Annotated in this window: 57 protein-coding genes, 3 tRNA genes and 1 pseudogene (1 of these 61 only partly in view); 28 read left to right on the forward strand and 33 right to left on the reverse strand. The window is 69.6% G+C overall.

The features are described 5' to 3' along the window. The 4 genes and pseudogenes from ALLO2_RS02280 to ALLO2_RS02295 all read left to right on the forward strand — a co-directional run. Positions 1–352 (forward strand): IS5 family transposase (locus tag ALLO2_RS02280; protein ID WP_035729448.1); only part of this gene is annotated, 352 nt, incomplete at its 5' end. Between the two features lie 106 nt (positions 353–458). Further along, a complete protein-coding gene (locus tag ALLO2_RS02285; RefSeq protein ID WP_084588332.1) occupies positions 459–962 on the forward strand; it encodes an SAM-dependent methyltransferase in 504 nt (167 codons plus the stop codon). Positions 963–966: 4 nt separating this feature from the next. Then, positions 967–2,412 (forward strand): annotated as a pseudogene (locus tag ALLO2_RS02290) (replication initiator); the annotation flags it as partial. Positions 2,413–2,443: 31 nt separating this feature from the next. Next, positions 2,444–2,635 (forward strand): helix-turn-helix domain-containing protein, encoded by a 192-nt coding sequence (locus ALLO2_RS02295; RefSeq protein ID WP_011434870.1) that lies wholly within the window; start codon positions 2,444–2,446, stop codon positions 2,633–2,635. 6 nt (positions 2,636–2,641) lie between these two features. On the opposite strand, the gene ALLO2_RS02300 is transcribed toward ALLO2_RS02295, so the two are convergent. After that, positions 2,642–2,845 (reverse strand): AlpA family transcriptional regulator, encoded by a 204-nt coding sequence (locus ALLO2_RS02300; RefSeq protein WP_023839868.1) that lies wholly within the window; start codon positions 2,843–2,845, stop codon positions 2,642–2,644. A gap of 150 nt (positions 2,846–2,995) precedes the next feature. On the opposite strand from ALLO2_RS02300, the gene ALLO2_RS02305 reads away from it, so the two are divergent. From ALLO2_RS02305 to ALLO2_RS02315, 3 genes are all read left to right on the forward strand, one after another. Then, complete coding sequence (locus ALLO2_RS02305; RefSeq protein WP_023839867.1) at positions 2,996–3,295, forward strand: hypothetical protein; 300 nt, start codon at positions 2,996–2,998, stop codon at positions 3,293–3,295. A 236-nt stretch (positions 3,296–3,531) separates the two neighbouring features. Further along, positions 3,532–3,735: a hypothetical protein gene (locus tag ALLO2_RS02310; protein WP_023839866.1), complete on the forward strand. Its 204-nt coding sequence runs from the start codon at positions 3,532–3,534 to the stop codon at positions 3,733–3,735. Further along, entirely contained in the window at positions 3,735–5,213 is a 1,479-nt protein-coding gene (locus ALLO2_RS02315) for a tyrosine-type recombinase/integrase (protein WP_023839865.1), read from the forward strand. The genes ALLO2_RS02310 and ALLO2_RS02315 overlap by 1 nt, the downstream gene beginning before the upstream one ends. Before the next feature lie 119 nt (positions 5,214–5,332). Here the strand turns inward: ALLO2_RS02315 and ALLO2_RS02320 are convergent. Together ALLO2_RS02320 and ALLO2_RS27750 are read right to left on the reverse strand one after the other, a co-directional pair. Continuing rightward, a tRNA-Arg gene (locus ALLO2_RS02320) sits at positions 5,333–5,405 on the reverse strand. Between the two features lie 187 nt (positions 5,406–5,592). Beyond that, entirely contained in the window at positions 5,593–5,724 is a 132-nt protein-coding gene (locus tag ALLO2_RS27750) for a hypothetical protein (RefSeq protein WP_255353900.1), read from the reverse strand. Between the two features lie 352 nt (positions 5,725–6,076). Between ALLO2_RS27750 and ALLO2_RS02325 the strand changes: the two genes are divergently transcribed. Continuing rightward, positions 6,077–7,393 (forward strand): MFS transporter, encoded by a 1,317-nt coding sequence (locus ALLO2_RS02325; protein WP_232234840.1) that lies wholly within the window; start codon positions 6,077–6,079, stop codon positions 7,391–7,393. A gap of 71 nt (positions 7,394–7,464) precedes the next feature. Here ALLO2_RS02325 and ALLO2_RS02330 read toward each other — a convergent pair whose 3' ends face one another. From ALLO2_RS02330 to ALLO2_RS26165, 10 genes are all read right to left on the reverse strand, one after another. Then, complete coding sequence (locus tag ALLO2_RS02330) at positions 7,465–11,478, reverse strand: LysM peptidoglycan-binding domain-containing protein (RefSeq protein WP_232234841.1); 4,014 nt, start codon at positions 11,476–11,478, stop codon at positions 7,465–7,467. Next, entirely contained in the window at positions 11,468–11,656 is a 189-nt protein-coding gene (locus ALLO2_RS26855; protein ID WP_023839863.1) for a hypothetical protein, read from the reverse strand. Before ALLO2_RS26855 ends, ALLO2_RS02330 begins: the two co-directional genes overlap by 11 nt. 555 nt (positions 11,657–12,211) lie before the next feature. Continuing rightward, the gene (locus ALLO2_RS02340; protein WP_035729456.1) at positions 12,212–12,499 is read right to left on the reverse strand and encodes a hypothetical protein; all 288 of its coding nucleotides are present in this window, start codon (positions 12,497–12,499) and stop codon (positions 12,212–12,214) included. Between the two features lie 124 nt (positions 12,500–12,623). Beyond that, on the reverse strand, positions 12,624–12,893 hold the full coding sequence (locus tag ALLO2_RS02345) for a WXG100 family type VII secretion target (RefSeq protein ID WP_011434876.1): 270 nt from the start codon (positions 12,891–12,893) through the stop codon (positions 12,624–12,626). Continuing rightward, the gene (locus ALLO2_RS02350; RefSeq protein WP_232234843.1) at positions 12,881–17,797 is read right to left on the reverse strand and encodes an FtsK/SpoIIIE domain-containing protein; all 4,917 of its coding nucleotides are present in this window, start codon (positions 17,795–17,797) and stop codon (positions 12,881–12,883) included. Before ALLO2_RS02350 ends, ALLO2_RS02345 begins: the two co-directional genes overlap by 13 nt. Positions 17,798–17,907: 110 nt before the next feature. After that, positions 17,908–18,378, reverse strand: a complete 471-nt coding sequence (locus ALLO2_RS02355; protein WP_051874809.1) for a GGDEF domain-containing protein — start codon at positions 18,376–18,378, stop codon at positions 17,908–17,910. A gap of 12 nt (positions 18,379–18,390) precedes the next feature. Then, positions 18,391–20,124: a RyR domain-containing protein gene (locus ALLO2_RS02360; RefSeq protein WP_166793585.1), complete on the reverse strand. Its 1,734-nt coding sequence runs from the start codon at positions 20,122–20,124 to the stop codon at positions 18,391–18,393. A gap of 658 nt (positions 20,125–20,782) precedes the next feature. After that, on the reverse strand, positions 20,783–20,953 hold the full coding sequence (locus tag ALLO2_RS25335; RefSeq protein ID WP_023839860.1) for a hypothetical protein: 171 nt from the start codon (positions 20,951–20,953) through the stop codon (positions 20,783–20,785). Between the two features lie 423 nt (positions 20,954–21,376). Beyond that, complete coding sequence (locus ALLO2_RS23860; RefSeq protein WP_023839859.1) at positions 21,377–21,523, reverse strand: hypothetical protein; 147 nt, start codon at positions 21,521–21,523, stop codon at positions 21,377–21,379. Further along, positions 21,520–21,696, reverse strand: a complete 177-nt coding sequence (locus ALLO2_RS26165) for a hypothetical protein (RefSeq protein WP_157902454.1) — start codon at positions 21,694–21,696, stop codon at positions 21,520–21,522. The genes ALLO2_RS23860 and ALLO2_RS26165 overlap by 4 nt, the downstream gene beginning before the upstream one ends. 267 nt (positions 21,697–21,963) lie before the next feature. Here ALLO2_RS26165 and lysS point away from each other — a divergent pair, with 267 nt between their 5' ends. After that, positions 21,964–23,415, forward strand: coding sequence for a lysine--tRNA ligase (gene lysS, locus ALLO2_RS02370; RefSeq protein WP_011434883.1), 1,452 nt, complete (start codon positions 21,964–21,966; stop codon positions 23,413–23,415). 162 nt (positions 23,416–23,577) lie between these two features. Here lysS and ALLO2_RS02375 read toward each other — a convergent pair whose 3' ends face one another. Beyond that, complete coding sequence (locus tag ALLO2_RS02375) at positions 23,578–24,135, reverse strand: integrase core domain-containing protein (protein ID WP_035729457.1); 558 nt, start codon at positions 24,133–24,135, stop codon at positions 23,578–23,580. Between ALLO2_RS02375 and ALLO2_RS23865 the strand changes: the two genes are divergently transcribed. Beyond that, positions 24,087–24,311, forward strand: coding sequence for a tyrosine-type recombinase/integrase (locus ALLO2_RS23865; RefSeq protein ID WP_232234844.1), 225 nt, complete (start codon positions 24,087–24,089; stop codon positions 24,309–24,311). The genes ALLO2_RS02375 and ALLO2_RS23865 overlap by 49 nt on opposite strands. A 91-nt stretch (positions 24,312–24,402) precedes the next feature. Here ALLO2_RS23865 and ALLO2_RS02380 read toward each other — a convergent pair. From ALLO2_RS02380 to ALLO2_RS02395, 4 genes are all read right to left on the reverse strand, one after another. Next, positions 24,403–24,493, reverse strand: a tRNA-Ser gene (locus ALLO2_RS02380). Positions 24,494–24,567: 74 nt separating this feature from the next. Beyond that, a complete protein-coding gene (locus ALLO2_RS02385) occupies positions 24,568–26,925 on the reverse strand; it encodes a [protein-PII] uridylyltransferase (RefSeq protein ID WP_023839856.1) in 2,358 nt (785 codons plus the stop codon). 250 nt (positions 26,926–27,175) lie between these two features. Further along, positions 27,176–27,517 carry a P-II family nitrogen regulator gene (locus tag ALLO2_RS02390; protein ID WP_011434886.1) on the reverse strand — a complete coding sequence of 114 codons (342 nt, stop codon included), beginning with the start codon at positions 27,515–27,517 and terminating at the stop codon, positions 27,176–27,178. Beyond that, positions 27,514–28,803: an ammonium transporter gene (locus ALLO2_RS02395; protein WP_035729459.1), complete on the reverse strand. Its 1,290-nt coding sequence runs from the start codon at positions 28,801–28,803 to the stop codon at positions 27,514–27,516. The genes ALLO2_RS02390 and ALLO2_RS02395 overlap by 4 nt, the downstream gene beginning before the upstream one ends. Positions 28,804–29,067: 264 nt before the next feature. Between ALLO2_RS02395 and ALLO2_RS27915 the strand changes: the two genes are divergently transcribed. Then, the gene (locus ALLO2_RS27915) at positions 29,068–30,561 is read left to right on the forward strand and encodes a C40 family peptidase (RefSeq protein ID WP_304413233.1); all 1,494 of its coding nucleotides are present in this window, start codon (positions 29,068–29,070) and stop codon (positions 30,559–30,561) included. On the opposite strand, the gene ALLO2_RS02405 is transcribed toward ALLO2_RS27915, so the two are convergent. Continuing rightward, positions 30,521–31,213, reverse strand: a complete 693-nt coding sequence (locus ALLO2_RS02405) for a metal-dependent transcriptional regulator (protein WP_023839855.1) — start codon at positions 31,211–31,213, stop codon at positions 30,521–30,523. The genes ALLO2_RS27915 and ALLO2_RS02405 overlap by 41 nt on opposite strands. 264 nt (positions 31,214–31,477) lie before the next feature. On the opposite strand from ALLO2_RS02405, the gene ALLO2_RS02410 reads away from it, so the two are divergent. Further along, positions 31,478–31,702: a DUF3039 domain-containing protein gene (locus ALLO2_RS02410; protein ID WP_023839854.1), complete on the forward strand. Its 225-nt coding sequence runs from the start codon at positions 31,478–31,480 to the stop codon at positions 31,700–31,702. 218 nt (positions 31,703–31,920) lie between these two features. Next, positions 31,921–31,993, forward strand: a tRNA-Arg gene (locus ALLO2_RS02415). Positions 31,994–32,110: 117 nt separating this feature from the next. Here the strand turns inward: ALLO2_RS02415 and ALLO2_RS02420 are convergent. Next, complete coding sequence (locus tag ALLO2_RS02420; protein WP_254668599.1) at positions 32,111–33,724, reverse strand: SulP family inorganic anion transporter; 1,614 nt, start codon at positions 33,722–33,724, stop codon at positions 32,111–32,113. 476 nt (positions 33,725–34,200) lie between these two features. Between ALLO2_RS02420 and ALLO2_RS02425 the strand changes: the two genes are divergently transcribed. Continuing rightward, entirely contained in the window at positions 34,201–34,548 is a 348-nt protein-coding gene (locus ALLO2_RS02425) for a helix-turn-helix transcriptional regulator (RefSeq protein ID WP_023839852.1), read from the forward strand. Positions 34,549–34,675: 127 nt separating this feature from the next. Further along, positions 34,676–35,920, forward strand: coding sequence for a hypothetical protein (locus tag ALLO2_RS02430; protein ID WP_035729461.1), 1,245 nt, complete (start codon positions 34,676–34,678; stop codon positions 35,918–35,920). A 574-nt stretch (positions 35,921–36,494) separates the two neighbouring features. Here the strand turns inward: ALLO2_RS02430 and ALLO2_RS02435 are convergent. Continuing rightward, entirely contained in the window at positions 36,495–36,935 is a 441-nt protein-coding gene (locus ALLO2_RS02435) for a type II 3-dehydroquinate dehydratase (protein WP_023839850.1), read from the reverse strand. Positions 36,936–37,260: 325 nt separating this feature from the next. Here ALLO2_RS02435 and ALLO2_RS02440 point away from each other — a divergent pair, with 325 nt between their 5' ends. The 3 genes from ALLO2_RS02440 to ALLO2_RS02450 all read left to right on the forward strand — a co-directional run bounded on the left by ALLO2_RS02440 (position 37,261) and on the right by ALLO2_RS02450 (position 40,424). Next, positions 37,261–38,427 (forward strand): DegT/DnrJ/EryC1/StrS family aminotransferase, encoded by a 1,167-nt coding sequence (locus ALLO2_RS02440; protein WP_035729647.1) that lies wholly within the window; start codon positions 37,261–37,263, stop codon positions 38,425–38,427. Beyond that, positions 38,424–39,554, forward strand: coding sequence for a Gfo/Idh/MocA family protein (locus ALLO2_RS02445; protein WP_023839848.1), 1,131 nt, complete (start codon positions 38,424–38,426; stop codon positions 39,552–39,554). The genes ALLO2_RS02440 and ALLO2_RS02445 overlap by 4 nt, the downstream gene beginning before the upstream one ends. 108 nt (positions 39,555–39,662) lie before the next feature. Further along, on the forward strand, positions 39,663–40,424 hold the full coding sequence (locus ALLO2_RS02450) for an HAD-IA family hydrolase (protein ID WP_023839847.1): 762 nt from the start codon (positions 39,663–39,665) through the stop codon (positions 40,422–40,424). Here the strand turns inward: ALLO2_RS02450 and ALLO2_RS02455 are convergent. Genes ALLO2_RS02455 through ALLO2_RS02465 form a run of 3 tightly spaced genes read right to left on the reverse strand, consistent with a single transcriptional unit; the run spans position 40,391 to position 43,357 of the window. Further along, positions 40,391–41,443 carry an ROK family protein gene (locus ALLO2_RS02455; protein WP_023839846.1) on the reverse strand — a complete coding sequence of 351 codons (1,053 nt, stop codon included), beginning with the start codon at positions 41,441–41,443 and terminating at the stop codon, positions 40,391–40,393. The genes ALLO2_RS02450 and ALLO2_RS02455 overlap by 34 nt on opposite strands. Positions 41,444–41,459: 16 nt before the next feature. Next, the gene (locus ALLO2_RS02460; protein WP_011434898.1) at positions 41,460–42,281 is read right to left on the reverse strand and encodes a shikimate dehydrogenase; all 822 of its coding nucleotides are present in this window, start codon (positions 42,279–42,281) and stop codon (positions 41,460–41,462) included. A gap of 5 nt (positions 42,282–42,286) precedes the next feature. Then, positions 42,287–43,357, reverse strand: a complete 1,071-nt coding sequence (locus tag ALLO2_RS02465; RefSeq protein ID WP_011434899.1) for a 3-dehydroquinate synthase — start codon at positions 43,355–43,357, stop codon at positions 42,287–42,289. 270 nt (positions 43,358–43,627) lie between these two features. Between ALLO2_RS02465 and ALLO2_RS02470 the strand changes: the two genes are divergently transcribed. Next, the gene (locus ALLO2_RS02470) at positions 43,628–44,080 is read left to right on the forward strand and encodes a MarR family winged helix-turn-helix transcriptional regulator (RefSeq protein WP_011434900.1); all 453 of its coding nucleotides are present in this window, start codon (positions 43,628–43,630) and stop codon (positions 44,078–44,080) included. A gap of 402 nt (positions 44,081–44,482) precedes the next feature. Here the strand turns inward: ALLO2_RS02470 and ALLO2_RS02475 are convergent, their stop codons facing one another. The 5 genes from ALLO2_RS02475 to ALLO2_RS02495 all read right to left on the reverse strand — a co-directional run bounded on the left by ALLO2_RS02475 (position 44,483) and on the right by ALLO2_RS02495 (position 49,590). Next, positions 44,483–45,055, reverse strand: a complete 573-nt coding sequence (locus ALLO2_RS02475) for a VOC family protein (protein WP_108913486.1) — start codon at positions 45,053–45,055, stop codon at positions 44,483–44,485. Positions 45,056–45,254: 199 nt separating this feature from the next. Continuing rightward, a complete protein-coding gene (locus tag ALLO2_RS02480) occupies positions 45,255–46,904 on the reverse strand; it encodes an NAD(P)/FAD-dependent oxidoreductase (protein ID WP_035729464.1) in 1,650 nt (549 codons plus the stop codon). A gap of 325 nt (positions 46,905–47,229) precedes the next feature. Continuing rightward, positions 47,230–47,409, reverse strand: a complete 180-nt coding sequence (locus ALLO2_RS02485; RefSeq protein ID WP_023839841.1) for a hypothetical protein — start codon at positions 47,407–47,409, stop codon at positions 47,230–47,232. 51 nt (positions 47,410–47,460) lie between these two features. Then, positions 47,461–49,068, reverse strand: a complete 1,608-nt coding sequence (selA, locus tag ALLO2_RS02490) for an L-seryl-tRNA(Sec) selenium transferase (RefSeq protein ID WP_035729466.1) — start codon at positions 49,066–49,068, stop codon at positions 47,461–47,463. A 21-nt stretch (positions 49,069–49,089) separates the two neighbouring features. After that, the gene (locus ALLO2_RS02495; RefSeq protein WP_011434904.1) at positions 49,090–49,590 is read right to left on the reverse strand and encodes a hypothetical protein; all 501 of its coding nucleotides are present in this window, start codon (positions 49,588–49,590) and stop codon (positions 49,090–49,092) included. A 285-nt stretch (positions 49,591–49,875) separates the two neighbouring features. Here ALLO2_RS02495 and ALLO2_RS02500 point away from each other — a divergent pair, with 285 nt between their 5' ends. After that, the gene (locus ALLO2_RS02500) at positions 49,876–50,235 is read left to right on the forward strand and encodes an STAS domain-containing protein (protein ID WP_035729468.1); all 360 of its coding nucleotides are present in this window, start codon (positions 49,876–49,878) and stop codon (positions 50,233–50,235) included. Positions 50,236–50,264: 29 nt separating this feature from the next. On the opposite strand, the gene mshD is transcribed toward ALLO2_RS02500, so the two are convergent. Next, a complete protein-coding gene (gene mshD / locus ALLO2_RS02505) occupies positions 50,265–51,299 on the reverse strand; it encodes a mycothiol synthase (RefSeq protein ID WP_023839839.1) in 1,035 nt (344 codons plus the stop codon). 222 nt (positions 51,300–51,521) lie between these two features. Beyond that, positions 51,522–52,274, reverse strand: a complete 753-nt coding sequence (locus ALLO2_RS02510; RefSeq protein WP_011434907.1) for a response regulator transcription factor — start codon at positions 52,272–52,274, stop codon at positions 51,522–51,524. Between the two features lie 337 nt (positions 52,275–52,611). Here ALLO2_RS02510 and ALLO2_RS02515 point away from each other — a divergent pair, with 337 nt between their 5' ends. The 8 genes from ALLO2_RS02515 (at position 52,612) to ALLO2_RS02545 (ending at position 56,865) form a co-directional block, all read left to right on the forward strand. Beyond that, positions 52,612–53,184: a hypothetical protein gene (locus ALLO2_RS02515; RefSeq protein ID WP_051623861.1), complete on the forward strand. Its 573-nt coding sequence runs from the start codon at positions 52,612–52,614 to the stop codon at positions 53,182–53,184. Positions 53,185–53,219: 35 nt separating this feature from the next. After that, a complete protein-coding gene (locus ALLO2_RS02520; protein ID WP_035729657.1) occupies positions 53,220–53,474 on the forward strand; it encodes a MoaD/ThiS family protein in 255 nt (84 codons plus the stop codon). A gap of 154 nt (positions 53,475–53,628) precedes the next feature. Continuing rightward, a complete protein-coding gene (locus ALLO2_RS02525) occupies positions 53,629–54,570 on the forward strand; it encodes a hypothetical protein (RefSeq protein WP_023839836.1) in 942 nt (313 codons plus the stop codon). A gap of 67 nt (positions 54,571–54,637) precedes the next feature. After that, positions 54,638–55,102: a thioredoxin family protein gene (locus tag ALLO2_RS02530; RefSeq protein ID WP_063578215.1), complete on the forward strand. Its 465-nt coding sequence runs from the start codon at positions 54,638–54,640 to the stop codon at positions 55,100–55,102. Between the two features lie 37 nt (positions 55,103–55,139). Beyond that, positions 55,140–55,217: an Ms5788A family Cys-rich leader peptide gene (locus ALLO2_RS28010; protein ID WP_369807770.1), complete on the forward strand. Its 78-nt coding sequence runs from the start codon at positions 55,140–55,142 to the stop codon at positions 55,215–55,217. Positions 55,218–55,312: 95 nt separating this feature from the next. After that, positions 55,313–55,732 carry a DUF4395 domain-containing protein gene (locus tag ALLO2_RS02535; RefSeq protein ID WP_011434912.1) on the forward strand — a complete coding sequence of 140 codons (420 nt, stop codon included), beginning with the start codon at positions 55,313–55,315 and terminating at the stop codon, positions 55,730–55,732. Then, positions 55,729–56,562 (forward strand): sulfurtransferase, encoded by an 834-nt coding sequence (locus tag ALLO2_RS02540; protein ID WP_035729472.1) that lies wholly within the window; start codon positions 55,729–55,731, stop codon positions 56,560–56,562. The genes ALLO2_RS02535 and ALLO2_RS02540 overlap by 4 nt, the downstream gene beginning before the upstream one ends. Before the next feature lie 3 nt (positions 56,563–56,565). Continuing rightward, the gene (locus tag ALLO2_RS02545; RefSeq protein ID WP_035729474.1) at positions 56,566–56,865 is read left to right on the forward strand and encodes a DUF1416 domain-containing protein; all 300 of its coding nucleotides are present in this window, start codon (positions 56,566–56,568) and stop codon (positions 56,863–56,865) included. 88 nt (positions 56,866–56,953) lie between these two features. On the opposite strand, the gene ALLO2_RS02550 is transcribed toward ALLO2_RS02545, so the two are convergent. Both ALLO2_RS02550 and ALLO2_RS02555 read right to left on the reverse strand, forming a co-directional pair. Then, positions 56,954–57,226: a hypothetical protein gene (locus ALLO2_RS02550; protein ID WP_330218913.1), complete on the reverse strand. Its 273-nt coding sequence runs from the start codon at positions 57,224–57,226 to the stop codon at positions 56,954–56,956. 185 nt (positions 57,227–57,411) lie between these two features. Then, positions 57,412–57,432, reverse strand: partial view of an FABP family protein gene (locus ALLO2_RS02555; RefSeq protein ID WP_035729478.1) — the end only. Its footprint extends 546 nt past the window's final position; only the last 21 of its 567 coding nucleotides appear in the window; its start codon lies beyond the right edge, outside the window — the gene reads right to left on this strand; it ends in the stop codon at positions 57,412–57,414.

Here is a 57,432-nt window from a genome sequence, read left to right on the forward strand (position 1 = left end):
GCACGACAGCGGGGCCTTCGTCCCGCTGGTGGCCAGNATCCCGGCGATCCGTTCCCGCCGTGGCCCGCGGCGGCGCCACCCGGCCACGTTGCGTGCGGACAAGGCCTACGACCAGCCGGAACTACGGCGTTTCCTGCGNCGGCGCGGTATCGCGGTGCGGATCGCCCGCCGTGGTGTGGACAGTACCGAACGCCTCGGCCGGCACCGGTGGAAAGTCGAGAGAACCCTGGCCTGGCTCGGTGGCTACCGCCGNCTNANCNNNCGNTANGAACGNAACGGCTACAACTTCCTCGGGTTCCTCTGCCTGGCTGCCGCGATCACCTGCTGGAAGAAGCTCCCACGCTCGACGTGAGACACGCTCTAATCTCCCTTGCAAGGAACCGCCGTCGCCTACGCGCCCAGAACACCGCCATGCGCGCCCATCGGCGCTCACGACCGACACACGAGTACCACTTGCCATGTGTGACCAAGGGGTGGTACCGGTTGTGCTGGCGTACGCGCGTGCGCTGCTGACCGGGTCGGAGCAGGGGCGGACCGCCTACCTGGCGGCGGATCTCCGGGACCCCGGGCTCATCCTCGATGCCGCCGAGCTCCGCGGCGTGCTCGACTTCCACCGGCCGATTGCGCTGTTCCTCGTCGCGGTCCTGCACTTCCTGACCGGCGCCGACCAACCGCGTGCGCTGGTGCGCAGGCTGCTGGACGGTCTGCCGTCCGGCAGCTACCTGGTCGTGTCCCACGCGACCGGCGACCAGGCACCCCCAGGGGTCGGCGCGATCGTCNAGACCTACGCGACCACGGCCGCGCCGCTCGTTCTCCGCGGCCTCGCGGACGTCTGCCGCTTCTTCGACGGGACGGATGTCCTCGACCCGGGCGTGGTGCGCCTACCGCTGTGGAAGCCGGACACGCCACCCACGGACCCGGAAACCGTCTGGGTCTACGGCGGTGCAGGACGGAAGCCCTGACCGCTCGCGGCGGCTCCGGATGGCCCAGTGCAAGACCGGATGGCATCTCGACGACGAACCGATCCCCGACCCGGATCCGCCGTCCGACGACGCCAAGGCACTTGCCGTGCTGCGGGCGGACCTGGAGGAAGCCCGCGGTGAGGTCCTGGCGGCCGGCGACCTCGGGCAGGTCGGCGAGATCGACGAACTGATCGGCCAGGTGGACCGGGAACTGTCAGATCTGGGCGTGCGGGGCCGGATCGCGCCGGCCGACCGGGACCGGCCGCGCCGCGTCCGCTCGACCCGTCGTCGCCAGGATGCCCCCGATCTGCCCCGGCTGCCCGTTGAGCGGCGCACGGTCGGGCGGACGTTCACCGCGCCGGACGGGACGGTGTGGCGGCCGTCGATGTTCCTGACCCTGACCTGTGCCTCGTACGGGCGGGTGCACTCCGACGGCACGCCGGTGGACCCGGCCTCCTACGACTACCGGCAGGCGGCACGGGACGCGATCCACTTCCCGAAGCTGCTGGATCGGTTCTGGCAGAACCTGCGCCGCGCGGTCGGCTGGGATGTCCAGTACTTCGCCGCGCTGGAACCCCAACGGCGTCTCGCCCCGCACCTGCACGCCGCGATCCGCGGCACCATCCCGCGGACCATGCTGCGGCTGGTGGCGGCGGCCACCTACCACCAGGTCTGGTGGCCAGCGACGGACCGGCCGGTCTACGACGATCAGCATCTGCCCGTCTGGGACGACACCATCGGCGCCTACCTCGACCCCGACGCCGGCGACCCGCTGCCCTCGTGGGATGCGGCGCTCGACGCGATCGGTGAGGACGACGAACCCGCGCACGTCGTGCGGTTCGGTCCGCAACTCCAGGCGGACGGGGTGACGGCGAACTCGGTGAACACCGGCCGGATGATCGGCTATCTCACCAAGTACCTGACGAAGACCCTCGACACCTGTCACGAGATCAGCAGTGACCGGCAGCGGGCGCATGTGGAGCGGCTCGCCGATGCCCTGCGCTACGAACCCTGCTCCCCGACGTGCGCGAACTGGCTGCGCTACGGCATCCAACCCCGCAACCCCCGGCGCGGCCTCNCCCCCGGACGGTGCACCGGCAAAGCCCACCGGCGCGAANCCCTCGGCTTCGGCGGCCGGCGGGNGCTGGTCTCCCGCCGCTGGTCTGGCAAGACCCTCACCGACCACCGTCGTGATCGGGTCGTCTTTATCCGCCAGCAGCTCGCGGCACTGGGCGCCACTGGCACCGGACCGGCCGCGCCCGAGGACGATCCGACCCGCATCGCCTGGACGCTGCTACGCCCCGGGGACCCGGCCGCACCCCGCCGCGAGCATCTGATCTTGCATGCCATCGCCCAACGGCACGCCTGGCGCGCACAGCTCGGAATCGGCACCGAGGAAGGGGCCGGCGGGGATTCGGCAACAGGGCCGCCGCTGGCGGACGCAGCCTGACCCCACCCCGGCAAGCCCCTGGAGAGCCTGCGTGACCAAGCTCCTGCTCACCCCGACGGAAGCCGCTGACCTGCTCGGCGTCAGCCGCAGCACCGTCTACGAACTGCTGAACAGCGGCGACCTCGAATCCGTCCGCATCGGCCGTGCCCGCCGGATCCCCTCCGCCTCGCTGCTCGCCTTCGTCCACCGGCTCCGCGGCCTCGACGACGGACAGGCAGCATGATCACCCTCACCGGCCGTCGGGCGGGGGCAGGTCGGGGCGGTGTTCGGCAATCCATGCCTCCACATCGACGGTCCGCCAGATGTGACCGGCGGCCAGGGAGGCATACGGCGCGGGGAACGACGGGTCTTCCTTCAGAAGCTGGTTCACCCGCGTCCGCCCGACCCCCAACCGGCGGGCGATCTCCGCCGCTCCCATGAGCGGTTGCGTCATACCCCGCAATCTACTGGACGACCGTCCAGCGCCACGTGTACCGTGGATGTCGCTGGACGGTCGTCCAGTCGCGTTGAGGCGGTTCCGGCCGAGNGCGGCAACACCCNACCGGAACCTTGGCCCCTTCCTGCGCGAACAGGAGAGAGACCCATGCCCATCTTCCCGTCCGACGCCCCGGATCCCGACCGAACCCCCGGCGGAGACGTGCCGCTGATCGTGGCCAGCATCGTCCGGCCCGGCGTCTATGCGCTGACGCTGCGTCCTGGTGCTGATGCCCGCGAGATCGCCGAGGTCCTCGCCTGCATGCCGGTCGACGCCTTCCTGACCGAGCACGTCGGCGACATCGACCTGACCATGGTCTTCCGGACAGTGCCCGACGGCAGGGAACCTGATCCCACCGGGGGCGTCACCCCGACGGCACCGGCGGCGGCNCGCGGAACCCGCCCGTAGCGGTTCTTCTGCCCCACCCATTTTTCTTCCGTTCTCTGGTGGCGCCTCAATCTGTCGGGGCGGTGGACGGGTCCAGGGTCGGCCATAGGCCGATCGCGTAGCGACGCGATAGCGCCCTGGACGCGGCCGGCGACCCGGCAGACCATCCCAGCGCCAGAGAACGGAAACCCCAACTCGCGCCGGACCACGCGACTCGCGACCCGCGCCCGTTCTTTCGGCAAGGAGCCAGAACCACCATGCCCACCAACACCCCACGGCGGGTGACCCTCATGCAGGCGCTGCATGACCACCTCGACCGCGCCGACCGCGGCCAGGGACGCGGTTACCCGCAGTCGGACGGAGAGACCAAGTTCGCCTGCGACATGGAAGACAGCCCCTACGGCTGCCCATGGTGCGACGCCGTCGAATGGCCCGACGGCAACCCCCTGGACGTGGCCTGATGGCCGAGGGTAAGGGCAGCAGACGCGGCAACGGCGAAGGCTCGATCTACCGGTACCGCAACGGTTGGGCCGGTCAGATCAGTATGCCGGACGGCACCCGGCCGACGTTCTACGGCAAGACGAAGGACGACGTCCGAGGGAAGATCATTGCCGCGCTCCGGGCGGTGCAGGACGGGGTGCCGCTGGTCACGACACGGATGACGGTGGCCGAATATCTNGATCAGTGGGTGACCATCGTTCTGCCTTCCCGCGTGGTCGCCGGAACGCTCGCCGAGTCAACGGCCGAGTCGTATGCCGATCAGGTCCGGCTGCATATCACGCCGATCCTCGGCCGTCACGAGCTGCGCAAGCTGTCCACCGCGCACGTCCGCCACTGGATGACGCGCAAGCTCACGGAACCGTCGTCCGCGGGTCTGGCGCAGTGCGCGGCCTGGGAGGCTGAGGCGGCCCGCAAGGCGGCAGAACGCGCGAAAGAGAAGAAGACTCGCCCGGCTCGACGCGCGACAGCACAGAAGAAGGCTCCGGCACCGAGCGAACGCAAGCCCGTCAAGCCGCTGTCGGCCCGGTCGGTGCGCTACCTGCTGGTGATCCTCACCGCGGCGTTGAATGACGCGGTCCGGGAGGAACTGCTGACCCGGAACGTCGCCGCTCTCGTCCAGCCGCCGAGGAAGGCCGATGCGCCGATACGGGCGCTCACCGAGGAAGAAGCCCGTCGGGTTGTCGCGGTCGCGCTCGTGGACCGGATGTCCGCGCTGTGGCTGGTGCTGCTGGCGCTCGGGCTGCGCAAGGGGGAAGCGCTCGCGCTGCGCTGGGATGCGCTCGACCTTGATGCGGGCACGGTCGCCGTGGTGCGCAAGCAGCGGCGTCGCAAGGCGGGAATTGATCCGGAGACCGGCCGGCAGCGCTGGGAACTCGTCGAAGAGGAAGCCCTGAAGACGAAGGGTTCAAAGGCGGTTCTCGCACTGCCCGACATGGTCGTCACGATGCTCCGTGAGCACCGGTGGCGGCAGGACGACGCGAAAGCCGACCTCAGCGCCAAAGCGGACCAGGCGGAAAAGGACCTGGCGGCGCTGGCCGCGCAGAACCTCCCCGAGGGGGTGTCCGGGACTCCGGCGGACCTGAAGGTCATCCGGTGGGAAGACCCCGGACTGGTGTTCACTACCGCACTCGGGCGGAAGGTCGACCCGCGCAACGTCAACCGGTGGTGGGACGCGGTGTGTGAGCGGGCTGAGGTGCGGCACACCCGCGTGCACGATCTCCGCCACACGGCGGCGACGATGCTGTTCCGGGCCGGCGTCGACCTGAACGAGATTCGCGCGCTTCTGCGTCACACCCGCCTTGGCACCACCGCGGACATCTACGTTGACGTTCTGGCGGACGTCCGGCGGGGGACGGCCCGCAGCATGGACGACATCCTCACCCGGCTCCGGAACCCGACCACCGCTACGGAGAGTGAGGCAGACGAGGGTGCCGCCTGAGTCGTCCCGCAGTACCGTTCGCCAACTGCAGTATGAACTGCAGTACACGAGGTCTTGAAAGCGGCAGAGCCCCGCACCTTGGATGGGGGTGCGGGGCTCTGGCCTGTCTCAACCGTGCGTGCGCTCGGAGGGACTCGAACCCCCAACCTTCTGATCCGTAGTCAGATGCTCTGTCCGTTGAGCTACGAGCGCGATCTGCCACCGTGGTGGCCGGCGGTGCCAGCTTACAGCACCCGACGGGTGGCNCCGATCCCCCGAGGGGGATGTAGCTTTCCGTAGTTCATCATGTGCTTATTGTGTGGACAGATGTGGGGTCATCGTCGAATCGGCAGCTGCGGCACCGGCAGGAGGAGTTGCCGGTGGGGCGCGCGGCGGACGGTCAACCGCTGACCGTCCGCCGCGGCGGGAGGCGGCGCAGTACGACCTCCCTGAGCCGGCGATCCTCCGCCTCGGCGGGCAGTTCGCGTGCCCGCACCGGGAGGTGCGTGTCCGAGAGCATGACCAGACGCACCCCGCCAGTATCCGACGCGACGGCCGCGGGAACGCCATCGTGCCCGATCGGGCGGGCACGTTCGCGCCCGCTGCCGAGAGGTCCTCATGGTCGAGCGGTCCTCATAGTGACATCGGGATGTCATCGGGTGTCGTCGATCATAATTGGATTTATGTAACTTAATTAGATTTTATGTATCGTAATTAGATCTGTCGAAGCATAATTGGATGCCGCCAGAGCGTTGTTCGATCTTATCGGGTATCGTCGCATGGAGCAATGATGCGTAACGATCCGGGGCGCAGGGTAATTCTCCTCGCGGCGTGCGCATCATGAAGATCGACGGCTGGAGATCATCCTGATGGATCCGGGCGGCGTGCGCCGCGCGACTCGGAGCCAGCCCTTCGATGCCCAAGTACTGTTCCGTGCCCGGGCGGCGACGATGAGCTCGCTGTTCCTGCTGGCTCTGCTGCTTGCGAGCTGGGCGCCGCGTATACCGCAAATCAAGGAGGGGCTCGAACTCGGCGACGGGCAGCTCGGTCTGACCCTGCTCGGCGCCCCGATCGGGGCGGTTCTGACACTGTGGCTGATCGGTCTGGCGGTCACCCGCTACGGCAGCATCACCATGGTGCGAGCAGGTTTGCCCGCCTACTGCGCCACCGGTCTTCTGGTCCCGCTCGTCGAGGGACCCTGGTCTCTGTTCGCCCTGCTCGCCCTGTGGGGGGCGACCAGCAGCTGCCTCGACATCTCCCTGAACACCCAGGCCGTGGGGATTGAGCGCTGCTACCAGCGGCCGATCATGACCTCCNCCCATGCGGCGTGGACGGCGGGTGCCCTGTCCGGGGCCGGGATCGGTTCGGCGGCGGCCGCTCTGAGTGTCCCGATCGGCGTGCAGTTCGCGGTGCTCGGCGGGTTGGGTCTCGCTGCCGCCCTACCCGCCACGGCCTGGATGCTGCCCGACGGCGCTGCACCGGAAGTCGCGCCGGGGGACGGGCGAGATGGCTGGGACGGGGACAGCGACAGAGCGATGCCCCGGGGTCCCGTCGGCACCGGCAGCCGTGCCCGGCCGTTCGTCGCACTGTGCGTCATCGCCTTCGGTAGTTTCCTCTGCGAAGGTGTGGCAGCGGACTGGAGCGCCGTCTACCTCACCGATGTGGCCGGAGCGGCCGTCGGAATCGCGGGTATCGGCTTTGTGGCCTTCACCTCCTGCATGTTCGTCGTGCGCCTGTTCGGGGACCGCGCCATGGCACGGTTCGGCCCGACCCGAACGGTCCGCGGCCTCGCCGTGACCGCGATGGTGGGATTCGCGCTCATGCTTGCGCTCGGTTCCTCGGCGTTCGGCACGGTCGGGGGAATCGTCGGATTCGGAACGCTCGGCGTCGGCACCGCCTGCGTGCTGCCCGCGGTGTTCTCCGCGACGGGGCGGCTTGGATCTTCGACGGGCAGCTCCATCGCCGTGGTCGGCACGGTCGGGTATGTCGGATGGTTGTGCGGGCCGGCTCTCATCGGTGGGCTCGCCGAGCTGGCGGGCCTGCAGTTCGCCATGGTCGTCGTGTTCGTCCTGCTCGTTGCGATCACGGTTTGCGCGTCGGCGCTGCGCGGTCCCGATTCTCCTGCTGCGGCTGCCGAGTTCACTGCGGACCCCGGTACCTCGGAGATCTCCGGGGTACCCAAGATCCCCGAGGTCGGCTAGCGTCACCGGCGACCAGCGACCAGCCATCAGGCCGGGTCCTCTGCCGGCTGCCCCGGAAGCGGAAACGGGCACTACCGCCGGCCGCGACGGAATCCGGGCAGCAGGGTCTGCACCAGTGCGTCCGTCTCGGCCTCGGCCCGCCCGCCGCGACGCACCCCGCCGACACCGATAGTTCGGTACATCTCCGTTGCCACAGCCTGCAGAGTCCGGCGATCACCCCGTGCGGCGACCGTGCGCAGCAGGTCCCGCCAGAGCACTTCGGAGGTCGGCACGGCCCGTAGCCCGGTGCGGCAGGCCGCCATCGCCGTCATCGTGTCACCGAAGTCCAACGTCAGCTGGGCGAGGCGATGCGCCACGTCGACCACGCCCGCCCGGGTGCTTCGGGCGATTGGCCCGGTGGTCGCCCAGCGGTACCGCCCGGCAGGCAGATCCGTCCACAGGGGACCGCTGACCATCCGCAGGGCTGTCGTCAGATCCGCCTCGGCGTCGCTGCCCGGCAGACCGGCCCGGTGGGTGTAGGCCACGAAGAGTTCCCAGTCGCAGCGCACATCCGGACTCAGCCACCACCGGCCATCCGGGCCGATCATGATCCGAGGCAAGCCGCTGGCATCGGTCCCCAGCCACTGGCGCGCTTCGGTCAACGCGGCGTCGGCGATCTCCTCCGTGGTGTCGGATGGCCAGATCTCCTCGGCGAGGAGCCGACTGCCCACGCCTTCCCGGTGCAGCGCGAGGTAGACGATGACCTCGGTCAACAGGTCGATGCGCTCGGCGGGTGGTCGCCCGGGACCCTCGACGGTGGGCAGTCCGAGAATCCGGACCTGCGCCTCGGCGGGCGCGGTGGGATCGGCGGGCGGCGTGGTTTCGAGCGGCACACGCTGTGGCGCCGCCCCGGGCGTCCCCGTCGGGGGCCGTGAAACGCCGACATCCGGGACGGTGGTATCTCCGTCGGCGTAGCGCGCCCGAGCAGTCTGAGGCGGTGCACGGTGCGCGTCCGCCGCCAGCCGTTCGTTCGGAGGCGGGATCGGCGGCCGGGGNGGGATCGCGGTCCGGTACCCGGTGGTTGGCGGCGGGGGGGCAGGGGGNCCAGGTGGTGCCTCCGTCCCGGGCTGGATCGATTCGGCCGGGACGCGGCCCTGCCGGTTCGCTCGCATCCGGGGCGTCTCGAAGTAGACCACGGGTGGTACCCGTGGGATATCCGTCGGGTGGATGAGCGGTCGCCCCGGATGGGCCAGCAGACCGGCGGCTTCGGGGGCGTCGCCGGTGTCCGTGGTGGTCGGTAGGACGGGACCGGCCGATGCGGTCCTTCGCGGAGGGCTGGGAGGCTTGGGCGTGGGCGGCGGGGGTTCGGTGGGGAGCCGGCGGCCGTTCGAGGGCGGTCGCGTCGGATCGTCGTCCGGCGGGGAAATGGTGGGTGGGAATCCGGTGCCGGGCAGGACCGCGGCGCGACCGTGCATGTCCTGCGGTTCCGCTCCGCGTGGCTCCGGTGTGGCAGAGCCGGGGTCGGGGAGTGGGCCTGCCGGAGTGGGGACGGTCGAGAGCGGCTGGGGGAAGGCAGGCCCGGTGAGGGCTGAGAGTTTCGGCGTCCAGGGCAGCGCCCCGGGCATGGAGCCGCGTTGTGAGGGTGGCCTTGTCGGCTCGTCGGGCCGGGTAGTTGCCGGCCCGGTCGCGGTGGGTCCGGCGACGATCGGTCCGGCGGGCGGCTGTGATACGGGGGGNGGTGGGGGGCCCTCGTCCGGCAGACTCTCGTCCGGCAGGCTGCCCGAGGCCCGGGCGGGAGATCCCGCCGCATCGGCCCGATGGAACAGCGCGGTGATCGAGGTGTACTCGGTCATGCTCAGAGCCTGCGCCCGTACCTGGACGCCGAGAACGCCGAGGGACACGCGGCGGTCCGACTCGACCGTGAAGCGCCAGCGGGCGGCCGGGGTGTCGCCGACGGTGAGGACTCCCACGGCGTCGTCCCGCCCGTTCGCCATCCTGGTCAACCGGGCGACGTCGGCGGCTGCGGGAGGGGCCGCGAGAATGAGTAGATCGGGTGCCAGCGCCCGTAGATTGCCGGTGACCCGATCGCGGCCGCCCGCGGTGACGGTCGGCGGGTCTGCCGGTGCCGGATCGACGCCGGTGCGACCGGCGTCGTCCTGTGGTCCGGCGAGTTCGTCGAGGACGGCGCTCAGGTCGTCCGCTGTCCAGACCCGAGCGGGTGCGATCGTCGTCAGGTCGGCTCCGGTGTCGGCCGGGAAACCCACCAGACAGACCCGCAGATCATCCGACCACACGTTGGTTCCCAGCTCGATCGCCACGGCGATCGCGACCTCCGTCGCGACGTCCAGGTCGCCGATCAGGCTGATGATGCCCGGAGCGCCTTCCAGGTCGACGAGAATGCGTGACCCGGCGTCGTCCCGGCCGAAGGTGACGAGGGCCGGGAACGGAGCCGGCACGCCGGCCGTCATCTGGGCGATCATCTGGGCCGGCTGGTCACCGGGCAGACCGGGCATCCGCTCGATCCGCCAGGACCCGGGCGCCTCGCCAACGGTCCATGGGGGCGGTGGAGGCTCCTCCTCCGCGGGTGCCATGTGCAGGATCAGCAGGTCGTCGGTGAGGATCGCCGCGTACACCGGGGGAAGCAGACGTCCCAGATCGGTCAGGCCGGCAGACAGAACGCGCAGTGAGCGGTCGACAAATCGGGCGGCATCCGTGTCGGCGGCCAGGAGCAGCGCGCGCTCTGTCTCGTCCTCCGGGGGGCTCGCCGGCCCCGCCCGGCGTGTGGACAACGCCACCATGACTCCGGCGGCGAGCAGGCTGGCGGCTGCTATCCCCAGCAGACCCTGGGAGGACGGTCCGAAGGAGTCGGACGTGAGCAGGCCGGGTGTAGTGGGGCCACCGGTGACCACCGCGGTGTTCCGCGCCGAGACGACCGGGGCCNTGTCATCCAGGACTGCCAGCGCACGAGAGGCGCCGAGACGACCGTCGCTGTCCCCCGGCCCGGGGTCTTCGAAATCGGGATAGCTGGGTTCTGGATCATCGAGGCCCGGGTCGCCGGGGCCGTGGTTGTCGAGGTCAGTGAGGTCGTAGCCGCCGGGGGTGGGGGGCGCGGTACCCGTTTCGGCGGCAGGCCATCCCGGGACGGAGTCCGGTACATGCAGTGTCTGCAGGCCCTCGCCCTGCGCGTCGGCGGGCAGCAGCAGCACCCAGCCGGCATGGATGAGCGATGGCTTGGACAGCGTGCGGCCGTCCGGCTGGGCACGACCCTCGTTGAGGTCGAAGATCTCCCGATACCGTAGACCGTCACCGAGGAAGCGCTCCGCGATGCCCCAGAGGGTGTCGTGGTGGCGTCCCTCGGCAGGTCGCACCTCGTAGAGCTTCATCATGCGCCCGTTGGGCATGAGCCGGCCGTTCGGATCCGCGATCGGACTGATCAACTCGGCGTGGCGGACACGCGGTGTCATGCGGCCAGCCGGGCCAGCCGGGCTGCTCCCCGGTTCCGGCCGTGACGGCCAGGTCTGCTGGGTCGGTGCGCCGGCGCCGGGATCCGTTGTCGTGGTCACCGGAGCCCGATCACCCCTCGTGAGCGCGGGCGCCCTGTCGTCCGGAGCCGGCCGCGGAGCGACCAGGGCCGCCGAGGTCGTCGATACCGGCATTGCCGTCCCCATCCGGCCGGGCGCAGGCGGAACGGCGGGGGNCCGGGCGNATGTCATCGGGGCGACCAGAACCGTCGTCCCGGAGAACAACACGGATGTGGCGACGAGACGGCGGGCGAGGTTCTGGGGGGCGCCGCCCAGCGGTATCCGCGGGGCGAGGCCGGTACCGCGCAGCTCGGCTCGGCATTCCGCGATGAGACAGGCGGTGAAGTGCAGCCAGGCGGCCCAGAAGAGCAGGGCCAGGATGGCTCGGACGACCGCGCCGGTTCCGTCCCTGCTCTGGAGCGGTGGACCCAGTACCAGGATCAGTACGACCGGAACGCCGAGGACGACACCGGCGATCGCAGCGATGGCCCCGGCTGCGCGCAGCCGTTCCCGAGACCGCAGCTCCGCGGAGACCACCGGCACCGGCTGGCGGGCCGGCACACTCCCGGCCCTGTCATCGACCATCCGATAGGGAGGGTCGCCGGCACGCGGAAGCCGCCGTCGTGACCGCGGTGCCGCCGCCGGAGAGGCGGACGTCATCGATGCCGGCGGCGAGGACGGCCGCGCGGATCGAAGTGGTGTCGATGGTGGCGGGAGCGGCGTGGACATGAACGTCCCCGATCAGGCGCAGGGTCGGGCGCATGGGCACTCCGGGCACGGCCTCGTGCCCGGTTGCGTGGCGCTCATGCTAGGTCGCTGGAAGCCGGTTTCCAGGGCGAAGCAGCAGTTCCCTGACCTTCTTGTGACCATTACCTGGATCCGGTCGATGGTATGTCTCCGCCGTGGATGCCGGCGCTCCAGGCTCTGGACTGGGGCGAGCTGACGGGACTTGCGGGAGCGGCGCCGAGCCGCCTGGATGCCCGCACGTCGATCTCGTGCAGTGGACACCCGGCCTCCTCGCGCTGCTGTGCCTGGNCGGCGACAGAAGGACGAACCCGCTGTAATCGTACCAGCGTGGTTGCATAGAGGAAATTTTGAGATGAAAGATCTATGATACATTACTCAAGGTGGGCATCTGATGTCGTTCCGATGCTAAATGTCCAAATTTATTCTTACGTTGAGTTATCCCTAAAAGTGTCCAGTGTCGCGGCGTACCAGGGCAGGCGTATCTTCGATCGACCACCTTGTCCATTCCCGCATCCGCGGAACACCGGCGCTGGCCACACACCGAGGCCGGACCGACCCCGGAGTGGTCTGGTCATCCGGCACTCTGGATCTCGTTCTGAATCTCGGCGAGCCGCGCACGTAGCTGATCCAGCTGGGTGTGCAGTTCGGTGAGGGTCCGGTCGTATCCCGGCCAGACGGTGGTCCGGAAATCGACCGCGCTACGGCCGTCCCAGCTCTCCGGGTCGATCAGTACCTTCGCCGCGGCGCGGAGCTCGTCNAAATGGGTGAGCAGCGGGCCGTTGATGATCGTGGTGAGATCGGCGATGGCGGTCACGGCTTGTGGCGTGCTGCGGACGGTGACATCGGACGGCTGGGTCATGGTGTGCTCCGGTGACGGGGATCTGGACGGCCGTCTCGGCGGCAAAGCGCCTCGATGGCATGGAAGAGAGCGAACGGCGCAGTGGACAGTGGTCCCGGGAGGGCACGGTCCCGGGGGTGATCCGTCAGCTTCCGGCCGCGGCGGTTCGGCGGTTGATCTCGGTGATGCCGCGGGCGAGCTCGGCGAGGTTCGTCCGCAGGTCGGTCAGCGCGCTCTGCACCTCCGGCCAGACCTGAGCACGAAAAACCTGTGCCTTCGGGCCCTCCCAGTTTCGCGGGTCCGCCAACGTATTGCCATGATTGATCAGATTTGTCGTGGTCGCCTGCAGATCGGGTAGCTGTCGGCTCATCCGCCCGGCCGCCTGTTGGGCCGCTGGTGTGGTCACGGTTCGCACGGCATTGTTCCTTTCGGGACTCGAGCAGAGGGGGACGTGAGCAGGTTGGGTGTCGGGGGACAGGCGACCTGGACAGGAAGGACGGCTCCGCGGCGCACCAGCNCCCCGCGNCCNGGAGGCGNGGGGCCGCCGATCGTGCGGGACAGCCGGACTCCGAGCAGTTCGCCGTCACCCGGCCGCCCCGGGGCCAGGAGCAGCCCGTACCCACCGCGGCGGACGTCGACGAGGAATCCGCGGTACTGGCCCAGCAGCTCCTCGGTCGTACCAGCGACGATCAACACGCCGCCGCCGTCGCGTGCGGCCTGCCAGAAGGCCGCCAGTTCGGCCGCGGCCCGTTCACCGACCAGTTCGGCGTCGTCGACGAGGACGACCAGAGGTTCGTCCCCTGACAGGCCGGTTGGCAGGTCGGTCAGCGACCGGGCGGTGTCGGTCCGACGGGTCTTCGGCGTGACGGCTGACTCACCCCGCCCGCGGCCGCCGTGACGGCCGGTGCTGTTGCTTCCCGCCTCCTCCACGAGGTTCATGGTTCCGTCCAGAACGGCGACGACACCGGGTCGGTGGGCGAGGGAACGAAGGGGCGACGGACGCGGCGTCAACGCGACGATTCGGGCACCCTCGGTAAGGAGGGACAACGCCAGCGTGAGTAGAACGCAACTGCGCCCGGATCGTGGCGGGCCGCTGATCATGAAACCGGGACTGTCGGCATCCAGATCCACCTCGACGATCTCCAGCTCGTCCCCTCCGATTCCGATCGGCACGTGCAGCGAAGATCGATTTTCTGGGCGCATGGCCGCCGCCACGGATCTCCGCGACCGCCCGGGCGCGCGTTCCATCTGCTCGGATGTGACGAGGGAGGGCAGCGCGTCGATCCGGAAAGGACGACGATCGAAGCGCTCCGGCAGCCTTCGCGGCACCTCCACAGATCGGCCCGCATGGGACATCGCCCGAGAGCCCACCGCCCGCAGTGCCGCAACCTGAGCCCGGCCTGTGGGGTCCGCGTCGAGCAGCGCGATCTGTGTCTCCACGGGACTGGGGAACCGACCTCCGACCGCGACCCCACGTCCGGCGGGCAGCGTCCCGGGCACGTCGAACGGGGACAGGCCGGCGAGTGCGTAGTCGGAAGGGTCGGCCATCCGCAGGAGTAGTCGTTCGTCGACGAGCGACGCCAGCCGCCCGATCAACCCTCGTCGATCGGTAGTGATGATCACTCGCAGGCCCACCGCCTGACCTTCGCGCACCAGCCGCAGAAATTGGTCGACGAGTATTCCTCCGTCGACGTCCTCAAACGCGGCCAGAAATCCTTCGAACCGGTCGACGAGCAGCACCAGGTACGGCGATGGGCGCATGGCGTCGCCCGCATCGCCGGGGGACGGCCGCCACGACCGCCGGGCCTCGGCAAGATCCATGAAGCCTTTCCGGGAGAGGATCGTCTGCCGTTCGCTGATCTCATTGGCCAGACGGGCGAGGAGCCTCGCGACCCGCTCGGGATCGTCCCGGCTCACCACGGCACCGGAGTGCGGCAGGTCCTCGAGGGGTGCCAGGGCGTTGCCGCCGCAGTCCAGTCCGTAGAGATGGAGCTCGCCGACGGGCAGGGCGGTGGCGAGGGCGCCGGCAGCGGTGCGCAACACGGTCGAGCGCCCGGTCCGTGGCGAGCCGACGATCATGAGGTGGCCGCCGTGTTCCAGATCGATCGTGAAGGGCAGCTGAAGCTGACGGTCACAGTGATCGGCCAGCCCGATGGCGACGGGAGGGAGCCGAACGAGACCGTCCGCGTGGAGCCCGGGGGATCCGCTGGAGCCCGCCGGACGGTTGGAGCCCGCCGGACGGCGGCCGTAGCCATCCGCGGCGATGGTGTGGTCGCTCGGGCCGGTGTGGTCGCTCGGGCCGGTGCGGCCGGCGGTCGCCCCGACGAGAGAGTCGAGGGTAATCCGCTCAGGGAGCGGGGGAAGCCACGGACTGGGTACCGGAGAGATCCCGAGCCTCGTCGAGGCCTCCCGTACTGCCGAGACCAGAGCAGCCAGGTCGGTGCGCGGCTCTGCCAGGGACACGTCTTCCGACGGCGGTCCGTCCGACGGCGCCGGCACCACCTGGGACGTGTCGGCATCCCGACGTGGAGCGTCGTCCGGTTCCGGCCACGGTAGCGGGGTGACCCTGGGCACAGGAATTCCGGACGAGCCGTCTCTGCCTGGTCTGGTGACCGGATCCGGTCCACCGATCCACCCGGTCTGAACGGCTGTCGTGATGCCCGGGCCGGTGCGTACCACCGCCCGACCGGGAGTGGCCGGACTGATCAGGGCAGCGGCCGGGCAGCCGACGACGTCCTCGCTCTCCGCCGCGTCGGTGACCCGCAACGCGATGCGCAGGTTCGTATTCGCCCGGATCTCCGGTGACACCACCCCCGCGGGGCGTTGGGTGGCCAGCAGGAGATGGATCCCGAGCGACCGTCCGCGTTGGGCCAGGTTGACCAATCCGGCGACGAATTCGGGTAGTTCGCGGGCTAGCGTGGCGAATTCGTCGACGACCAGAAGTAGGCGGGGAATCGTCGGACGCTCGATGGGATGATGGAGCAGACGTCGAAAGGCGTCGAGGTCCTTCGCTCCGGCCGCGGCCAACATCCGTTCCCGTCTGCGAAGCTCGGCNCTGAGCGAGCTCAGCGCGCGTCGAACCAGGTGCGGATCGAGGTCGGTGACCATACCGACGGTGTGGGGGAGAGCGGCGCACTCGGCGAACGCGCTGCCTCCCTTGTAGTCAACCAGCACGAAGATCATCTCGTCCGGGCGGTACATCACGGCGTGCGCAGCAATGATCGTCTGCAGCAGTTCGGACTTTCCGGCCCCGGTCGTGCCAGCGACCAGCCCGTGCGGTCCGTCGCGAGAGAGATCGATCGTGAACCTCCCACCCTCACCGATCCCGACTGGTACCGCCCTGCTCGCCGCGCCCCGGGGCGGCTGCGGCACCGATGACCAGAAATCTTGGATCACCTTCGGCGTGGGTGGGTCGGCGCCGAGGATGTCCAGGAGCCGGACGGCGGAGGGAAGGCCCTCGGAGTCGTCGTCACCGGCGTCGCGCAGCGGCGCCAAGGCTCTGGCGACCGACTCACACCAGCCGGCCGCGGAGGCCAGTCCCACGGCATCGACGGCCGGTGCTCCGGCCTGGCCGGTGAGACCGGCCTGGTCGGTGAGACTGGGCAGGCCGGTGAGACCGATAAGGTCTGGGCAGACATGTCTGATCACGGCTGACCGATCCTGCCGCATCAACAACTCGTCGCCGTCCTGTTCGACAACGGCCCGGCATTCGGGCGGAAGGTCCCGGACGTCGGCCTCCAGGCAGATGATGTGGATGCNGACCGCCGGTCCGCCACGTAGCACGGTCGTCATCCCGGGAACGGAGCGCAGCATCCGGGCCCCGTCCAGCACGACCAGGATGTCGGGGGCGGATCTGGGTGCCTCGGGCGGATGGGCGCGGCGACTCTCGATCAAGGATGTAAGTTCGGCGATCCGGCGGGAGCGGCTGACCTCGTCGGCTCCGACGAAAATGGCCTTCTCCTCTACCAACGGCCGACAGTGCGGCAGCCAGCGGATCCATCGCCAGGCATCGACGATGCCTGTGGAGCCAATCAGTAGACAGATCCGGAGATCGCGAGGGCTGTGCAGGACAGCGGCCTGGATCACGAGCCAGCTGCCGAGAAGCTGCGGCAACATGCCCCGACCGGTGACGCCGAGCACTCCCCGCTCGGCCAGAGCAATGACGGCGGGGACATCGGGAGCGACCCAGGCCGGGGGCTGCCGGGGCGTGACGGCGGCAGGGGAGGGGTCCGTGGTCCGGACCCTGCTTGGCAGGTCGGCCGTGCCGAACCTCAGGTGCAGGTGGTCGGGGTCATGACGACGCCGCTCCCACAGCGTCGCAGTCGGTCCCTGAGCGGTGGCGAGCAGACTTGCCGGATCGGGGTGGCTGCGACGACGCTCGGCGCATTCCGCCGCAAGCGCGGCACGAGCCGTGGCCTCGACGTCGTCCCGCTCCTGCCGGTAGCGGGCCATGGCCGCACGGAACTCCCGGCCCTCCCGCCGTCGGCCGCTCACCACGGAGGCGGCCAGGCTCACCGGCGCCAGCACCGCGAAGAGCAGAACGTAGACCGTCCGCAGCAGGGCTGCCATGCCCAGGGCGGCGACAAGCGGCAGCACCGTCGTGAGCACCGGAACCTGAACACGGCGGGGTTCGGCGGGTGCGGCCGGCAGGACAAAGACGGACTCCCGCTCCGGCGGATGCAGGCGAGGCGGACGGTTGACGTCGAGCATGCCAGGAGCGGAGACGGACGGGCGGGTCAGCACCGTGAGCGGTGCGGGCCGCACGAGCAGCAACGTCACCGGGGCGATCCGCACCGCGGCCAGGATGGTGCCGGCAGGCAACGATGGGTGGTCGCCGAGGACGGCCGCACCCGGACCGGCTGTGACGGTGCACCGACCGTCGACCTCGATCCGGATGGTCAGCGCGGGCTCGTCGCTGCTGTGACCCCCTAGCGTGACAGTGCAGCCGGGTCCCGAGCCGACGGTGAACTCACCCGCCGGCAGGTGATGAATGTCGCCCGCCCCGGGTCCGCCGATGATCATCAGGTCGACCAGGCCCGTCCCGCGGACCCGCCGGGACACCACGGCATCAAGGCTCACCACCGCACCCTCACGCAGCGGCGAGGAGGCCAGGGTCGTCTCCGGGTCGAGCGGACGGACGGTACCGGAGACGTTGATCGAGGGCCCGGCCCGCGCCGGTGTGGGAGTACGCCGCTGCGGGCGGACAGCGGCGGCCATCGCCCCGGCCACCGCACGGAGTGGGGTTTCCGGGGCGGCGGCCAGTAGTACGTCCGNGCTGGAATTCCGGGTGGCATCGCGGACGGTGAGGGTGAAACGCATGTATGGAAGATACGGCGTGGAAAAGCGGGAAGCGGGACCGGCCGACGGGGAGTTCTTCTACTTGGTGTTGTGGTCGAAATACGTGGTGGCGCAGAAACCACCATGACGATTCATGGCGAGTCGCGAGGACGATGCTCCCGCCCGACCGTGCGTGCCGTCGCCCGGGTGCGCATCNCCTCCGTACCCGCCAGCTCCACCATGGCGTCACCCACCTCGGCAGCGTCGGCCGGGATCGGTAAACCGAGCGCAGGTTCGGGTGAGCGTGCCTGGCCGGTCGGAGACGGCCCGGCCGACAGGGCCACTCCGGCGCTCACTGACATGCTGATCCGATGACCGTGCACGTCCAGCGGTCCGTCCAGGGAGGAGATGAGCCGCTCGGCCAGGGTCGCGGCCTCGGCCGCGGTAACGGGTCCGGTGAGGATGACGAACTCGTCCCCGCCCCAGCGCCCGAGAATGTCGCCGGGGTGGAGTATTTTCGAAAAGCGGCGGGCGGCGGCATCCGGAACGGCATCGCCCATCGGATAGCCGAAGGAGAAATTGACTCGACGAAATGCATCCAGGTCACGGAAGGTCGGGGTCAAACGGTCGGCAGGTCAGCTGCGTCGACGGACAATATGGAATCCCGCCTCGGCCAGAATCATCGGTATCAGCCTGATGGTCTCGTGGTCCTTCTCGCGACTGGGGGCATCAAGGTCGTCCCACGGTACAAGCATGGGATGAGTTTTTCGATCGTTGTCCCGGTGGGGTCCGTACCGCCACCCGTTAGCCTGTCGCTCGACCATCCACCGCTCGTGTTCCCGCTTCGCGAGAATTTCAACCTCGTTGTGCTGCGCGTCGGTCACACTGAAAGAAAAAGGATCGTCTCGGACAGCGCCGGCAACGATTCCACAGCCGATCATGTCGAGTTTTCGGCGGATGTCGCGGGCTTGTTCGTAGTTGGCGTTGCGAAAATCCTCCGAGAGATTTTCCCAGGCGACGAGCGCGCGGTTTTCTTCCGGTCTTTCGCCGGCTTCCATCCGCCGCCGGCAGTAGTCTCGGTGTATTCCTTTGGCGAGCTGTTCGACCTGGGGATCCTGTAGCTGGTCGGGATCGCAGACGCGGTCCAGCAGTGGAAAAACGGTGAGGCCACGGTAGAGGATGTCCAGCGGTCGCGCGCCGTCACCGCTACCGAAGGCCTGCCCGAAGGGAGTCATGCGATCCACCCGAACGATCACCTTGCGGTGTCCGGGCAGCCGGGACACCGCAAGAGCCTTGCGTAACGCCAGTTCCTCGTCTTCGTAGCAGATGAACACCAACTGCATGGCTCCTTCCGGGGCGTATCCATCCAGAAGACCGTTCAGGTCGACCTCGTCGGAACCCGTATCCTGGCAGATGGTGTCTACCATCGCCTCGACGAGGCCATAGCGGGTCTGCAGCAGCCTCAGTACACCGCTGGCATTCTTGTCGATGAGGGTCACCTGCATCCGCGACGTCGCACCTACCTCTCTGCGGCGCCGCGCGAGTTCCAGGAGCAGCTCCCGGCCGAACGGGCCCATGCCCACTATCACGACGGACAGACCAAGGGGCGCGAACGCGATCCGTTCGTCGTCGAGCAGAAGACTTGCACCGAGACGGGCGGTGTTGAAGAACTCGACCGTGAGACGACCGATGTGTTCCCTGCCGAGCAGAAGCGTCCACAGGGCGTCGAGCACGTCAGGATCCGACTCCTCCGCGTAGCATGTCAGCGGGCGGTGGCGCTGGCGTGACACCTGCTCCGCCGCCGCGACGACAGCGGCGTTATATCCGGACGCAGTCCCACACACGTACAGTTGGTCGGCCCGGGCCACGCCAGCCCGCCGTAGCACATCCCCGCGACGCGCATCTCCTCGTAGCAGGACCAGACCAAGACGGCGGGCGTGTTCCGCGATTTCGATACTGTCGACGTCATCGATCAGTACAACCTGGCGGGACGCGGCCCGCAGGCGTTCCGCGAAGGCAAGCGCCGTCGGTCCGCTGCCACAGATGACCGCGTGCCCCCGGGACAGCGTGGCCTGGAGGGCGGCCATCGGTTTGACCAGCGTATCCGCGAGTACATAAGCAGTGGCCGCAGGCGCCAGGAAGCGGGCGATCTCAAAGGAGATCGGGAGACCGACATCATTGGGTAGGTCTGGTGGCTGGACGAAGAAAAGCCCCAGGCTGCCGTAGGCGATGTCGGTGGCGCTGAGGCCGGCGCCGGGGCTTCGGGACAGCTGCCAGAGCCCGACCATCCCCAGACTGAATGCTGAAACCGCGGCAAGCAGACATAGGCGTCGCCAGCCGGCGGGCGGCTGGAACAGTCCGTTGAACATCCAGCGGACGGTCCGCACCGGGTGGCGCATCCGGGAGGACACGACTACCACGGCGCCTTCCATGTTCCGAAAAATGATCAGCAGAACATCATAGAACACGGTGCCTACCAGCCTCCTGTTTCCTCCGCCAGCCAACAGTTCAGCCAGGCCCCGGGACCGGGCGTCGGGAGGTTTCGTCGGGGAGCCGGACCCGTGATTGATCTCTCCCCGATATTCATCGACGAGATATTCCGACGACCGGGAAAGTAGCGGAATCGAGGTCCGCCGGGGTGAGGATTCAGCGGATGAATCAACGGTGGCCGGCGGCCGGCGGCTCGCCGGGCATGGCCCCCTTCCGCAGCACGCGGCGCCGCACTCACACCCACCCCTCTCACCGGTGCCCGGCAGGAACCGGCGGAAGCGGCCACCCTGGCCTGGCGTGTGCCGTGCTCGCCTGCTCCCGGTCTGGGTCGCGCGGCTGGTCCCGGCCTGAGCCGAAAGGCTCCGGACCACGGCGCGGCTCACGCCGCCNTGCCCGGTTGCCGTCAAGAACGTCCCCGTCAGTCATACCCGAAACGTCCCCATCAGCCATACCTGATCGCTACTCAGCCGGGTCAGGATAACGCGAGTGGCGCAACGCCAGCCATCACTCACAGGTACTGAGCTTCAATGCCTGGAGTCATGTTGGCCGCAGCTCCTCCCAGCCCAGGCCGGTTTCGGCGAGGAACCCCAACAGCAACGCGGGCCGGTACCGCAGCCGTTTCAGTCCGTGTTTGGCCGCCTGGTGGACATCGTCGAGGCTGCGGGCGGCCAGGTTCACCAGGGCGGTGCGCTTGAGCTGGGACCACACCCCTCCGCCGGATTCAGCTCGGGCGTGTAAGCCGGCAGCAACACCGTGCTCACCCAGCCGGCGTGCTCCCGCAGGAACGCGGCCATGATGCGTGTCGCCCGGGCGGCGCTTGCAGCCCGGCACGGTGCGTACTGCCATCCTGAACGGAGCCTACGGTGCCGAGCCCGCGGTCCGCTACGCGCAGGTGTCTGGCGGTCGGCTGCCAGGACAAGTTCTCGGGCCTGCTGGAAAGCGCGAGACTGCCGGCATGGTGAGAACTCGAACCCGCCCAGGCCTGTGCTGGCGAGCGTCTCGCCGACATGCTCCGCAGATGCGCGGTCAGTTCAAGGTCATGGGCGCGGCGGTCCGGGCCGCAGGCGAGAGGCCCGCGGCTGCGAGCGGCACCGTTCCCAGAGCGTCAGGTAGGCGCGGGCCATCTGGTGGTCAGTGAAGGTGCTCACGGCAGCCTGGCGTGCCCGTATTCCCCAGCCGGTGGCGCAGGACCGGATCATCCCGCAGCCGGCACAGCGCAGCGGCCAGGGCGGCCGGGTCGCCGGCGGGCATGAGCAGCCCGGTCGCGCCGTCGATCACTGCTGCGGAAGCTGATCGACGGCGACGACCCGCAGATCGCAACCGGCCACTCCGGCCGTCAGGCCGGCGGCCAGCATCGGCGCGCACGCCCACGGCACACACCGGTTGACGTGCAGGACGTCGGGGCGTACCCGGCGCAGCAACCGCCCGTGCGCGCCAGTCCCCCCGCGCACGACATGGACGGACGCGCCGCCGCGCCGGCGGCAGGCGACCCATTCGACCGGCCCGGCGTCGGGACCGGCATCTGGTGGAAGCCATGATCGACTACTGTCGGGATGGGCTACGCCGGCTGCGGTTCGCTGAGGGTCGGTAGGCTGGGGCAGTCATCTCTGGAGTAGTCATCTGCAGGATGGCGATCCGTCATCTGGCCCGCCCGGGAGCGTTCACGAAACGCCACCCTCGTGGCTAGCTGGTGCTTTCTGCGGCAAGAGGGTGTGTTGATGTCGATCGAGGAGTCCGGGGTAACCGAGGCGGCGGGGCCGCGGTCCGGCTACCGGACCGACGCGGTCGCGGCCGATGCCGCAGCCGCTCCCGACGGGACGGCTGTCCGTCTCGCCGGCCGCGTGGTCCTGTGGCGCCGTATGGGCGGGCTGATCTTCGGGCATCTCCAGGACCGTAGCGGCCGGGTGCAGGTTTCCCTGTCCAAGACCGATCTGGGCGCCGAGGTCGTCAAGGAATGGTCCCGGGCCGTGAAGATCGGCGACTTCGTCGGGATCGCCGGCAGCCTCTACACTACCCGCCGCGGCGAACGGACCGTCGCCATCTCCGAGATGACGGTGCTGAACCGGACCGTACGTGCCCTTCCGGACAAGTGGCAGGGCCTGTCCAACGTCGAGGCTCGTTACCGCCGCCGCTACCTCGACCTGCTTGTCAACGCCGAGTCCCGGGAACGCTTCCAGACCAGAGCGAACATCATCAGGCGGATTCGCCGTCTCCTTGACGACAACGACTTTCTCGAAGTCGAAACCCCGATTCTGCAAGAGGCAGCGTCCGGTGCCGCGGCCCGCCCGTTCATCACCAGGCACAACGCCCTCGGTGAGGACTTCTACCTGCGGATCTCCCCCGAGACCTATCTCAAGCGGATCGTCGTCGGCGCCTATGACCGCGTCTACGAACTTGGCCGCAACTTCCGCAACGAAGGCATGGACTCCTCGCACCTCCAGGAGTTCACGATGCTGGAGTGGTACGCCGCCTACTGGGACTATCGCGACAACATGGCCTTCGTCCGCGAACTGATCCTCACGGTCCTCGACGACGTCCTCGGCACCCGGGCGGTTACCTACGAGGGTGTCAAGCTCGACTTCGGCGCAGACTGGCCGGAGATCGACTACCGGGCCGAGGTGGAGCGGCGCACCGGCATCGACCTTACCGTTGTCCGCGATCTTCCCACTCTGCGTGCCCGAGTGGCCGAGCTCGGCTTGGACGTCGGGACCTCCCCGTCCTACGCCGGCCTGGTAGACCTGCTCTACAAGAAGACGGTCCGACCCGATCTCGTCCAGCCGTGCTTCCTCGTGCACCACCCGGCGGAACTGGTCCCGCTGGCCCGGCGCAGCGACACCGACCCCACCGCGCTTGACATGTTCCAGGTCGTGGTGAACGGCGTGGAGATCGTCAAGGCTTACTCCGAACTCGTCGACCCCGCCGAGCAGCGGCAGCGGCTTGAGGAACAGGCCGCGCTGCGGGAGGCCGGCGACGACGAGACCATGATGCTCGAAGAGGACTTCATCGAGGCCATGGAATACGGGATGCCCCCGATGTCCGGCCTCGGGCTCGGCATCGACCGGTTCGTTGCCCTGCTCACCGGCGCCCCGACCCTCCGCGACGTCGTCCTCTTCCCCACCATGCGCGGCGCCCACAAAGACCAGACAGCCCCCGTTGAAGATGACCTGTGACGGGGGCCCCTAAAGAAACTCTCGAACACGTCGCCGCCGACCGCTACAGAGCCCTCCCACTCCTTGCTACCAGAGTGCGGGCCAGTGCTCCGGTCTTCAGGCCGGGGGTGAAGGCCCGCGTGTGGGGTGCGAGAACTCGGCCACCGGCGTTGGCCTGGTCTTTTAGGCGGCTCGTTCGTATTCGTTGATCAGGCCGCCGAGGACGGGCTGACGTTTGATCCGTTCCTGGCTCAGGTCCGCGGCGGGGTGGTCGGGCCGTGGTCGTTGAAGGTCGCGGCCGCGGTGGGGGCGTCGTCCGTTGTAGCGCCGTGCGTACTCGGCCAGGACAACGCGCAGGTGCCGTTCACCGAAGATCAGCATCCGGTCGGTGACCTCGGTCCGGACGGTTCGGACGAACCGTTCCGCGTAGGCGTTCGCCCGCGGGGTCCGGGGTGGGATCCTGATCGCGGTGATGCCGGCGTCGGCGAGGACCGCGTCGAACGACGCGGTGAACTGTCCGGCGCGGTCACGGACCGGGAACCGGAAGTCGGCCGCCCGGTCACCGAGGTCCAGGAGGAGGTTCCGGGCTTGTTGGGTGCTCCACGGTCCGTCGGGGTGGGCGGTGACCCCGAGGATGTGGACGGAGCGGGAGCCGACCTCGATGGCGAAGAAGCAGTACAGACGCCGCGGCGATGCCCCTTCCCCCGATCCGTTTTCACGACCTTNGACACGGGGCGGCAACGATGCTCCTCGCGGCCGGAGTTGACATGAAGCTGGTCGCCGATGTGCTCGGTCACGCTTCGTCGAACTTTACCCGAGATGTCTACGCGGTCGTGGCCGAGGAGTTGGCGGAGGCTGCGGCGGTGGTGATCGAGGAGTTCGTCCCCCGGCGGAGCCGGGGAACAGGCGCCGGATGAAGATCCACGCCGTTTGTTCCATCCACCGGCCATTTTGATCTTAAGGACAGACCGGGCGTCTCGAACGTATGTTCAAAACGCCTGGTCGACGCGGAGGCTCGGGGATTTGAACCCCGGAGGGGGTGTATGCCCCCAACCGCATTAGCAGTGCGGCGCCATAGACCGGACTAGGCGAAGCCTCCCAACGTGCCTGCTCATCATAGCGTCTCCCACGACGGTGCTGACGCTCGGTCCGAGCGGATCCCGGCGGGCTGGATCACGTCTGTGTGGTCCGGCCCGCCGGTTCCGCGCGGTCTATGGGTTCCATCGGTCCCAGGGCCGCGAGGATCGCGTCCGCGATCTCACGGCGCCGTCCGCCGTCCGCCACCGGACCACCATCGGCCTCCCGCACGTAGAAGGCGTCCACCACGTCTAGTCCGAGGGTCGCGACGATGGCGGTGGCGACATCGAGTCGCAACCCGGACAGCGCCCGTACGATCCGGTACAGCACGCCGGCCTGGTCTGGGGCGCGCACCTCGATCACGGTCATCGATCCCAGGTCGTCATCGAAGATCACCTGAGGGGCGCCGGGCGTGGTCCACCGCCTGGCCCCGGCGTAGTCGCGTTCCCGGGCGGCGAGCCGACCGGCGACGTCGAGGGTGCCGGCGAGCGCGGCCCGCAGGTCGGCGAGCAACCGCGCCGGTTCCGGTACCCGTTCGTGCGGCGCCGCCACGGCGGCCTGCAGCAGCGCCCGACCGCCGTTCCTCCGGGCCGAGGCCCGCCGGATGTCCAATCGGTTCAGCGCGAGGACACCAGCGATGATCGCCAGCAGCCCGACGTGGTCGGCGTTGACCACCACGATCTCGAACATGCCCTCGTCCGGCAGCGGATTGACCTGGACGACGTGCTCGTCGGGCAGCGCGAGCAGGCCACGCTGCCGATCGTCGAGGCTCGGGGGAGACGGGACCCGCTCGCCGCCGAGGACGGCTCGGGCCCGCTCGACGAGGTCACCGATCAGCCGCGCCTTCCAGGCGTTCCACGCGGTCGGACCGGTGGCCCGGGAGTCGGCCTCGGTCAGTCGGTGCAGCAGGGTGAGGATCCGCACGCTGCCGGCGGACGCGGCGACGCTCGCGATTGTCCCGGGATCGTCGATGTCCCGCCTGGTCGCGGCCTCGCCGAGAAGCAGGTGGTGGCGGACCATGGCGACAAGCACGTCGACGTCCTCGGGCGGCAGGCCCAGCCGCGGGCCGATCCGTTCGATCTGCACGATGCCCGCGTCGGTGTGGTCGCCGGGGAAGCCCTTACCGATATCGTGCAGGAGGGCGCCGAGCAGCAACAGATCCGGCCGGTCCACCTCGCGGGTGTGCGCGGCGGCCCGCGCCGCGGCCTCCATCAGATGCCGGTCGACGGTATAGCGGTGGTAGGGATTGCGTTGCGGTCTGCTGCGCACCGCCGCCCACTCCGGGATGAGCCGGACGAGCAGCCCCACCTGGTCGAGGGATTCCAGCACCCCCACGGCCGCGTCGCCGGTGGCCAGCAGCGCGACCAGCGCGTCACGGGCGGCGTCAGGCCAGGGGTCGGGCATCGGTGGGGCCTCCCGGGCCAGCCGGTCGACGGCGTAGCGGCCCAACGGGAGCCCGCTTCGTGCGGCCGCGGCGGCGGCCCGCAGCACCAGGACCGGGTCCTTCGCCGGATCGACGTCCCGGGCGAGCTGGACCTCGCCGTCCTGGTCGACCACCCCTTCGCCGAGGGGGCGGCGGGCCGGCCGCCGGCCGCCACCGCGCCACCGCGCCACCGACCGCAGGCCGGCCGCGACCCGGTACCAGGTGGTGTCCCAGGTCCAGGAGATGGCGCGTCCGGCGTCGGCGACCGCGTGCGCGAGCGCGAACGCGTCGGCGTAGCCGAGCATGGTGGCGAGCGACTCGGAGTCCTGGAGCAGGAGCCGATCGTGGGCTCGTCCCCGGCTCAGCCGGCGGATCTCGCCGCGGGCATCGAGCAGCACCTGACCGGCGGCGATCACCCGCGCGGGGGGGGACTCGGCGACCCAGGCCGCCGCGAGGGCGTGCAGGGCATGGACGTCACGCAGCCCGCCGCGGGATTCCTTCAGGTCGGGTTCGAGCAGGAACGCGACCTCACCGAGTCGGGTGGCCCGTTCCGCGACGGCCTCGGCGAGCTCGGGTAGTCGTTTCGGAGCATGGGACCGCCAGCGGGCGCGAGCCCGCTGGGCAAGCTGCGTGGCCAGCGTCGCGTCACCCGCGACGTGGCGGGCGTCGAGCAGGCCGAGCGCGGCCTTGAGGTTACCGTCGGCCACCATGATGGCCTCGTCGACGGTGCGCACGCTGTGATCGAGACCCACCCCCGAATCCCACAGCGGATACCAGACCGCGTCGGCGACGGCGGAGATGTCGTTCCGTTTGCCGTCGTGGACGAGGACGAGGTCGAGATCGCTGCCGAACGCGGGTTCCGCGCGTCCGTAGCCGCCGACGGCCACCAGGGCAATTCCCGGTCCGGGATCGCCGAACAGGTCGACTAGGGCATCGTCGGCGAGGTCGGTGAGGATGCGGCGCAGCCGTGGGCCGGTCGCCGTGGGCAGGTGCTCGGAGCGGCCCTTGAGGATCTCCAGGCGGTCCGTCATGGCTGTCCTCCTCCGTTCGGCCGTCTGGCCGTGATCGATCTCGGGTCCGGATCGATCACGGCCAGTGGAGCGCCGAGCCGAGGACACAGAAACGCGCACCAGCGCAACTGTGGTCTCGGGTGGTACCAGCTCGTGCGGTGTCGCGGGTGGTGCGTGGTGCCGGGTGCCGGGGGTGCGTGGTAACAGTGATGGATGGAGTCGGGTGGTGCGATGGAGCCGTGCCGCGGTGGCGTTGCCACGCCCGGCACTACTACAGCGCGTCCGCCCCCCGCTCGCCGGTACGGACCCGTACCACCGACTCGACCGGAACGACCCAGATCTTGCCGTCGCCGATCTTGCCGGTCTGCGCCGACGACGTGATCGCCGCGACCAGATCGTCGACCGCCCCGTCCGCGACGACCACCTCGATCTTGATCTTTGGCACGAAGTCGACCTTGTACTCGGCGCCGCGGTAGACCTCGGTGTGGCCCTTCTGCCGGCCGTAGCCCTGGACCTCGGAGATCGTCAGTCCGTGCACGCCCAGGGTCTCGAGCGCCGCCTTCACGTCGTCGACCTTGAACGGCTTGATGACGGCGGTGACGAGCTTGGTCATGCCTGGGCCTCCTCGGGCACCTTGACGGGGCTGATGCTGCTCGTGGACAGCGAGCCGCTACCGCCGATGGACGTGAAGCGGTACGCCGTCTCCCCGTGCAACGCCTCGTCCATGCCGGCGATCTCGTCGTCGGCGTTCAGCCGGAGACCGATGGTGTACTTCAGGGCGAGAGCGATGATCGCCGTCACGACGGCCGAGTAGCCCAGCGTCGCGCCGACGGCGAGCGCCTGTTCCCCGAAGACGCTCCACGGGCCGCCGTAGAAGACACCGTCCTTGCCGGCCTCGTTCGTGTCGACGGTGGCGAAGAGGCCGGTCAGCAGGGCTCCGAGCACACCGCCGACCAGGTGGACCGCACCGACGTCGAGCGAGTCGTCGATGCCGACCTTGCCCTTGATCGAGGTGGCCAGGGCGCAGACGACGCCGGCGATGCCGCCGATGGCGATCGAACCCATCGGAGAGACGAAACCACAGGCCGGGGTGATGGCCACCAGACCCGCGACCGCGCCGGAGGCGGCTCCCAGGGTGGTCGCCTTGCCGTCGCGCAGCTGCTCGACCGCGAGCCATCCGAGGATCGCGACGCCGGTCGCGATCTGGGTGTTGAGCAGGGCGTATCCGGCGACCTTGTTGGCGCCCAGCGCGGAACCCGCGTTGAACCCGAACCATCCGACCCACAGGATGCCGGTGCCCAGGAGAACGAACGGGACGTTGTGGGGGCGGAAGTCGCCGGTCGGCCAACCGGCCCGCTTGCCGAGGACCAGCGCCAGCACGATCGCCGCGATACCGGCGTTGGCGTGGACGACCGTGCCGCCCGCGAAGTCCATCGCGCCGCGCTCGAACAACCAGCCCTTGCTCGCCCACACCCAGTGTGCGATCGGCGAGTAGACCAGCAGCGACCAGAGCGGGATGAAGATCGCGAAGGCGCTGAACTTCATGCGATCGGCGATCGCGCCGGTGATGAGGGCGGGCGTGATGATCGCGAACATCAGCTGGAAGGCGACGAACACGACGTACGGGATCGCGCCGTCGCTGCCGGAGAGGTCCTGGAGAGCGAAGAAGTCGAATCCGCCCCAGAAGCCGTTACCCTCGCCGAACGCGACGCTGAACCCGATGACCGACCAGATCAGCGTGACGATCCCGATGCAGAAGAAGTTCTGCATGATCATTCCGAGCACGTNCTTCGCTCGGACCATGCCACCGTAGAAGAACGCCAGTCCGGGCGTCATGAACAGCACGATCGCGGAACTGATGAGCATCCACGCGGTATCGCCCGAATTCAATTTGTCCATGTCTCTCCTGTCATTCCCCGCGCGATGCGCGGACTGCGCTCACCCGGTCCCCGGCCACGCTGCGCTCGTCCCGGATCCTCGGGTCCGAAGAGTCGGCAAGATCTGTTCCCGACCTGTGTCTTAGCTGTTTCTGGCATGTGAAATCGCTAAATTGGGTGGCCTGTGACCCGATCTCATCGGCTGGCGGTGGGTGCTTGGAGACTCTCCGCTCGTCGCGGCGTGCTTCCGTGACTGTATAACTGCATAGAGTTACCGTCCGGCGGTGTGAGCAGTGTCCCCACGGAGGGCTGGCATAGCGCCGGCGAACCGCGCCCCGGGCCCCGCCGTCCCCGTGATGTCCCGCCATCCGGGTTCGGCCGGCGAACTTCGAAACACGTCGCAAGGCAGACTCCCGCCGCCGGCCCGACCGACGATCCCCAGCCGACCGGGAACGATCCGACCGGATGGCGTCCGAAAGCCGGAGCGCCCATTGTTCTCGGACTGGTCGGCATTCTCGTCGCCGGACCTCCGGTTGTCTGGGGGTTTGCCGGATCCGCCTGGGCGGCGCCGACGACTCCGGCCTCCGGGTCGGCCCCGGAGAGCCCGGAGAGCCTGCAGAGCCTGCAGGCGGAGATCAACGGTACCCGGGTACGGCTGGACGAATCCACTCGTCAGACGGCGATTGCCACTGAGGTGTTCAACGCCGAACGTATTCGGCTGGCCGAGGCCGAGCGGGCCGCGGCTGCCGCGGCCGGGCGGGTCGACCGCGCTGACGACGCTGTACGGCAGGCCTCGGACAAACACCGGGGGTTGGCGGTGTCGGCGAATCGGGCCGGGGGATTCGGGCAACTGTCGTTGCTGCTGACCGGCGACCCCCGACAGGTACTCGACCGGGCCGGTGCGGTCGATGCGCTGGCCCGCCGGCAACGCGTGGCGGACACTGGCCTGCGGCTCGCGCGTCGGGATCTCACCGAGGCACGCCGGAGCGCTGACGTGGCACTTGCGGGCAAGAGGAAGATCGTCATGCGGCTCGCCGCACGTAAGCGGTCCATCGAGGCGTCCGCCGCCGAGCAGCGCAGCCTGCTGCAGCGGCTCGAATCCCGCTACGCATCGCTGGAGCGGCGGGCCAGGGAGCGCCAAGCCGCCGCCGCGCGGGCCCGCAGGGCGGCGGCGGCCGCCGCCGCGGCATCGGCGGCCAGGAAGGCCGCGGCCGAACGGGTCCGTTATCGGAAGGAGTCGGCCGCGGTCGCGGCCGCGGGCCGGGCGTTCGCCGCGGCCCCGACTACCCCGGCACCCATCCCGCCGACGGGCGGCGGTGGCGCGTCGCGCGCGGTGCAGGAGGCATACGCCCAGCTGGGCAAGCCCTACGTGTGGGCTGCGGCGGGGCCGAAGTCCTTCGACTGCTCCGGCCTGACGCAGTGGGTCTGGGGGAAGGCCGGGGTCTCGCTGAGCCACTACACCGGATCACAATGGAATGAGGGGCGCCGCGTGAACCGGGCGGGCCTCATTCCCGGCGATCTCGTCTTCTTCCATGCCGATCTTGATCATGTCGGGATCTACATCGGGGGCGGGAAGATGATCCACGCTCCGCGGACCGGGGAGGTGGTCAAGGTGGAGAAGATCTGGTGGTCGAGCTTCCGGGGGGTGTGCGGCCGGGAGCGTGACACCATCGGCCGCTGGCGGAAGCGATCAGGATGGCGACGGCGACGGTGCCGTGGGCGACGACTCAGCGGTCGACTCAGCGGTCGACGTAAACGAGAGCCGCGGTGCTACGGCTGATCTCCGCGTCGGTCTGGCCGTTGGGAGTGACGATGTGGATCAGGTTGCCGCGGGAGCCCGGCGTGATCTGCGCGCCGGGGACGATCGCGGCGTCCTGAAGCCGGCGCATGATGCTTTCGTCCGTCTGCAACCGCTCGGAGATCCAGCTCACCGTGACCGGCCTGCCACCACCGGACGAGGCGAGGTCGGCCGACGCCAGTAGGCTCACCGGGGCGGAAGCCGGCCGTGCCGTGGTGTGGTGCTGCTGGGAAGGCGGGATCTCGTTACCGAATGGGCAGCGCTTCGGATCGCCGAGCAGGACGGTGAGGCGCGCCTCGACCTCGTCGGAGATTACATGCTCCCACCGACAGGCCTCGTTGTGTACCAGCGCCCAGTCCAACCCGATGACCTTCGTGAGCAGCAGCTCGGCCAAGCGGTGCTTGCGCATGACGGCGGTGGCCCGCAGCAGGCCCTTCTCCGTGAACTGCACGGTCCGGTCGTCGGCGAGGCACACCAGCCCCTCGTTGGCCAGACGAGCCGTCGACTCGCTCGCGGCCGGCGCGCTGACATGCAGGCGCTCCACCAGACGCGCGCGCAGCGGGGGGATGCCCTCCTCCCTCAGCTCGTACAGGGTTCGGAGGTACATCTCGGTACTGTCGATCAATCCAGTCACCGGTCTCCTTCGTCCTCTCCAGGGTACGCTCAGCCTGGGACTCACAAGAGCCATCTGCCCCCCGAAGACCATGCCGGCTGGTCGGTTTCGATGTCCCGTCGGTCCCTTCCCCCGGACCGGGGTCGGTGTTCCACGACGTGTTCCATGGCCTCGGTTCGGCGGGTATGGCCTCGGTCCGGCGGCGTGTCCTCGTGCGGCACCCGTCCCGCGCGCGGGCTTGCACCCAGGGCCGGCATCGGCGCCCGCGGCACTAGACTCGACGCCATGAGCACGACTCAGATCGCGCCCGAGACATCGAACACCCAGACGGACGAAGGTGACGATCACTCTCACTACGCTCGTCGTGAGGAGATCGTTCGCGCGTCCATCGAGGGTGGCCGGGTTACGGCGTTGTGCGGCTACAAGTTCGAACCGGTGCGGGACCCCTCGCGTTTCCCGATCTGTCCGAAATGCAAGGAACTCGTCGAGATGGCCGAGCAGTTCGGCTGATTGCGCTGCGCCGGTACACAGTGCCGGGCGGCCACGGTCCTCGATGGCGGTCATTAGCCTTCGGTAATAATCGGTCGTTGCGGTAGATCGAGCGTGCCGACGGGCTGTGGACGGTGTGCGGATGCCTTGCCGATCGGGATCCATGGTGTCCCCTCGGGCCGGCTGCTCCGCGGCCCCGTATGATCTGTTGCACGAGCCAGACCCGGTGTCCCTCGCCGGCCCCAGTAGCTCAGTGGATAGAGCGACCGCCTCCTAAGCNGTAGGCCGCAGGTCCGATTCCTGCCTGGGGCACATCCGTCATGTCGATCGCCAGCCTCCGGCTGGTGGGACCAGAGTCCCCTGTGGGGCGGGCTGCGTCGCGAGCCGCGCGACCGCGGCTAGCGCCGCGTGGGCTAACGCCGCGTGGGCTCAGGTGGGGACGGCAGCCAGGGCGCCGGTGTGGTGGAGATGGTCCCGGGCAGCCTGGATGGCCGACGGGGTGGAGTCGAACAGGCGTCCCTGGCCGCGCAGCCGGTCCACCAGACCGACGGCGGCCACCGCTTTGGCATGCTCGGGTCGCAGCCCCGACACATACACCTTGACGCCGCGGTGTTCGAGCCGGTCGATGACGTCGCGCAGGACGAGGGCGCCGGTGCCGTCGACGGCGCTGACCCGGGACAGCCGGAGGATGAGGATCTCGACGTCGGCCACCTCGGTGAGCTCCAGCAGGAAGCGGTGGGCGGCGGCGAAGAACAGGGGGCCGTCGATACGGTAGGCGACGATGTGCTCGGCGAGTAGCGCGTGTTCGGAATCGTGATGATCGCCGGGGTCCAGCGGCACCTCCTCGACCCGCGCGGTTCGGGCGATTGCGCGCAGGGCGAGGGCGCCGGCGACCGCGAGGCCGAGGACGACGGCGATGACGAGGTCGAGCGCCAGGGTCGCCCCGGCGGTCAGCGCCATGACCAGGGCATCGGAGTGTGACGCACGGCCGAGGGTGCGCAACGAGGAGACCTCGACCATCCGCACCGCCGTGGCGAGCAGAACACCGGCGAGCGCGGCGAGCGGGATGCGCGCGACCAGGGGAGCGGCTGCGAGCATCACCCCGGCGAGGACCACGGCGTGCGCGAGGGCGGCGAGCCGGGACGAGGCACCCGAGCGGACGTTGACCGCGGTGCGGGCGATCGCGCCGGTGGCGGGCACCCCGCCGAACAGCGGGACGGCGAGGTTGGCCAGCCCTTGGCCGAATAGCTCCCGGTCGGGGTCGTGGTTCTGGCCGACGGTCATCCCGTCGGCCACACTGGCCGAGAGCAGGCTCTCCAAGGCTGCGAGCGCGGCCACGGCGACGGCGGCCGTGGCGAGCGTCGGGATCGCGGTGATGTCGAGGAAGCCGAGCGAGGGACCGGGCAGGGTGGCGGGGATTGCGCCGAGGGTCGTGACGTCCCACTCGCGGGCCGTGACGAGGGCCGTCGCGAGGGCCACGGCGAGCAGCGAGAACGGGACCGTGGGCCGCAGCCGGGCGCCGACCAGCATCGTCGCCGCGACGCCGACGGCGAGCGCCAGCGCGAGCCAGTGCGGCCGGTGGACGAAGTCGGCCACGGCCGCCCAGGCCACGCCGGTCACCCGGTCACCGTTTCGGGCGTGCACCCCCAGGGCCGAGGGAACCTGCTGAAGGAAGATCACCGCGGCGATGCCGACGGTGAATCCCTCCACCACGGGCGCCGGCACATATCGCACGGAGCGGCCGACCCGCAGGACCGCGAGCGCGAGCAGGATCATCCCGGCGAGCAGCCCGACGGTCAGCACACCAGCCGGCCCGTGCCGGTGCACGATCGGCACGAGCACGACGGTCATCGCGCCGGTCGGCCCGGACACCTGCAGGTTCGACCCGCCGAAGACCGCCGCGAGAGCACCCGCCACGATCGCCGTCACCAGTCCGGCGGCCGCGCCGAGGCCGGAGGAGACCCCGAATCCCAGCGCGAGCGGCAGCGCGACCACCGCGACGGTCATCCCCGCGAGCAGGTCACGGCCTGGCTGGCGGCGCATGCTCTCGATATCGGCCCGGCCGGGCAGGAGCCGGCCGAGTTCCAGCCGGCCGAGTGGCCTGGGCCAGCGTGACGGGGCCGTCCTTATGGGGGCGGGGCAGTGGGGTCGGGAGTCCTCGGCCTGCCCCGTCGTCGTCTCGATGCGGATCCGATCCTCCCGTATACTGGGATGAAAAATTGAAGGTTTCTTCAATTTACATGCTAAAAAGTATGGAGTGGGCGAGATCTCGGACACAGCGGCCCCCGCAGAGCCGTGCCGTGCGATAAAGAGCTGTTTCCCGACTCCGAAGTGTGGTAACGAACAGTTGATAAATTCTGTAACTGGTGGGGAGGTCGCCATCGGGCGCGAACGGGTCGTGGCGCTACTCACCGTGCCGGCGTGATCTCTGGGTGGGCGGTCGCCGGTACTCCGGCCAGGCCGGTACCTCGGCCGGTAGGCCTCGGCCGGAGCTGCGTGGGGTCGACGGGAGGTGGCTCGTGACGAGGCGGGTTCCGCTGTACCAGGCTAAAGCGGAGTTTTTTCGCATGCTTGGCCATCCGGTGCGAATTAGGGTGCTGGAGTTGCTGCAGGACGGGCCGATGCCGGTGCGGGATCTCCTGGCCGCGATCGAGGTGGAGTCGTCGAACCTTTCCCAACAGCTCGCGGTGCTGCGCCGGTCCGGGATCGTGACCGCGACGCGGGACGGCCCGACGGTGGTGTACGCGCTCGCGGGCGGGGACGTGGCGGAGCTGATGCGCGCGGCCCGGCGGATTCTGACCGAGATGGCGGCCGGGCAGGCCGGACTGTTGGCCGAGTTGCGCGAAGCGGAGACAAGCTCCTCATGAGCATGAAATGTGGTGGACCGATGCCCGGGACTCCCGCAGGTGGGACTCCCGCGGAGGGGAGCCCCGCCGAGGGGCCGGCTGGGGGACCGGCGCGCACCGGACGGAGTCGGGCACGGGTGGAGCCGGCGTGACGCCCCCTGGTCCGGCCGGTCCGGCCGGTTCAGCCGGAGTCAACCCCGCCTACAGCGTCACGGTCCGCGTTCCGCACCGGGCCACGATGATCATCGAGGCGGTCGTCGCCGCAGCCCCCGGCCCCGTGACGTGCTACGCGGACGAGCCGGACCCCGGGGGCGGCCGGCGGATCACGTTGGATGCCGACAGCGGGTCCACATTGACCTGGCTGGTCCGGGCGCTGCGGGAGCGGCTGGGTGCCGACCTGTTGCAGACCGAGGATCCCGTCTTCACCGTCGCGTCGACCGGCAAACTCGCCCAGTGTCTCCGCGCGTCGGTCACGACCGGTCACGATCTTGCGTTGTTGGACGCTGACGCCGACCGCCGCGTCATCAGTCACCTGGCCATGCACCCGACGCACACCGACCGGTTCACCGGCCGGCCGCGTCGAGTGGCGCTGCTCACCGACGGCAGCGCCGTCTTGGACTTTGAGCCGCTGGCCGCCGAGGCGGCCCTGCCAGCGGTCGAGTCCCAGGCGGTCCACCTACACCGGGCGACCGGGTTCGACGTCATCCCCATGCCGATCGCAGCCCGTACCGCCGCCGAGCTCGCCGCGGCGATCGGCATGATCGCTCCGGGATTCGCCGCCACCGTCCTGGTCCACACGCATGTCCGCCGCATCGACGCCGCCCGCGCCGCGCTGCGGTCCGCCGCCCCGCATCTGCTGCTCGACACCGTCAACGACGGTCTCGCCGTCGCCGCCGCGGCCGCGGTCCTCAACCATCTCCGGGCGCGTGACATCGCGCCGGGGCGGGCCCGCGTCGCCGTCGTGGACCCGGCTCGGGGCGGCGATCTCGCCGGCTTACTGATCGGTGTCGGCCTCCACGAGATCACCCTCTACGATCCGGTCGACTACGGCATCCAGCCGCTGCACCTGCTTGCCCCCGAACTCGATCTGATCGTCGACCTGATCGGCTTGGCGGCGCCGCCCAAGGGCGTTCCCGTCCTGCGGATCCGCCCGGAGACGCCCCCTCCGCTGGCCCGCGCCACCTCGGGCCCGCGTCCGCTGCACGCGCTGCCCGGACTGCTGCGGGCGGTCGTCACCACTCGCCGCCCGGTCACCCCCGCTGCCCGCCTCGCCGCCGTGCACGCCCTCGTCGGTCAGACGCCGCCCGGCAGCGTGCTGCCTCCCCTCGACCANCCACGGCTAGCCCCCGCCGTTGCCGCGGCAGCCACCCACGCCCTCACCGCGCAGGAGTAGCTCACCGCGCTCCCGGCGGAGGTGGTCGCCTGGAGGTGGTCACCTGGTNGGGGGTGGNGGGGCCCGCCACTGCCAGGCCCACCGACAGGTCCACTGCCAGGCCCATCGGCGAATCCCGGCGGATGATCGTCCGTTGGGAGGACCGTTCCTCATGAACGGGATGAACGGGGTGAACGGGGTGCGTTGTCATGGGCGGCACTCTCCCGCCGGCATTGCGGATGCGGAAGTACGACGGCCCCGGTCCGATCTTTGCGGCATATCACTCAAAAATATCCTAAAGGGTCATACGGCCATATTCCAGCAATGCGCCACCCTGCTTCTTCGGCCTGCCGGGAAGCCCGAGCCGGACCGACACGGCCGAGGAACCGACACGGCCGAGGAACCGACACGGCCGAGGAACCGACACGGCCGAGGAGGTGACACCGGGCCGAGGGCGCTCGTGCGTCCGACGCCGGCCGGCCCGGCGCGGGGGAGTTCCACGTCGCGGGTGGCCTGGTCACGTCGGGAAGGGGATACGAACGCCACTTCGCGTGACCAGTCATCCGAAGAGTCGTTCCCGGTCCGGCGGGACGTCTCAGCTCGGCGTGGGGACGAGGTCCAGCAGTGCCTGAGCGGCAAGCTCGTATCCGAGGGCCCCCAGGCCGACGATCACTCCCCGGGCGAGCGCCGAGAGAATGGATTCGTGCCGGAAGGACTCCCGAGCCCAGACATTGGAGAGATGGACCTCGATCCACGGGTTCGGATAATTGGCCAAAGCGTCACGAAGGCTCCAGCCGTACATCATCAGCGCACCTGGATTGACGATCGCACCGATCGAGTCGTAATTATCCTGAATGGTGTGGATCAATTCACCTTCGGATTCACGTTGTACGGAGACAAGTTTCCATCCGCGGTCCGAGATCCGAGCCGCGACGGCCGCCTCGATATCGGCCAGTGTCGCCGTGCCGTAGACTTCCGGCTGGCGTCGGCCGAGTATGCCCAGATTGGGGCCATTCAGGAGAAGTAGCGTGGTCACGGCGCCTCACAGACATGCTGGCCGGCTCGATGGTCGGCGTTTCTGATCCGGAACCCCACATTTATAGCAAAGCCACCTGCTGGACACCCGCAAGCAGAAAGGGCCAGCTGGGGTGTTCTTATCAAGTCTATCTGTAGTCTGTCCGTTGATATTAGCGTGTCATGTCCGGAGGGCGATGGGGAACCCGGGGGTACCGAGGTACCGTCCGTCATGCATCCTCTCGCGTAGATTCCTTCGCCGATCGCGATAATGGAACCGCCGACGGAACCTCGATCCCGGCGCGAAGAACAACGATACGGTCACGGGCAAGAAAAGGGTGGGGATCATGATCGGTAGAGCACGGCCAGCGCCGGAGTTGCCGGCCTGGCCGCAGTACTCCGACGAGGAGCGCGGTGGTCTGATCCGGGCATTGGAACAGGGCCAGTGGTGGCGCATGGGCGGCAGTGAGGTCGACACTTTCGAGCGGGAATTCGCTGCCTACCACGGGGCCGGCTACGCCCTCGCCGTAACCAACGGGACGCACGCGTTGGAGCTCGCGTTGCAGGTCCTGGGGGTCGGACCCGGCAGTGAGGTCATCGTGCCGGCGTTCACCTTCATCTCCTCCTCGCAGGCGGCCCAGCGCCTCGGCGCGGTGGCCGTGCCGGTCGACATCGACCCGGGCACGTACTGCATCGGGGTCACCGCCGCGGCGGCCGCGGTGACCCCGCGCACTCGGGCGATCATGCCGGTGCATATGGCGGGCCAGGTCTGCGACATGGACGCCCTGGCGAAGCTGTCCGCGGATGCCGGGGNTCCGCTGATCCAGGACGCGGCGCACGCGCACGGTGCGCAGTGGCAGGGTAAGAAGCTCGGCGAGCTGGGCTCGGTGGCGGCGTTCAGCTTCCAGAACGGCAAGCTCATGACCGCCGGCGAGGGCGGCGCCGTCACCTTCCCCGACGCCGAGCTGTACGAACTCGGCTTCCTGCGGCACAGTTGCGGGCGGCCACGCACGGACCGCCGGTACCTCCACCNGACCTCCGGGTCGAATTTCCGGCTCAACGAGTTCTCCGCCGCGGTCCTGCGTGCCCAGCTCGGCCGCCTGGCCGGCCAGATTGACACGCGTGAGGAGCGCTGGCCGGTGCTGGCGGGCGCGCTTGCCGACATCCCGGGTGTCGTCCCGCAGGGCCGCGACGACCGGTGTGACCGCAATCCGCACTACATGGCGATGTTCCGGTTGCCCGGGTTCAGTGAGGAGCGCCGCAACGCGTTCGTCGACGCCCTTGTGGACCGCGGGCTGCCCGCTTTCGCCGCGTTCCGGGCGATCTACCGGTCCAACGGCTTCTGGGAGACCGGTGCCCCGGACGAAACGGTGGACGAGATCGCGAAGCGCTGCCCGAACACCGAGGCGATCAGCGCGGACGGCGTCTGGCTGCACCATCGGACGTTGCTCGGCACCGAAGAACAGATGCACCAGGTCGCGGCCATCGTGGCCGAGACCCTGGCCGAGCTGTGAGCCGAGGCGAGACCGGCAACCCCACGCGGACTCCGCTGCGGGTCGCCGTGGTGGGGCTGGGCTGGGCCGGCCGGTCGATCTGGCTTCCCCGGCTGCGAGAACACCCGGAGTTCGTCGTGGTCACGGCCGTCGATTCCGATTCCGGGGCCCGCCGGGCGGCGGCCGGGGCCGACCCGGGCCTGGCCGTGCTCGCCGACGTCGACGAGATCGACCGGACTCAGGTCGACCTCGCGGTCGTGGCGGTGCCCAACCACCGGCACGCCGAGATCGCAGCCCGGCTGCTGAGCGCCGGTATTCCGGTTTTCCTGGAGAAGCCGGTGTGCCTGAGCTCGGCCGAGGCCGACCGGCTCGCGGCGGCCGAGCGCGCGGGCGACACCATCCTGCTCGCTGGGAGCGCCGCGCGGTACCGGGCGGATGTCAGCCGGCTCTACGAGCTCGCCGACGGGCTCGGTGCCATCCGGCACGTCGATCTCGCCTGGATCCGGGCCCGGGGCATTCCCGACGCCGGTGGCTGGTTCACCCGGCGGGACCTCTCCGGCGGCGGAGCCCTGGTAGACCTCGGCTGGCACCTGCTCGACACCCTCACCCCGCTGCTGGGCAGCGTCCGTTTCCAGCAGGTGGTCGGGACGATCTCGGACGACTTCGTCAGCGACGGCTCCTGGGCGGCCTCCTGGCGTCACGACGATGGCACCGGGCCGGCTGTCGGCGTCGGCGGTGACGTCGAGGACACCGCACGTGGCTTCCTGGTCACCGAGAACGGGGTCTCGGTGTCGTTGCGGGCGAGCTGGGCCTCGCACGAGGCCCGGGACGTCACCCTGATCAACGTCGAGGGTGCCGCGGGCACCGCGTCGCTGCGCTGCACGTTCGGTTTCGGTCCAAACCGGCAGGATCGTTCGGTTCTGACCCGCACCCGGGCCGGCGAGACCGTGGCGGTGCCTGTGCCCGACGAACCGATCGGAACGGAGTACCGCCGCCAGCTCGATGAACTGCCCGCGCTGCTGGCGGATCCCGCGTCCCGGGGGCGGGCGATCGAGGAGGTCCGCCCGACGATCGCCGCCATCGAGAGGTTCTACGACTCCGCGCGCTCGCACCGGTCCGTCGCGCCGCTCGCGCACGCGACTCGCTGAGGTCACGCATCCACGACCTGTGTCACGACCTGTGTCACGAATATCGAACGGCACCCAACGTCGAGCCCGGGGGGGCACGTGGGAACTGAGCTGAAACCCTGGTCGGCCATGACCACCACCGGGACCGGTGCGGGGACGACCATCGGGACCGGTGCGGCGTCCGGAACACGGAAACGTGCGGTCATCTTCGATCTCGACGGGGTGCTGGTCGACAGCTTCGGAGTGATGCGGCAGGCGTTCACGATCGCCTACGCCGAGGTCGTGGGTCCCGGCGAGCCCCCGTTCGAGCAGTACAACCGGCACCTGGGACGCTACTTCCCGGACATCATGCGGATTATGAATTTGCCGCTGGAGATGGAGGAGCCGTTCGTCCGCGAGAGCTATCGGCTGGCCCACCAGGTGGTGCTCTTCGAAGGGGTCGCCGCGCTGCTGCGGAGCCTGCACGAGCGCGGCCTCGGGCTCGCGGTCGCCACCGGCAAGGCGGGTCCACGGGCCCGGCACCTGCTGGGTGAGCTCGACATTCTGCCGATCTTCGATTATGTCATCGGCTCTGATGAGATCGCCCGTCCCAAGCCGGCGCCGGACATCGTGAACCGGGCACTTGAGCTGTTGGGCGTGGCGCCGAATGAGGCGATGATGATCGGGGACGCGGTCGCCGACCTGGAGAGCGCGCGTGCGGCCGGCGTGATGGCGGTGGCCGCGCTATGGGGCGAGGCGGACGGCGCCGAGCTGGTCGCGGCCGGGCCGGACGCGGTGCTGCGCCGGCCCGCGGAGTTGCTGTCCCTTCTCCGGCCGCACCCGGTCGAACCCGCCGGCACCGCCGGTGTCCCCGCGGCTCAGGCCAGCCGGCCGATCCTCGCCGGCGACTGAGCCGCCAGGAGCGCTCCGAACAGGGAGGACAGGCCGCCCAGCAACGCTGGGCGGACGGGCGCGGGCGGATGTCCCGGACGGGCAAGGGTCTGGGCGTGCTCGGCGACCGCCCGCGGAAATCCAGGCAGGCCGGCCGCGAACCCGCCGCCGACCACCGCCATCGCGGGATGCAGCAGTTCGGTCAGCCCGATGACGGCCGTGGCGATCGCCGCGGCACTCTCGCCCACCGTCCGCACCGCCCAGGCGTCGGCCGCGAGCCAGGCTGCGCGCAGTTCGGCGAAGGTCACCTCCGCACCACGCCGCTGGGTGGCCCGGCGCAGGGTGGCCGGCCCGGACGCGGTTGCCTGCACACATCCGCGGCGGCCGCAGTCGCAGCTGGGCCCGTCGGACGAGATGATCAGATGTCCGATCTCGCTGGAGCCGCGACCGGGCCCCGGGCAGGACCGGCCGCCGAGCACGATCCCGCCGCCGACGCCCGTCCCGACTCCCAGGTAGACCACGTTCTCACAGCCGGCCGCGTCCGCCTCTGCGAGCGCGGCCAGATCGCCGTCGTCGCCGCAGACCACGGTGCTGCCCGGCAGCAGATCCCGCAGCGCGGCGCCGAGGTCGAGCCCGGTCCAGGCCGGCCGGCCCGGCCATGTTGTGACCCGGCCGGCGGCGTCGATGGTCGCGGGCATCGCCACGCCGACGGCGTCAACCCGACCGCCCCATCGGGCAGTCAGCGCGGCAACGTGTGCGGCGAGATCGTCGATGTCCTGGGTGGCGGTCGCCGACGGCGACCACTGGAAGGTTGTCTCCACCGGCCTGACGGGACCCTCCGGTCCGCTCGGCCTGCTCGGGCCGATCTGCTCGTCGCCTCCCATCGGGTTCGTCCCGGCCTGTGCGGCCCCGGCCTGTGCTGTCCTGGCCTGTGCTGTCCTGGCCTGTGCCGTCCCGGCCTGTGCGGCCTCGATGCGCAGCGCGACCTTGGTGCCGCCCACGTCGATACCCAGACAGCCGGTTGGGGATGGTGCACGCATGAGCCCTCGCAGGTCGTCAGGCGGGTGCCGCCGGGACGAGATCGAAGAACGAGCGGTAGAAGCCGATCTGGTGGGCGAGCATGTGGATGCCCGGATGGGTCGGCAGGCCGAGTGCGGCCGCGGCCCGCAGCAGGCGGGTGTCGGGCGGTTTCATGATGATGTCCGCCACGACGCAGCCCGCCGCGAGCCCATCCGGCGGGAAGGGGAGCGGATCGTTCGGACGCAGGCCGAGCGGCGTGGCGTTCACCGCGAGATCGACATCGTGCAGCAGGGGTGTCGCGACGCCGACGGCGCGGTCCGGCCAATGCTCGTCGAGGCGGGCGAGCAGGCCGTCGCGCTTCTCCCGATCCGGATCGTAGATCGACAGCCGTGTGCTGCCGGCGTCGAGCAGCGCGGCCGCGATGGCGCTGCCGGCGCCGCCCGCGCCCAGTAGCGAGACCCGCGTTCCGGCCACCGGACGTCCGGCGGCCGTCAGTCCCCGGACGAATCCCGCTCCGTCGAAGTTGTCGGCCTGCCAGCGCCCGGACGGGCCGCGGCGCAGTGCGTTGGCGCTCCCGCTGATCGCGGCCGCCGGACTGCGTTCGTCGGCAAGGGCGCAGGCGGCGGCCTTGTGCGGAATCGTGATCAGGATGCCGTCCAGGTTCTCGATGCGCCGGAGTCCATCGAGCACGGCGGGGAAGTCCGCCTGCCGGGCGTGCACCGGTACGAGGACGGCGTCAAGCCCGAGTTCGTCGAACAGCGGATTGAGTAACGACGGCGCCTGTACCTGTTCGACGGGATCCCCGACGACGGCGAACAGACGGGTGGCGCCCGTGACAGCATGCGCGGCCGGTGGCACGGGCGTCAGGCCAGCGGCCCGCGCGGCATGTCGCCGAGCGTCTTCATGACCAGGTCCTCCGGAATGTCGCCCACCAGCTGTGGGCCGTCCGCACCGTCGAGCACGAAGGTGAGGCCGGTGTTCGTCGACTTCTTGTCCAGACGCATCACGGCGACGAGTTCGGCGGCGTCCGCCTCGGTGGGCAGGGCCGTCGGCAGCCCGTAGCCGCGGACCACGTCCAGGTGCTCGCGGACCCGATCGTCCCCGATCCGGCCGAGCTCCCCGGCGAGACGGCCGGCGAACACGGTGCCGATCGCCACCGCCTCACCGTGGCGCAGCACGAAGTCGGTGACGCGCTCCAGGGCATGCCCCAGGGTGTGGCCGTAGTTGAGGATGTGGCGCAGGCTTGAGTCCCGTTCGTCCCGAGCGACGACGGCGGCCTTGAGCGCCACGCTGGCGGTGATCTGCTCCGTCACCGGCAGACCGCGCAGGTCCCCGGTGCCGATGAAGTGGGCCCGCGCGATCTCGCCGTAGCCGTTGATCCACTCCCGCCGGGGCAGGGTCCGCAGGTGGTCGGTGTCGCAGAGGACGGCGCTGGGTTGCCAGTAGGCACCGAGGAGGTTCTTGCCGGCGGGCAGGTTCACCGCCGTCTTCCCGCCGACGCTCGCGTCCACCTGGGCGAGCAGGGATGTCGGGAGGTGTACCACCGCCACGCCGCGGTGGTACAATGCCGCGGCGAGCCCGACGACGTCCGTGGTGGTNCCCCCGCCGCAGGAGATGACGACGTCCGACCGGGTCAGCCCGAAAGCCGCGAACCGGCCGCAGAGCGCCTCGACGTTCGACAGGTTCTTGTCCGCCTCGCCGTCCCGTGCGGCCAGCCGCAGTACCGGCACGCCCGGGTCGGGAACCGCGTCCTGCGGCCGCGCCGAGACGATGACGGCCCGCCGGGCGCCGATCCGCGCGACGATGTCGGGCAGGATTCGGCGGACCCCGGGACCGATATCGATCGGATAGCTGCGTGAGCCGAGGTCCACCGAGACCCGTCGATGATCGGCGGTGATCTGCTCGATCGGACTCGTCCGCTGTGCTGTGAGCATGCCCGTCACGGTGTGCCTTCCGGATCCGCGGTCGCGTGCTGGCGCCTGCCTGGTGCCTTGCGGTGGTTCTGCACGGGGCCGCCCCGGCAATTCTGCCGTGCCCGGCAGTCGCACCCTTCCGCCGGGTCGGGTGTGAGCCATCGCACTTCCTCCTTCCGTGCGTCTTCGTCGCTCCCGCGCGCCACCGACGCCCCGCGTGGGTCGGTGCCCCCGCGTGGATCCGCACCCCGCACGAATTGGTGCATGGTGCACGCAGAGTAGGGTCGTGTGGTGGGTTCAGACGACGGCGCGAGGCTCGCGACAGCGCTCGGACTTCTCCTGACCCGGCCGAACCGGACGCGTCTGTTCGGGGAGTTGCTCTCCTCGGCGGACGTCGGACTCGACGAGGCTGTCTACCCCGTGCTCAACGGTCTGGCCCGTACGGGCCCGACCACGGCGCGCAAGCTGAGCATGGAGATCGGCATCGACCGTTCGGTGGTGAGCCGGCACAGTGATCGTCTCGAGGCGCTCGGGTTGCTGCGCCGTTCGGCCGATCCCGATGACGCCCGCGCGGTCCGCCTGACGCTCACCGACGAGGGCCGGGCCGCCATCGATCGCTCTCGGCGTCGGCTGGCCGACGTCTTCCAGCGCATGCTCGACGACTGGCCCGCCGAGGACGCGCGTGCCTTCGTCGCCGGCATGGAACGCTTTGTCGCGGAGCATCTTGCCGGTCGGGACCGGTGACCAGGCCGAACCAGGGCAGCGGACGGGGGAAGATTGCAACCTTCGTCGCCATCGCGACGACGCTCATCGGTGTGATCATCGGGATTGCCGTTCACGGCTCCTGACGGCTTGGCCTTTTCTGGTTCGAGGAACGGGTGACGGGTGTTGTCAACGGATGTTGTCAACGAGTGTTGTTAATGCTTCATCTCTCGACGCCGGCGGTTTGGAGGTTCTCGCCTTTACGCTGGCTGCTAGTGACGGGGGAGATGCGCACGGCAACATAGCGGCGCCCGCGGAACATCGGAAGGCCCGTACCTGCAGGGAGGCCGCCCGGCTCGGGGGGTGCCGGGCGGCCTCGATTGATGATGACATTTGGATGGCCGCCAGGACAAGCCCGCGAGGACGGCAGGTTTCGGACAGTGATCACCAACCGTTCTGTCCGGCACCCCCGGGGATGAGTTCGATCAGTAGTCCGGAACCCGCGTCGAGATAGGCCCGTCGCGGGTTCCGAGCGTCCGGCCGGAGTTGCTCGACCAGGCATCCCGCGGCGACCGCCCGGTGCAGGCACGCCGGCAGGTCGTCGACCTCGTAGCCGATGGAGAACAACCCCTCGCCACGTTGGTCGAGAATTTCCCGCCCTGTCCACGGCCGCTCGCCGGGTTCCACCAGCTCGACCAGGCTGCTGCCGAAGCGGCCGAACGCGATCCGGACGTCCTCGATCATGATCGGTCGATCGCGCCAGACGGCGGGGCCGGAGACGACCCGCGACTCCCACGCATCGACCCCGAGGGAGACGGCATACCGTTCCCGGGCAGCGTCGAGGTCCGCGACGAGGATGCCGAGATGGTGGAACGTCAGCTCGCCCAGCATCTCCTCGATGACCCTTGCCGCCAGCAGGGCGCAGGCCGGTGAATGGGGCGTGGTGCGGACGGACGACGACGCCGGATCCGGCGTCGTCCGGATCCAGTCCTCCCGATTCTGGATGATTGTCTCCATCACCGCGGCTCCCTCCATGCCCCTGGCCCAGGCAGAGGGCGAGGGCGCCGATCGTATCGCCGTCCTCCGTCCTCCGTCCTCCGTCCTCCCTGCTCTCGCCGTTCTGCGGGCTGTTCTCGCCGTTCCGCGGGTGCCGTCGATCAGGACGATCCCGTCGCGGATGGAGGCGGGATGGCCCCGACCCTCAGCGGCCCGACCTTTAGAGGGTTGCCGGAGTGGGCACCCCACCCGTGCGGGTGAGCAGGTCGTCGAGGTCGTACTCGTACCAGCGGCGGAGCGGCTCGGGGGAACTCGTGCGCCCCCACTCGTACATGCGGCGCTGGGCTTCGAAGGAGCCGTCGTGCCAGCGGCGCAGCACATCGCCCAGCCGGAGCGGAGCGGGGAGGAAGTCGGCGCCGCCCAGCAGAGTGGCGAGCCGTTCGACGGCGGCGGCCGGGGCCAGCCGGCCGGCCTCGACCTCGTCCATCACGGCGCTGAGCGAGTCGAAGAAGGGCTGGAATTCCGGCAGATCGGGGCAGAAAGTGCCCAGATGTGGCGCGTCGAGCAGGCGGTCGAACAGCGCCGGATCGCCCTTTTCCAGATAGCCGAAGTAGGTTCCGACGATCCGGGAGATGCCCATGTTCCAGCCCAGGAACCACNCCTTCGACCACGCCCGCCACAGGTCGAAGTCGCGGAACGAGACATAGGAGCCGTGTACGAGCTTGTCATTGACGTCCAGGATCGTCTGGTTGAGCGTGTCGATGTGGCCGAAGCGTTCCGCCGAGAAGTCGTCGTCGGCGAGGGCCTCTATCAGGGTTGGTGCGAGGGCGTAGATGACCTGCATGGTGTTGGCCATGCCACGGGAGAACAGCGCGTCGATCGCCCCGGCTGCGTGGGACATCATCGCCCAGCGGTCACCGACCGTCCGCGAGCTGGAGTACTGGGTGCGACCGGTGGAGATCCAGTCCCAGGCGGGCCGGGCACCGGCGAACTGGCGCGCGATACTGGGGAACCGCTCAAGATAAGCGTTCCATTCCTGCTCGGCGGGTACCGAGGGATCCCTGGGGAAGCGTCGCGAGTCGAGGTTGAGCCCGACGCTGCACAGTGGGTTGGTGGCCCGCTGGTGATTGTCGAACGGGATCACCCACAGCCAGCCGCCGTCGAACAGATGGTGCAGGGTGCCTTGGTGCCACAGCGACGGCTGCCCGCTCGGGAGGGTCACCTCGTCGAAGGGGGTGACCCCCACCATGTGGGTGAACAGGGTGCGGGAGTTCGTCCGGAACCGGCAGGGATCCTCTCGCAGGGCGAACTGGTTCGCCAACACGGAGTTGCGTCCTGAGGCGTCGACGACGTAGCGAACGCGGATCCGTTCGCCGGCCCCTGTCGTCAGCGTCGCGGCGTCGTCGGCGAAGTCGACTTTTTCCACCATCGTGCGTTGCCGCGGTTCGGCTCCGTAACGGACGGCCGTATAGAAGAGGTAAGCATCGATGTCCTGGCGGTGCATGTGCATTTCCGGGCCGTTCGGAAACTCCGAAACGCTGCACTGAGTGACCTCTTCGGGGTTCTGGAGCGCACCCTCGTGGTGGTAGACGAATCCGAAGTTGCGCTTCACTCCGCAGGCCGAGGTGACGTGGGAGCGGACGCCCTCGAAGCTGCTCACATGGCCGAGCTCGGGGACGTCGAACCGCTGGGCGAGCAACTTCAGCAGATAGGTCGTCTCACCGATGGTCGACTCCCCGAGCGCGAAACGTGGATGCGTGCCACTGTCAATCAGAACCACGCGGTGACCGTGTCGGGCGAGGATATTGGCCAGCGTCGAGCCGGCGATGCCGCTACCGAGGATGGCAACCGAATAGTCGTACCCGCTCATTGCGTGACTCCTTGGACGCCGCTATCCGAGGTGGCCGACTGCATCCGCCGCACTCCTTAAAGGATCACAATCAGCACAACCAGTACACAACGACGTACTGAACCACCTCTACGGCCCCTGGTCCCAGTAAGCGGTATATCGATGCCGATGGGTAATCAAGATTCCTGAATCGGAAGTTTGAGTTATATGCCGGATTTGAAACATTTGCTCTATAATGCCCTGATGTCTGGGCCCGTCAGCGGGCCCGCCACGTGCGAAGAAGCGATGCGGGTCCCCGCCGTCGCCGAGCGAACCGTGAATCGCTTATTTCTCCGTCGTTTTAGCGTTAGGTGGAGGTCTGGATCGGCCGTCCACTGATCGTGAACGAGTCGAGCAGCGTGGACTCCCCGTTCCACCGGTACCGTTCATCCGGGGTCCCCGTGGGTGCGCCGGGCCAGACGAGCAGGTGGACGAGCCCGTAGCAGAGCAGGGTCAGCGCGGCGGCGACCGAACCCAGCCGTCTCACCGCGCCGGCGAACGCCGGCGAACGCCGGGGAGTCGTAGGGGCGGCCGAGGCTCACGGCGCCCGTCGGCCGGGCACGGTGGCGCGCGGGATGGCCATGGATTCGATCGTCATGACGTCGGCATCCTCGGCGATGTGCGGCTCGGTCGGGGCGTCGGTGATCGTGGTCGCGCCGGCTTCGGTCGCGGCAGCCAGCACGGCGGCGGCGAGGACGGGATCGAGTTCCACCGGAACGGTCCGCAGATCGAGCAGGCAGCATCCCTGCTCCACCCGGCCCAACACGGACGGCTCGCCCTGGCGCAGGGGGGCGGCGATGACTGCGTCCAGGGCCACCGCGGCGCTTGGCAGCTCCGGGCCGAAGCCGCCGAACCCTTTGATCGTCAGACCACTCTCCGGGCCCGCCGGGGCCATGCCGTCTTCGTCTCGTGCGCCCTCGCGCCGGTGGCCGCCCGATCGACGGAATGCGGCGTCGTTCGGCAGCGGCGACGATCCACCCCCGCCACCGTCAACGACCGCACGACTCGCCACAGCCGAGGCTGCGATGCCCGAACGCCGTAGCCACGCGGCGAGCGTCTCGGCCCGCGTTGTCAGCCGTTCCGGTCGGGCGTGCAACGCCTGCCTGACCGGGGAGTCGGGATGGCTGAGGGTGGCTTCCAGCGCGGCGAGTGTGAGCTTTCCGACCCGCATTGCCCGGGCCATCGGATGCCGACGTATCCGGTCGATCAGGTCGGCGCGTCCCAGCAGCAGGCCGCACTGAGGCCCGCCGAGCAGCTTGTCCGCGCTGGTCGTGACCACGTTAACGCCGAAGCCGAGCCAGGTCGTGACGTCGGGTTCATCGGCGAGGAGCGGCTCGGGGNGTAGCAGCCCGGAGCCGCAGTCACCGACGAGGGGGATCTCGAAATCGGCGCAGAGCGCGGCAAGATCGTTGATCGCAGGGGTGTCAGTCAGCCCCACCACCTGATAGCNGGACGGATGCACGTGCAGCACGAGCCCGGTCTCCGGCCCGATCGCGTCGGCGTAGTCCCCGAGCGTCGTGCGGTTGGTGGTGCCGACTTCCCGCAGTCGAGCCCCGGTGCAGACCAGCAGTTCGGGCAGCCGGAACCCGTCCGCCGTCTCCACCAGCTCCCCGCGGCTCACCACGATCTCCCGCCGCCCGGCCAGCGCCGTCACCGCGAGGATCAGCCCTGCCGCGTTGTTGTTGACGATGTGCACGCCCGCCGCCGCGGGCACCGCGGCTGCCAACGCGGCCAGGGCGGTACGTCCTCGTCGTCCTCGCCGTCCGGTCCCGAGGTCAAGCTCGAGGTCGGTCGTGCCGGCTGCCAGGTCGAGGGCCGCGCGGGCGGCCGCGGACAGGGGAGCTCGGCCGAGCCCTCCGTGGAGCAGGACGCCGGTAGCGTTGATTACTGGGCGCAGTCCGGTGGCGGCGCGGGCGAGCGTCATCGGTGTCGCTACCGGCGTCGTCGGGCTGTCCTGGGCCGGGGATGCGAACAGACTTGTACGATCAATCACTCTCGGTGAAGCTAGTGCTCCTCCTCGTGGGATTCCGGACCTGGCCGGGACGGCGGCGTGGCCTGTCGGGTGTCTGCCCCTGCTGGGTGCCTGTAGGATCGGCCCGCTGCCCGCACGGCTCTGGCCGTCCTTTCGATGATCAAAGCGGCGCATGGTCAGGCCTCGGACCTTCGGTCACCCGGACGGCCCCCCGCCCAGATTGATCGTCGGCCAGGGTGGATCGTCGACGCTGAAGATGAGGGCGACGTCGGTGTCGGAGACGAAATCGACGAGCCGTGCCCCCGCCGGTAGCAGAGCCAGCGCGTGACGGAGCTCCGCGGCGCTCGATCCTTCCTCAGCGGAGATGATGTGCCGCGAGCGGACCCCGCAGGCGAGGTCGGCAGGCGGCGGTGCAGCGCCGGAGGGCCGGGACGCGGAGCGCCCCACGCTGGAGAGCGCGGCGCTGGACAACAGAGCGGCGAGCCGGTGCGCCTCGTCCGGCACGAGATGCGCGACGCAGAGAACGTCGAGCAGGGCCGACTGGGTGCGGAGAACGACGACCGGGGTTCTCCGCGGGACGCTGGGCTGCGTTCCCACGGTGATGACCGTGCCGTCGATCCGGCCGATGAAGGTGATGACGTCCGGGGGAGTGTCATCCGGGGTCCGGGGCGGGGTCCGGGGCGGGTCGATGTCCATGCGTAGACGCTCTCATCGGGCAGCTCGTCATCCCATCCCGCGCGGCGGGGAGCATGCGGGACGGACGGGCGGATGACGACGGGCGGATGACGACGGGCGGGGCGCGGACAAGCGTGCTGACGGACGCGCGATGAGAAGTCGCCCCTGGCGAGGTCGGCCGCGTGTGGAAGTACCTCGGTCGGGGTACGGGGCCATGGTCGCGCTTGCCCAAAGGCGCGGCGCGACACGGGAGGCAGCCCGGCCGGCTTCTCGTGGCGCTCACGCCGTCCGGTCGCAAGCGGAGCCATGGAGCCAAGCGTGCGGGTTGAGGTGACCGACCGTGATGCCATCGTCGTGCATCCGGCCGGCGACATCGACTATTCGTCCCTGGATCCCCTGCGCGAGGCACTGCTCGACGCACGGGTCGCCGGAGTAAAAGAGATCATCGTGGATCTGGAGCAGGTGAGCTTCCTCGACTCGCAGGGGTTGGCGGTCATCCTGTTCGCCCACCAGCGTCAGCGCTCGGCCGGTGGCCGTCTCGTGCTGCGTAACCTCAACGAGGACGCCTACCGCCTGCTGCATGTCACGAACCTGAGTGCCGTGATAGACGTCGATCACGGCGACTCCGCCCCCGCGCGCGGCCTGGCGACCCGTCAGGGCGCCTGAGCCACGGGTGCCTTCCGGCCCTGGCCGGATCAACCCGTGGACGGCCTCTCCCAGTGGTAGGAGACGTCGCGGACGTAGGTGATGAAGCCGAGTCCGGTGTACATCCGCACGGCGCGGACATTGTCCTCGTCCACGTACAGCAGGACCGAGTCGAGCCCCTCGGCCTGCAGATGCCGCAGGCCGATCAGGGTAAGTGCCCGGCCGAGTCCCGCGCCGCCCGCCCCCGGGAGCACGCCCACCACGTAGACCTCGCCGATGGGCCCCGGCTGCGCGTTCCGTGGCGGCGTCTGGTCGGTCTCGTGCACCTTCGTCCAGTGGAAGCCGACGAGTGCGCCGTCGTGCTCCGCGAGGAAGAAGCCACGCGGGTCGAACCACGGCTCGGCCCGGCGCCGGGCCAGATCGTCCAGGGTCCACCGGCCCTGCTCCGGATGATCAGCGAAGGCGGCCGCATTGACGGCCAGCCAGGCCCGGTCGTCCTGGTCGGGGACGAAGGTGCGGACCGTCACACCGGCCGGCAGCCGGGGGTCCGGCAGGGGCGTCCCGGCCGCCAGCGGTCGCCGAAGCTGGAGCAGCACCCTCGTGCGAGTGAACGTGAGCCGGGTAGCCAGTGCCGCGGCGGCCGGCAGGTCGCCGTGGGCCCAGATGTCGAGGCGGGACGACGGCGCCGCGAGGGCCTCGGTCAGTCCGCCAACCAGGGCCGTGCCGACGCCGCGTCCGCGGTGGTCGGGATGGACGACAACCTCGGCCTGCCGTGCCTGGTCCACGCCGCCCAGATGGGCGTAGCCGATGATCCGCCCGGCGGGGACGCGGCCCGGCATGGTCGACGTGTCCGCGGCGTTCTGGTCACCAGGGGTGTCCGGGACATTCGGGGCGCTCGTGTCCGCGGCGGCCGACACGGCCAGCAGGTGCCGGCCGGCGCCGATCCGCAGTCCGGGCCGGAGGGCCAGCCGGACGTCCTCGGACACCGGCCCGGTGCCGTCCGCCCGCTCCGCGGCGGCGAGGAGGCTCACGATGTCGTCCACGTCCATGGCGCTCAGGGTCTGCTGCCAGCTCAGCGAGGTCACCGGACGACCGTATGACGCTGGGCGGCCCTCGACGGTGCGGTCGGGAGGCCCCGGTCGCGAGGCCCGGTAGCGAGGCCCCGGTCGGGAGGCTCCGGACGCGAGGCCGAATCCTGGCTCCTGGAGCCAGGATTCGGCCTCGCGCCGGCGATGCCGTCCTACTGGCGGTGCCCGGGGNGCCGGGGNGCCGGGATGCCACGCGGCGGACGGGNGTCCGCGGNGACGTCAGACCCGCTCGGGGGTCCGGGACTCGTCACGGCCGATCCGGCCGACCTCCCCGGGGGTGTTCTCCGGCAGCGGTGCGATGGGCGGCGCGACGAACTTGTACCCGACGTGCCGAACAGTACCGATCATCGCTTCGTGCTCGGGGCCGAGCTTCGCTCGCAGCCGCCGGACGTGGACGTCCACCGTGCGGGTGCCGCCGTAGTAGTCGTAACCCCAGACCTCCTGCAACAGCTGGGCGCGGGTGAAGACCCGGCCCGGGTGTTGCGCGAGGTACTTCAGCAGCTCGAACTCCTTGAAGGTGAGCTCGAGCGGCCGGCCCCGCAACTTGGCCGAGTAGGTGGTCTCGTCGACCGACAGGTCGCCGGACCGGATGACACCGGCTTCGGCCGTGCCGCCGGCGGCGGCGACCCGACCGATGGCCAGCCGCAACCGGGCCTCGACCTCGGCGGGACCCGCGGAATCGAGGACGACGTCGTCAACCCCCCAGTCCGCGGACACCGCCGCCAGCCCACCCTCGGTCACCAGCGCCAGCAGCGGCGTGGTGAGCCCGGTGGTGCGTAGCAGCCGGCACAGACCGCGGGCGATCACAAGCTCCCGGCGGCCATCCACCACGATCACATCCACCGGCGGGGCGTCCAGCAGCGCGCTCGCCTCGAGCGGGGCGACCCGTACGGTGTGGGTGAGAAGCCCAAGCGACGGAAACGACTCGGCGGACGGACCGGGGGCGTTGGTGAGCAAAAGGACGACGCTCAAGACGACTCCTCCAGGTGGTGTGTGGTGGGGCAGCGTCGACCCGGTGAGTAACTCGATGCCCGGCGCTGGGCGTCTCACGACCGTCATGGGCATGAAACGAAGGCCGGTATGTGGGGAGGATAGCGGAGTGTCCTACTCGGCTCCTACCGTCTACGGGCCACTACCTACGGCGGATGGTGAGATCCCGACCACGAGTCATGATCGCTGGAGCGGTCGGGTGCCCGGTGCGTCACGCAATCTGGCTGTAGTGGTCACCCATGGCTTCTCCTGTTCGACGTCACGCCTGGCGCTGCAAACAGTGATGGTCGGATTACGTCCACATCCCGATGTCCAGGTCATGGATCTGCAAGCGTACGACCGATCCACCAGACTGTGCACTTTCGGTGACCCCGAGGTGCTGGATGTCGGTGCGGCCGTCGGCGTGGCTGCCGGCGCGGCCCGTCGACTCGGCTACCAGCGGGTCTGCCTCACGGGATGGTCGATGGGATGGTCGGTGGACGGTGCCGCCGTGCCGCGGCACGGCGTGCTGATCCAGGTGGGCGAGCCCGCCCACAGCCATCGCCGTCGGCATCCCCCGGAGGCGGTAGCCAATGCGAGCGCGGCGAGCCGGTGGTTCGTGCGGGACACCGCTCGGATGCGCCGGATCCATCGGCTGGCCGAGCGGCCCACCGGCCGGATGGTGGCACGGCGCCTGTTACGGGTGCGTATCGGCCCCCACGCGTTCGTACCAATTCCCGCTTCTCCGGTGAAGATAGTTGGTTCGGTCGCACCGACCTCGCCGCTCATCGTCCACGGCTGTCGTGACGGGTATTTCACGCTGAGACATCCGCGCGCGTTGGCCGCCGCGAGGACCGCGAGGACCGCGAGGACCGCCGCCGCGAGGACGGACGAAGGGCCGGAAGGACGGTGACGGACGAGACCGCAGGGGCGGGCCGGCCCGCGTCGATCGCGCGGGTGACCGTCCGCTACTGGGCCGCCGCCAGGGACGCCGCGGGGGTGTCCCAGGAGGAGATCGGCGCGGATACGCTGGCCGCTCTGCTCGATGTCGTCGCGGCCCGCCACGGCGGGACCCTGCCGGCGCTGCTGCGACGGTGCTCCTACCTCGTCGACGACCAGCCCGTGGGCCGGCGGGATCCGGCGGGGGTCATCCTGCGTGACGGTTGCGTAGTCGAGGCCCTCCCACCCTTCGCCGGGGGATGACGCTGTTCGTCGTCGGTCCGGAGATCGTCGGTCCGGAGGCTATCGCCGCTGGGGAGNCCGTTGACGCGGAGGTCCTCGCCGCCCGGCCCGGGGTCGCGCCCGGCTGGGACGGCGCGACGTGAGCCGCCCGAGCCGGACATGACAGCATGGCCCGGTGAGCGCAGGCGATCCCGGCACGCCCCATGGCGTCCTCGTCCCGGACGAGGCTGCGTCCATCCCCGCAGCCCGATGGGCGCCGGGTGCTTTGCCGTTGGCGGCCCTGGTGGCTACCGGCCTGGTGATGGCGGCCGCAGCCCTCGGCACGGGAGCCCTCGCGGCGGTCCTCATCGTCGAACAGATCGCGTTTGCCTGGGCCTGGGTCCGGATACTCCGGGCGTCGACCGGTACCACCCTGCTCGTGGCGGCCTGGGGNGTCCTCGGTGACGTGGTCCTGTTGGCCTCGGACCGGCCCAGCTACGGATCGTTGGCCGGCGTCGTCGGGATCGCCGTGGCGGTCATGATCCTCTACCAGCTCGCCCGACGCCGGTCAGCTCCCGTATCCGGGGCAGGCTCGGTGTCTGCCAATGGTTCGAGCCCGGTGTCTGCCAACGGTTCGAGTCCGCCGCCCGGTCCTGCCGTGCGGGTCGGTGCGGATCTCGCCGCGGCGCTGAGTGGAATCATCTTCTGCGCGCTTTTCGCCGGTTACCTTGCGCTGCGTGTCGGGTCCGGCGCGCACCATCCGGCCGATCTGCTGGTCATCGCCGGCCTTCTCGGCGCGGGTGGCACGGTCGTGGCGGGCCGGCTGGTGGGATGGGCGGGCGTTCCGGTGGTGCCGGCCGGGGCGGTCGGCGTTCTGGTCGGCGCGGCGCTGGGGGCCGGCTTCGGTGCCCTCGACCCCGATCGCCTGGCGGTGGGGGCCGCCGTCGCGATCGCCGCGGCGGGAGCGGCCGTGGCCGCCGTCATCGATTTGGTGCTGGCGCGGGCCCGCGACGCCGAGCCGCGGGTCGGCCCGGTCGCCACCTCGGCGCTGGTCGCGGACGTCCTGCTCACCGCCATCCTGCCGCTGGCCTCCGCGGCGCCACTGGTGTATTTCGTCGGCCGGCATCTGCCCGCGTGAGTCGATCGTCGGGCCGCGGCGGGGCCTGGACGGGAAGAGCCGGGGCCTGTCGGATGCTGTAGAAGCCGTGACCGGAATGTGGGTGTTGTCGGTGGCGACCGTGGCTGCTCTCGGGCTGGGGGTGCTCATGCGGGTCCGGGACGGACGGTTCCGGCCGGTAGACGGCGGGCTGCGGGCCGAGTTCGCGTCGCTGGGCGAGACGATGGGGGAGCGGGCGACGCTGCTGCAGTTCTCCACGGCGTTCTGCGCCCCCTGCCGGTCCACCCGTCGGGTGCTGGCAGGGGTTGCCGAGGTCGTGCCCGGGGTACGCCATGTCGAGGTTGATGCGGAGGCGCATCTCGACCTCGTCCGTCGGCTGGGGATCAGGCGGACTCCGACGGTACTGATCGTTGACGGTCATGGCAGGGAGGTGCGGCGCGCGAGCGGTGCCCCGCCGACGCGTGCGGCGGTGTTCGCCACTCTCGAAGAGATCGTTTCCGGTGGGATCAATCGGGCAGATGGTGATCCTTCGGATTCATCGTCGGCGGGTTAACACAGACGTGACGTTCACTGCTACCGTGACACGAACCATGTCCCAGATACAGCTTGTGAAGCGCCGCGCGGTCGATCTGTGCCGCGTACACAGCTGTCTGTGTTGTCTTTCCTGATCGTGGGTTGATGTTCCTCAGCCGTGATCGGCTGGCCCCGGTGCATCGCCACGTCCGAGCGGGTAGTCCAAGCCGGAAGTCAGGAGAAGGCTCTCGTGGTAGATCCTCGTGGGATGCGGTTCGCCGCTGCCGTCACCACGATCATGCTCGCCGTGATACTGCTCGCCGGCAGCCGCTGGTTGCTGCTCGCGCAGACCGTGGTGTTCGGGGTGGGGGCGGTGGCCGGGGTCCGGCACGCGCCCTACGGGCTGGTGTTCCGTTCCCTGATCCGGCCGAGGCTGGGGCCGCCGGCCGCCACCGAGGACGCCGCGCCGCCCCGGTTCGCCCAGCTGGTCGGCGCGATCTTCGGCGTCGTGGGTCTCGTGGGATTCTTCGCGGGGATGCCGGCACTCGGTTACGTCGCGGTGGCCCTGGCCTTCGTGGCGGCCCTCCTCAATGCGGCGTTCGAGTTCTGTCTCGGGTGCCAGCTGTATCTTTTTCTCCATTCGATAGCCGTGAAAGGAGCACGCACATGAGTCGTGAGAAGGCGCTGGTCGACGCCTCGTGGGTCGAAGCGAACCGTAACGACCCGAAGGTCGTCCTGGTCGAGGTCGACGAGGACGTCTCCGCGTACGACAAGGGGCACATCCCGGGGGCGGTGCGTCTCGACTGGAAGTCCGAGCTTCAGGACCCGGTCATTCGTGACTTCATCAACAGGGAGCAGTTCGAGAAGCTTCTCTCCGAGAAGGGGATCTCGAACGACGACATCGTCGTGCTCTACGGCGGGAANAANAACTGGTTCGCCGCATACGCATACTGGTACTTCAGCCTCTACGGCCACGCCGACGTCCGCCTGCTCGACGGTGGTCGCAAGAAGTGGGAGCTCGACAGCCGTGAGCTGACCACCGAGGCCACCCCGCGCCAGCCCACCAGCTACACCGCCCCGGAGCCGCGCACCGACATCCGGGCCTTCCGTGAGGAGGTCATCTCCGCGATCGGTGAGAAGGCCCTGGTGGACGTCCGGTCGCCCGACGAGTTCTCCGGCAGGCTGCTCGCTCCCGCGCACCTGCCGCAGGAGCAGTCCCAGCGGGCCGGGCACATCCCCACGGCGAAGAACATCCCGTGGGCGAAGACCGCGAACGAGGACGGCACGTTCAAGAGCAATGACGAGCTGACCGGCCTCTACACCGAGGCCGGGGTCGACCTGTCCAGGGACATCATCGCCTACTGCCGTATCGGCGAGCGTTCGGCGCACACCTGGTTCGCGCTGCACGAGTTGCTCGACCTGCCGAACGTGAAAAACTACGACGGTTCGTGGACCGAGTACGGCTCGCTCGTCGGCGTGCCGATCGAGAAGGGCGCGTGAGCCATGTGCGGCGCCANCAGCGGTGGACCATCTGTGGAGGGAATTGACGTGGCCAAGGAAACCGTGATCCAGGGGGTCGTGGTGCAGGGCGGGGAGCCGGTTTCGACCGGTTATGCCCGCCTGCTGGACGAAGGCGGCGATTTCACCGCCGAGGTTCCGTTGTCCGCGACGGGTCAGTTTCGTTTCTTCGCGCGGCCGGGGCAGTGGACCGTCCGGGCTCTTGTCCCCGGCGCGACCGGCGAGCGCAAGGTCGTCGCCCGTCAGGGTGAGCCGGTCGACACCCAGGTCGAGGTCGCGGCCTGACGTCGCGTTCCTTCGCCGGACGGGGACAGCGGGTTTCTTCCGCTGTCCCCGTGCTCACGTTGCCCCCGTGCTCACGTTGCCCCCGTGCTCATGCCCGGACCTGGCCCCCGCGGTTGTTTCCCGCCGGTGACACGACGGCCGAAACGGTGCTCGCCGGTGGCGGAACCGTGGTCGCCGGTGGCGGAACCGTGGTCGGTACGGCGAAGGCCATCGGGCCGATCGAGAAACAGTGCAGACCGTTGTCGCGGGCAAACGCCACTGCGGAGCCCCGATCGGGGAACGGCGCGATGATCCGGTCGACCGCACGCTGGCCGGCGGCGGCGAAAAGGACGACCGCGAAGAGTACGTCGGACTCTGCCATCATGCGATCATGAAAGCGCATCCCGGGAAGGCCCGAACACGTTTTCGCGTGTTCCGTTCGTGGTCTGTCGTTGCGCGTGCGATGTCTTCCGCAAAGGCTCCGTCATACCGTGAATGAAGTGTGACTCTTGGTGGACGGGCACCTCTTGGTAGACGGGCAGCTGGAGACGCCTCCGCGGAGTCGGCTCAGTCGGACACGCGGTGCAG

Source organism: Frankia sp. Allo2 (assembly GCF_000733325.1).
GTDB classification, from domain to species: Bacteria; Actinomycetota; Actinomycetes; order Frankiales; family Frankiaceae; genus Frankia; species Frankia casuarinae.

Coding starts and splice junctions, on each gene's coding strand:
- ALLO2_RS02300 (WP_023839868.1), bottom strand. CDS start 2,845: ATGACGCAACCGCTCATGGGAGCGGCGGAGATCGCCCGCCGGTTGGGG.
- ALLO2_RS02310 (WP_023839866.1), top strand. CDS start 3,532: ATGCCCACCAACACCCCACGGCGGGTGACCCTCATGCAGGCGCTGCAT.
- ALLO2_RS26855 (WP_023839863.1), bottom strand. CDS start 11,656: ATGCGCCCGACCCTGCGCCTGATCGGGGACGTTCATGTCCACGCCGCT.
- ALLO2_RS02360 (WP_166793585.1), bottom strand. CDS start 20,124: ATGTTCAACGGACTGTTCCAGCCGCCCGCCGGCTGGCGACGCCTATGT.
- lysS (WP_011434883.1), top strand. CDS start 21,964: ATGTCGATCGAGGAGTCCGGGGTAACCGAGGCGGCGGGGCCGCGGTCC.
- ALLO2_RS02385 (WP_023839856.1), bottom strand. CDS start 26,925: ATGACGGACCGCCTGGAGATCCTCAAGGGCCGCTCCGAGCACCTGCCC.
- ALLO2_RS02390 (WP_011434886.1), bottom strand. CDS start 27,517: ATGACCAAGCTCGTCACCGCCGTCATCAAGCCGTTCAAGGTCGACGAC.
- ALLO2_RS02410 (WP_023839854.1), top strand. CDS start 31,478: ATGAGCACGACTCAGATCGCGCCCGAGACATCGAACACCCAGACGGAC.
- ALLO2_RS02420 (WP_254668599.1), bottom strand. CDS start 33,724: ATGCGCCGCCAGCCAGGCCGTGACCTGCTCGCGGGGATGACCGTCGCG.
- ALLO2_RS02450 (WP_023839847.1), top strand. CDS start 39,663: ATGACCACCACCGGGACCGGTGCGGGGACGACCATCGGGACCGGTGCG.
- ALLO2_RS02455 (WP_023839846.1), bottom strand. CDS start 41,443: ATGCGTGCACCATCCCCAACCGGCTGTCTGGGTATCGACGTGGGCGGC.
- ALLO2_RS02475 (WP_108913486.1), bottom strand. CDS start 45,055: ATGGAGACAATCATCCAGAATCGGGAGGACTGGATCCGGACGACGCCG.
- ALLO2_RS02495 (WP_011434904.1), bottom strand. CDS start 49,590: ATGGACATCGACCCGCCCCGGACCCCGCCCCGGACCCCGGATGACACT.
- ALLO2_RS02500 (WP_035729468.1), top strand. CDS start 49,876: ATGGAGCCAAGCGTGCGGGTTGAGGTGACCGACCGTGATGCCATCGTC.
- ALLO2_RS02515 (WP_051623861.1), top strand. CDS start 52,612: ATGGATCTGCAAGCGTACGACCGATCCACCAGACTGTGCACTTTCGGT.
- ALLO2_RS28010 (WP_369807770.1), top strand. CDS start 55,140: ATGTCCCAGATACAGCTTGTGAAGCGCCGCGCGGTCGATCTGTGCCGC.
- ALLO2_RS02550 (WP_330218913.1), bottom strand. CDS start 57,226: ATGGCAGAGTCCGACGTACTCTTCGCGGTCGTCCTTTTCGCCGCCGCC.